General features: G+C 64.0%; 59 protein-coding genes and 1 pseudogene (2 of these 60 cut by a window edge). 29 read left to right on the forward strand and 31 right to left on the reverse strand.

Annotation, left to right across the window (positions count from 1 at the left end; genetic code table 11):
- Positions 1-668, reverse strand: partial view of an ATP-dependent DNA ligase gene (locus J2Y68_RS18615; protein ID WP_309995585.1) — the 5' portion only. The gene continues 1,852 nt to the left of window position 1, outside the view; 668 of the gene's 2,520 nt are visible here — the first part of the coding sequence; it begins with the start codon at positions 666-668; the stop codon falls past the left edge of the window.
- 38 nt (positions 669-706) lie between these two features.
- Here J2Y68_RS18615 and ku point away from each other — a divergent pair, with 38 nt between their 5' ends.
- Positions 707-1,573 (forward strand): non-homologous end joining protein Ku, encoded by an 867-nt coding sequence (gene ku, locus J2Y68_RS18620; protein WP_211710946.1) that lies wholly within the window; start codon positions 707-709, stop codon positions 1,571-1,573.
- A gap of 75 nt (positions 1,574-1,648) precedes the next feature.
- On the opposite strand, the gene J2Y68_RS18625 is transcribed toward ku, so the two are convergent.
- The 4 genes and pseudogenes from J2Y68_RS18625 to J2Y68_RS18640 all read right to left on the reverse strand — a co-directional run bounded on the left by J2Y68_RS18625 (position 1,649) and on the right by J2Y68_RS18640 (position 2,666).
- Positions 1,649-1,915, reverse strand: coding sequence for a DUF7218 family protein (locus J2Y68_RS18625; protein ID WP_211710945.1), 267 nt, complete (start codon positions 1,913-1,915; stop codon positions 1,649-1,651).
- Positions 1,916-1,939: 24 nt separating this feature from the next.
- Positions 1,940-2,023, reverse strand: a complete 84-nt coding sequence (locus J2Y68_RS18630; RefSeq protein WP_309995787.1) for a hypothetical protein — start codon at positions 2,021-2,023, stop codon at positions 1,940-1,942.
- Between the two features lie 83 nt (positions 2,024-2,106).
- Positions 2,107-2,151 (reverse strand): annotated as a pseudogene (locus J2Y68_RS18635) (hypothetical protein); the annotation flags it as partial.
- 2 nt (positions 2,152-2,153) lie between these two features.
- The gene (locus J2Y68_RS18640) at positions 2,154-2,666 is read right to left on the reverse strand and encodes a DUF6328 family protein (protein ID WP_309995589.1); all 513 of its coding nucleotides are present in this window, start codon (positions 2,664-2,666) and stop codon (positions 2,154-2,156) included.
- Positions 2,667-2,777: 111 nt separating this feature from the next.
- Here J2Y68_RS18640 and J2Y68_RS18645 point away from each other — a divergent pair, with 111 nt between their 5' ends.
- Complete coding sequence (locus J2Y68_RS18645; RefSeq protein WP_309995591.1) at positions 2,778-3,008, forward strand: hypothetical protein; 231 nt, start codon at positions 2,778-2,780, stop codon at positions 3,006-3,008.
- 70 nt (positions 3,009-3,078) lie between these two features.
- Here J2Y68_RS18645 and J2Y68_RS18650 read toward each other — a convergent pair whose 3' ends face one another.
- Entirely contained in the window at positions 3,079-3,249 is a 171-nt protein-coding gene (locus J2Y68_RS18650; RefSeq protein WP_211710941.1) for a hypothetical protein, read from the reverse strand.
- Between the two features lie 297 nt (positions 3,250-3,546).
- Between J2Y68_RS18650 and J2Y68_RS18655 the strand changes: the two genes are divergently transcribed.
- The 4 genes from J2Y68_RS18655 (at position 3,547) to J2Y68_RS18670 (ending at position 6,289) form a co-directional block, all read left to right on the forward strand.
- Positions 3,547-4,026: a Dps family protein gene (locus J2Y68_RS18655; RefSeq protein WP_024819119.1), complete on the forward strand. Its 480-nt coding sequence runs from the start codon at positions 3,547-3,549 to the stop codon at positions 4,024-4,026.
- Positions 4,027-4,068: 42 nt separating this feature from the next.
- A complete protein-coding gene (locus J2Y68_RS18660; RefSeq protein WP_309995596.1) occupies positions 4,069-5,025 on the forward strand; it encodes a DNA topoisomerase IB in 957 nt (318 codons plus the stop codon).
- A 114-nt stretch (positions 5,026-5,139) separates the two neighbouring features.
- Positions 5,140-5,697 carry a hypothetical protein gene (locus tag J2Y68_RS18665; RefSeq protein WP_309995597.1) on the forward strand — a complete coding sequence of 186 codons (558 nt, stop codon included), beginning with the start codon at positions 5,140-5,142 and terminating at the stop codon, positions 5,695-5,697.
- Between the two features lie 4 nt (positions 5,698-5,701).
- Complete coding sequence (locus J2Y68_RS18670; RefSeq protein WP_309995600.1) at positions 5,702-6,289, forward strand: TetR/AcrR family transcriptional regulator; 588 nt, start codon at positions 5,702-5,704, stop codon at positions 6,287-6,289.
- 109 nt (positions 6,290-6,398) lie between these two features.
- On the opposite strand, the gene J2Y68_RS18675 is transcribed toward J2Y68_RS18670, so the two are convergent.
- From J2Y68_RS18675 to J2Y68_RS18695, 5 genes are all read right to left on the reverse strand, one after another.
- The gene (locus J2Y68_RS18675) at positions 6,399-6,677 is read right to left on the reverse strand and encodes an HPr family phosphocarrier protein (protein WP_090823822.1); all 279 of its coding nucleotides are present in this window, start codon (positions 6,675-6,677) and stop codon (positions 6,399-6,401) included.
- 36 nt (positions 6,678-6,713) lie between these two features.
- Complete coding sequence (locus J2Y68_RS18680; RefSeq protein ID WP_309995601.1) at positions 6,714-8,765, reverse strand: PTS fructose transporter subunit IIABC; 2,052 nt, start codon at positions 8,763-8,765, stop codon at positions 6,714-6,716.
- A gap of 2 nt (positions 8,766-8,767) precedes the next feature.
- Complete coding sequence (locus J2Y68_RS18685; protein WP_309995603.1) at positions 8,768-9,754, reverse strand: 1-phosphofructokinase family hexose kinase; 987 nt, start codon at positions 9,752-9,754, stop codon at positions 8,768-8,770.
- Positions 9,751-10,542 (reverse strand): DeoR/GlpR family DNA-binding transcription regulator, encoded by a 792-nt coding sequence (locus J2Y68_RS18690; protein WP_309995604.1) that lies wholly within the window; start codon positions 10,540-10,542, stop codon positions 9,751-9,753. The genes J2Y68_RS18685 and J2Y68_RS18690 overlap by 4 nt, the downstream gene beginning before the upstream one ends.
- Positions 10,543-11,254: 712 nt before the next feature.
- Positions 11,255-11,686 (reverse strand): hypothetical protein, encoded by a 432-nt coding sequence (locus J2Y68_RS18695; protein WP_211710933.1) that lies wholly within the window; start codon positions 11,684-11,686, stop codon positions 11,255-11,257.
- A gap of 178 nt (positions 11,687-11,864) precedes the next feature.
- Between J2Y68_RS18695 and J2Y68_RS18700 the strand changes: the two genes are divergently transcribed.
- From J2Y68_RS18700 to J2Y68_RS18710, 3 genes are all read left to right on the forward strand, one after another.
- Positions 11,865-12,638: a GAF and ANTAR domain-containing protein gene (locus tag J2Y68_RS18700; protein ID WP_309995607.1), complete on the forward strand. Its 774-nt coding sequence runs from the start codon at positions 11,865-11,867 to the stop codon at positions 12,636-12,638.
- Positions 12,639-12,854: 216 nt separating this feature from the next.
- Positions 12,855-13,313 carry a hypothetical protein gene (locus J2Y68_RS18705; RefSeq protein WP_309995610.1) on the forward strand — a complete coding sequence of 153 codons (459 nt, stop codon included), beginning with the start codon at positions 12,855-12,857 and terminating at the stop codon, positions 13,311-13,313.
- Between the two features lie 35 nt (positions 13,314-13,348).
- Positions 13,349-14,488: a glutamate--cysteine ligase 2 gene (locus J2Y68_RS18710; RefSeq protein ID WP_309995613.1), complete on the forward strand. Its 1,140-nt coding sequence runs from the start codon at positions 13,349-13,351 to the stop codon at positions 14,486-14,488.
- Positions 14,489-14,580: 92 nt separating this feature from the next.
- On the opposite strand, the gene J2Y68_RS18715 is transcribed toward J2Y68_RS18710, so the two are convergent.
- Positions 14,581-14,982 carry a VOC family protein gene (locus J2Y68_RS18715; protein WP_216922497.1) on the reverse strand — a complete coding sequence of 134 codons (402 nt, stop codon included), beginning with the start codon at positions 14,980-14,982 and terminating at the stop codon, positions 14,581-14,583.
- Between the two features lie 19 nt (positions 14,983-15,001).
- Positions 15,002-15,442, reverse strand: coding sequence for a helix-turn-helix transcriptional regulator (locus J2Y68_RS18720; protein ID WP_309995616.1), 441 nt, complete (start codon positions 15,440-15,442; stop codon positions 15,002-15,004).
- Between the two features lie 26 nt (positions 15,443-15,468).
- Here J2Y68_RS18720 and J2Y68_RS18725 point away from each other — a divergent pair, with 26 nt between their 5' ends.
- From J2Y68_RS18725 to J2Y68_RS18740, 4 genes are all read left to right on the forward strand, one after another.
- The gene (locus J2Y68_RS18725) at positions 15,469-16,086 is read left to right on the forward strand and encodes an alpha/beta hydrolase (protein ID WP_309995618.1); all 618 of its coding nucleotides are present in this window, start codon (positions 15,469-15,471) and stop codon (positions 16,084-16,086) included.
- Positions 16,087-16,291: 205 nt separating this feature from the next.
- Positions 16,292-17,293, forward strand: coding sequence for a LacI family DNA-binding transcriptional regulator (locus J2Y68_RS18730; RefSeq protein ID WP_309995621.1), 1,002 nt, complete (start codon positions 16,292-16,294; stop codon positions 17,291-17,293).
- A gap of 14 nt (positions 17,294-17,307) precedes the next feature.
- Positions 17,308-18,033: an HAD family hydrolase gene (locus tag J2Y68_RS18735; RefSeq protein ID WP_309995623.1), complete on the forward strand. Its 726-nt coding sequence runs from the start codon at positions 17,308-17,310 to the stop codon at positions 18,031-18,033.
- A 30-nt stretch (positions 18,034-18,063) separates the two neighbouring features.
- Entirely contained in the window at positions 18,064-20,418 is a 2,355-nt protein-coding gene (locus J2Y68_RS18740; protein WP_309995625.1) for a glycoside hydrolase family 65 protein, read from the forward strand.
- Between the two features lie 17 nt (positions 20,419-20,435).
- Here J2Y68_RS18740 and J2Y68_RS18745 read toward each other — a convergent pair whose 3' ends face one another.
- Positions 20,436-22,085 (reverse strand): PucR family transcriptional regulator, encoded by a 1,650-nt coding sequence (locus J2Y68_RS18745; protein WP_309995626.1) that lies wholly within the window; start codon positions 22,083-22,085, stop codon positions 20,436-20,438.
- Between the two features lie 128 nt (positions 22,086-22,213).
- Here J2Y68_RS18745 and J2Y68_RS18750 point away from each other — a divergent pair, with 128 nt between their 5' ends.
- The 5 genes from J2Y68_RS18750 to J2Y68_RS18770 are packed head-to-tail and all read left to right on the forward strand — an operon-like array spanning position 22,214 to position 26,572.
- The gene (locus J2Y68_RS18750) at positions 22,214-23,500 is read left to right on the forward strand and encodes an alpha-hydroxy acid oxidase (protein ID WP_309995628.1); all 1,287 of its coding nucleotides are present in this window, start codon (positions 22,214-22,216) and stop codon (positions 23,498-23,500) included.
- Between the two features lie 10 nt (positions 23,501-23,510).
- Positions 23,511-24,452, forward strand: coding sequence for an ABC transporter substrate-binding protein (locus J2Y68_RS18755; protein WP_309995631.1), 942 nt, complete (start codon positions 23,511-23,513; stop codon positions 24,450-24,452).
- 26 nt (positions 24,453-24,478) lie between these two features.
- The gene (locus tag J2Y68_RS18760; RefSeq protein WP_309995633.1) at positions 24,479-25,399 is read left to right on the forward strand and encodes an amino acid ABC transporter permease; all 921 of its coding nucleotides are present in this window, start codon (positions 24,479-24,481) and stop codon (positions 25,397-25,399) included.
- On the forward strand, positions 25,399-26,163 hold the full coding sequence (locus J2Y68_RS18765) for an amino acid ABC transporter ATP-binding protein (RefSeq protein WP_283091448.1): 765 nt from the start codon (positions 25,399-25,401) through the stop codon (positions 26,161-26,163). Before J2Y68_RS18760 ends, J2Y68_RS18765 begins: the two co-directional genes overlap by 1 nt.
- A gap of 28 nt (positions 26,164-26,191) precedes the next feature.
- Positions 26,192-26,572, forward strand: a complete 381-nt coding sequence (locus J2Y68_RS18770) for a RidA family protein (RefSeq protein WP_309995637.1) — start codon at positions 26,192-26,194, stop codon at positions 26,570-26,572.
- Here J2Y68_RS18770 and J2Y68_RS18775 read toward each other — a convergent pair whose 3' ends face one another.
- Positions 26,573-26,929 carry a hypothetical protein gene (locus J2Y68_RS18775; RefSeq protein ID WP_309995639.1) on the reverse strand — a complete coding sequence of 119 codons (357 nt, stop codon included), beginning with the start codon at positions 26,927-26,929 and terminating at the stop codon, positions 26,573-26,575.
- A gap of 75 nt (positions 26,930-27,004) precedes the next feature.
- On the opposite strand from J2Y68_RS18775, the gene J2Y68_RS18780 reads away from it, so the two are divergent.
- Together J2Y68_RS18780 and J2Y68_RS18785 are read left to right on the forward strand one after the other, a co-directional pair.
- Complete coding sequence (locus J2Y68_RS18780; protein WP_309995641.1) at positions 27,005-27,271, forward strand: hypothetical protein; 267 nt, start codon at positions 27,005-27,007, stop codon at positions 27,269-27,271.
- 38 nt (positions 27,272-27,309) lie between these two features.
- Positions 27,310-27,645 (forward strand): hypothetical protein, encoded by a 336-nt coding sequence (locus J2Y68_RS18785; RefSeq protein ID WP_309995644.1) that lies wholly within the window; start codon positions 27,310-27,312, stop codon positions 27,643-27,645.
- A 42-nt stretch (positions 27,646-27,687) separates the two neighbouring features.
- Here the strand turns inward: J2Y68_RS18785 and J2Y68_RS18790 are convergent, their stop codons facing one another.
- Positions 27,688-28,500 carry a tryptophan-rich sensory protein gene (locus J2Y68_RS18790; protein ID WP_309995647.1) on the reverse strand — a complete coding sequence of 271 codons (813 nt, stop codon included), beginning with the start codon at positions 28,498-28,500 and terminating at the stop codon, positions 27,688-27,690.
- Positions 28,501-28,611: 111 nt separating this feature from the next.
- On the opposite strand from J2Y68_RS18790, the gene J2Y68_RS18795 reads away from it, so the two are divergent.
- Positions 28,612-29,127, forward strand: a complete 516-nt coding sequence (locus J2Y68_RS18795; protein WP_309995649.1) for a MarR family winged helix-turn-helix transcriptional regulator — start codon at positions 28,612-28,614, stop codon at positions 29,125-29,127.
- Here J2Y68_RS18795 and J2Y68_RS18800 read toward each other — a convergent pair.
- The 6 genes from J2Y68_RS18800 to idi are packed head-to-tail and all read right to left on the reverse strand — an operon-like array spanning position 29,122 to position 34,870.
- The gene (locus tag J2Y68_RS18800; RefSeq protein ID WP_309995651.1) at positions 29,122-30,336 is read right to left on the reverse strand and encodes a prenyltransferase; all 1,215 of its coding nucleotides are present in this window, start codon (positions 30,334-30,336) and stop codon (positions 29,122-29,124) included. The genes J2Y68_RS18795 and J2Y68_RS18800 overlap by 6 nt on opposite strands.
- Positions 30,333-30,683, reverse strand: coding sequence for a lycopene cyclase domain-containing protein (locus tag J2Y68_RS18805; RefSeq protein ID WP_309995653.1), 351 nt, complete (start codon positions 30,681-30,683; stop codon positions 30,333-30,335). The genes J2Y68_RS18800 and J2Y68_RS18805 overlap by 4 nt, the downstream gene beginning before the upstream one ends.
- A complete protein-coding gene (gene crtI / locus J2Y68_RS18810; RefSeq protein WP_309995656.1) occupies positions 30,683-32,335 on the reverse strand; it encodes a phytoene desaturase family protein in 1,653 nt (550 codons plus the stop codon). The genes J2Y68_RS18805 and crtI overlap by 1 nt, the downstream gene beginning before the upstream one ends.
- Positions 32,332-33,237: a phytoene/squalene synthase family protein gene (locus J2Y68_RS18815; RefSeq protein WP_309995657.1), complete on the reverse strand. Its 906-nt coding sequence runs from the start codon at positions 33,235-33,237 to the stop codon at positions 32,332-32,334. Before J2Y68_RS18815 ends, crtI begins: the two co-directional genes overlap by 4 nt.
- On the reverse strand, positions 33,234-34,319 hold the full coding sequence (locus J2Y68_RS18820; RefSeq protein WP_309995660.1) for a polyprenyl synthetase family protein: 1,086 nt from the start codon (positions 34,317-34,319) through the stop codon (positions 33,234-33,236). Before J2Y68_RS18820 ends, J2Y68_RS18815 begins: the two co-directional genes overlap by 4 nt.
- A complete protein-coding gene (gene idi / locus J2Y68_RS18825) occupies positions 34,316-34,870 on the reverse strand; it encodes an isopentenyl-diphosphate Delta-isomerase (protein ID WP_309995662.1) in 555 nt (184 codons plus the stop codon). Before idi ends, J2Y68_RS18820 begins: the two co-directional genes overlap by 4 nt.
- A 96-nt stretch (positions 34,871-34,966) precedes the next feature.
- On the opposite strand from idi, the gene J2Y68_RS18830 reads away from it, so the two are divergent.
- The 4 genes from J2Y68_RS18830 to J2Y68_RS18845 all read left to right on the forward strand — a co-directional run bounded on the left by J2Y68_RS18830 (position 34,967) and on the right by J2Y68_RS18845 (position 39,457).
- Positions 34,967-35,530 (forward strand): MarR family winged helix-turn-helix transcriptional regulator, encoded by a 564-nt coding sequence (locus J2Y68_RS18830; protein WP_309995664.1) that lies wholly within the window; start codon positions 34,967-34,969, stop codon positions 35,528-35,530.
- Positions 35,531-35,655: 125 nt separating this feature from the next.
- The gene (locus J2Y68_RS18835) at positions 35,656-36,762 is read left to right on the forward strand and encodes an EAL domain-containing protein (RefSeq protein WP_309995666.1); all 1,107 of its coding nucleotides are present in this window, start codon (positions 35,656-35,658) and stop codon (positions 36,760-36,762) included.
- Positions 36,763-36,873: 111 nt separating this feature from the next.
- Positions 36,874-38,178, forward strand: coding sequence for a glycosyltransferase 87 family protein (locus tag J2Y68_RS18840; protein WP_309995669.1), 1,305 nt, complete (start codon positions 36,874-36,876; stop codon positions 38,176-38,178).
- 136 nt (positions 38,179-38,314) lie between these two features.
- Positions 38,315-39,457 carry a glycosyltransferase 87 family protein gene (locus J2Y68_RS18845; RefSeq protein WP_309995671.1) on the forward strand — a complete coding sequence of 381 codons (1,143 nt, stop codon included), beginning with the start codon at positions 38,315-38,317 and terminating at the stop codon, positions 39,455-39,457.
- Here the strand turns inward: J2Y68_RS18845 and mptB are convergent.
- The 6 genes from mptB to J2Y68_RS18875 form a co-directional block, all read right to left on the reverse strand.
- Positions 39,454-41,061, reverse strand: coding sequence for a polyprenol phosphomannose-dependent alpha 1,6 mannosyltransferase MptB (gene mptB / locus J2Y68_RS18850; RefSeq protein WP_309995674.1), 1,608 nt, complete (start codon positions 41,059-41,061; stop codon positions 39,454-39,456). The genes J2Y68_RS18845 and mptB overlap by 4 nt on opposite strands.
- Positions 41,062-41,229: 168 nt before the next feature.
- Positions 41,230-42,126: an SGNH/GDSL hydrolase family protein gene (locus J2Y68_RS18855; RefSeq protein ID WP_397335370.1), complete on the reverse strand. Its 897-nt coding sequence runs from the start codon at positions 42,124-42,126 to the stop codon at positions 41,230-41,232.
- A 54-nt stretch (positions 42,127-42,180) separates the two neighbouring features.
- On the reverse strand, positions 42,181-42,900 hold the full coding sequence (locus J2Y68_RS18860; protein ID WP_309995677.1) for a maleylpyruvate isomerase family mycothiol-dependent enzyme: 720 nt from the start codon (positions 42,898-42,900) through the stop codon (positions 42,181-42,183).
- Entirely contained in the window at positions 42,900-43,736 is an 837-nt protein-coding gene (locus J2Y68_RS18865; RefSeq protein WP_309995679.1) for a fumarylacetoacetate hydrolase family protein, read from the reverse strand. Before J2Y68_RS18865 ends, J2Y68_RS18860 begins: the two co-directional genes overlap by 1 nt.
- The gene (locus tag J2Y68_RS18870) at positions 43,737-44,873 is read right to left on the reverse strand and encodes a cupin domain-containing protein (protein WP_309995682.1); all 1,137 of its coding nucleotides are present in this window, start codon (positions 44,871-44,873) and stop codon (positions 43,737-43,739) included. It lies immediately after the preceding gene.
- Between the two features lie 188 nt (positions 44,874-45,061).
- The gene (locus tag J2Y68_RS18875; protein WP_309995686.1) at positions 45,062-45,883 is read right to left on the reverse strand and encodes an IclR family transcriptional regulator; all 822 of its coding nucleotides are present in this window, start codon (positions 45,881-45,883) and stop codon (positions 45,062-45,064) included.
- Positions 45,884-45,931: 48 nt separating this feature from the next.
- Between J2Y68_RS18875 and J2Y68_RS18880 the strand changes: the two genes are divergently transcribed.
- From J2Y68_RS18880 to J2Y68_RS18890, 3 genes are all read left to right on the forward strand, one after another.
- Positions 45,932-47,230, forward strand: coding sequence for an MFS transporter (locus J2Y68_RS18880; RefSeq protein ID WP_309995688.1), 1,299 nt, complete (start codon positions 45,932-45,934; stop codon positions 47,228-47,230).
- A complete protein-coding gene (locus tag J2Y68_RS18885; protein ID WP_309995691.1) occupies positions 47,223-48,473 on the forward strand; it encodes an FAD-dependent oxidoreductase in 1,251 nt (416 codons plus the stop codon). The genes J2Y68_RS18880 and J2Y68_RS18885 overlap by 8 nt, the downstream gene beginning before the upstream one ends.
- A 114-nt stretch (positions 48,474-48,587) precedes the next feature.
- On the forward strand, positions 48,588-49,538 hold the full coding sequence (locus J2Y68_RS18890; protein ID WP_309995693.1) for a cation diffusion facilitator family transporter: 951 nt from the start codon (positions 48,588-48,590) through the stop codon (positions 49,536-49,538).
- Between the two features lie 9 nt (positions 49,539-49,547).
- On the opposite strand, the gene J2Y68_RS18895 is transcribed toward J2Y68_RS18890, so the two are convergent.
- Complete coding sequence (locus J2Y68_RS18895; RefSeq protein ID WP_309995696.1) at positions 49,548-50,390, reverse strand: helix-turn-helix transcriptional regulator; 843 nt, start codon at positions 50,388-50,390, stop codon at positions 49,548-49,550.
- 85 nt (positions 50,391-50,475) lie between these two features.
- Between J2Y68_RS18895 and ilvD the strand changes: the two genes are divergently transcribed.
- A complete protein-coding gene (ilvD, locus tag J2Y68_RS18900; protein WP_309995699.1) occupies positions 50,476-52,338 on the forward strand; it encodes a dihydroxy-acid dehydratase in 1,863 nt (620 codons plus the stop codon).
- 74 nt (positions 52,339-52,412) lie between these two features.
- Here ilvD and J2Y68_RS18905 read toward each other — a convergent pair whose 3' ends face one another.
- On the reverse strand, positions 52,413-53,087 hold the full coding sequence (locus J2Y68_RS18905) for a response regulator (RefSeq protein ID WP_309995702.1): 675 nt from the start codon (positions 53,085-53,087) through the stop codon (positions 52,413-52,415).
- A 12-nt stretch (positions 53,088-53,099) separates the two neighbouring features.
- A protein-coding gene (locus tag J2Y68_RS18910) for a DUF4118 domain-containing protein (protein WP_309995704.1) crosses the window boundary here: on the reverse strand, positions 53,100-55,023 show its 3' portion. It continues 611 nt past the right edge of the window; the window shows 1,924 of its 2,535 coding nt (coding positions 612-2,535); its start codon lies beyond the right edge, outside the window; the stop codon is at positions 53,100-53,102.

The following is a 55,023-nucleotide window of genomic DNA, read 5'->3' on the forward strand; positions in this document are numbered from 1 at the left end:
TTCATGTCGCTCACCACCAGCCCGGGGTGGTCGGACTCCAAAGCCCGCGCAAGCTCATGGGCGAACGCCGAAACTTGCTCGGACTTCAGGGTGCCATCCAACCCTGTGTAGAGGTGGATGCCCTTGCTGCCACTGGTGACGGGAACGGGGTCCATGCCCATGTCCTGCAGGATGGAGCGGGCCAGCTTGGCCACCTCGACGCATTCAGGCAGGCCCGCGCCCGGACCGGGATCGAGGTCCAGCACAAAACGGTCCGGGCGGAGCGGGTTACCTGCCGCGTCAACCTGCCACTGCGGAACGTGGATCTCCAGCGAAGCGATCTGGGCCATCCACGTGAGTGTGGCCAGGTTGTTGACCATGGGGTAGTCGTTGGTGTGGTCCGAATGGTGGATGGTGGCGCGGGGTATCCATTTGGGTGCGGAGTCCTCCAGGTTCTTCTGGAAGAACACCTGTCCCGGGTGCTCGGCAGTGCCCACGCCGTTGACCCAGCGCTTGCGGGTCACGGGCCGGTTGGCCGCCGCAGGGATGAGGAACGGCGCCACGGCAGCGTAGTACTCCAGCACCTCGGCTTTGGTGGTGCCGGTTTCGGGATAGATGATTTTGCCCAGGTTGGTGAGGGTGAGCTCGTGGCCTTCGACGATCACCCGCTCCTGCTGCTTGCCTGCCACCTCTTCTCCTCCGCTGTGTTGTGCTGTTGACTGGGTGCATGAGGGCCATATGGAAGGGATCTATCGCGTTCGGTCTGGTCAACGTACCAGTGAAGCTCTACAGTGCCACGGAGGATCACGATATTGGCCTGCACCAAGTCCACAATAAGGACGGTGGGCGCATCAGGTACCAGCGCAAATGCGAAATCTGCAGCGAAGTAGTGGCCTACGAGGACATCGACAAAGCCTACGAAGAAGAGGGCCGCACGGTGGTCCTGACGGCGGCGGAATTGAAGTCCCTGCCGGAGGAAAGCAGCCGTGAAATCGAGGTAGTGGAGTTCATCCCTGCCGAGCAGCTGGACCCGATCATGTACGAGCGCAGTTACTTCCTTGAACCTGACTCCAAGTCACCCAAGGCTTACATGCTGCTGCGGCAGACCTTGGAAGACACCGACAGGATCGCGATCGTCCAGTACGCGCTGCGCCAAAAAACACGTTTGGGGGCGCTCCGGGTGCGCGGGGACGTGCTGCTGCTTCAGGCGTTGTTGTGGGGGGACGAAGTCCGCGAAGCGAAGTTCCCGTCCCTGGAGACCGACGTCAAGATTTCGGACAAGGAACTCGAAATGTCCTCCGCCTTGGTGGACTCCATGGCGCACGACTTCGATCCCGACGAATACACCGACGACTACCAGGCGCAGCTGAAGACGTTGATCGAGGCCAAGCTGGAGAAGGGCGAGGCGCTGGACACGGAGGCCACCTTCGGCGTCGTTGAAGGCGAAGGCGAAGGCGGCGACGTGATCGACCTCATGGAAGCGCTCAAGCGCAGCCTCGACAAGAAACGCGGCAAGGAAAAAGCGTCCGACGACGACGCTGCCGCCAGCAAGACTGCCAGCAAGCCAAAGGCGCGGGCCAAGAAAAAGGCTTGACCCGGCGTCGTCATTCCATACAAAAGCGGTGGCTCCCTTTCCAGGCGGGCACCGCTTTTGTTTATCGCCTTTGAACTAGTGGTTCCGCAACATGGAGATCAGATCGGCCTTCTTCTTGCCGGAATAGCCTTTAAGGCCCAGTTCCTTGGCGCGGGCTTTCAATTTGTCCACGGTCCAGTCGTCATAGTCGCCGGACTTTCCACCTTTACGGCCCACGGCCTTGCGTCCCTGCGCAGCGGCGGCATTCGAGATGCGGGCAGCCTTTTCCTTGGAGGCGCCATCATCGCGAAGTTCTTCGTACAGTTCGGGATCTTTGATGCTGGGATTCTTCTTTTCCGGCATAGTGTGTTTCCTTTCCCTGGCTGGCTACGAGCCTGTCTCGTAGTGTGGTTCGGCGTCGGGCTTGGACTCGGGCGAGCCGCGCTCACGGAGGCAAACAGAGGCGCCCATAAGAACAGCAACGGCCAGGTATTCCCATGTGGAGACCCGGGGTCCTTTTCCTGGGGTGAATCCTTGCCCATGGGTTTGGACTCGGACGAGCCCTTCTGGAAAAGGAAGACCGTGAGGACCACGTACATGGTCAGCCGTCCTTTGAATTGCCGTTGGTGGCCCCGGCCCGGCGTTGCAGCCACAGCGGCATGCCCACCACGAAAACCAGCAGGACCAGGATGATGCCGCCGCCTGCCACCAAACCCGCGGTCCTGCCGGCCGTCACGTCGAAGACAAGGGAAGCGGAGCCGGTGATCAGAATGGCTACGCCCGCGAGTGCCCACTTGGTGATGATGTCGGCGCTGGAGACGAGGGTGGCTTTGAGCCCCCGCCGGAACAGCCGCCGATGCACGCTGACCGGGAGGACGATGAGCACGGTAGTCAAAGCAGCGGTCATGACGTTGAACAGATACAGGTTTTGCTGCCAGTCGTCCAGTTCGCTGAACCGGGCTTGGAAGGGAAGCGTCAGCAGGAAACCTCCCAGGATCTGGACTCCCGTTTGGAGCACGCGCAGCTCCTGGATCAATTCCATCCAGTTCCGGTCCATCCGCTCTTCGGTGGACTCGTTGCGGCCGATCCGGGGAATTTGATCCGGCTCTGTCATTCGTGCACCTCGCAACTCTTGGTGGACGCCGACGTTGCACCGGGCTACGGTCGGATTGTCAGCGTTCCTCGAACTTTTCTCGGGGCCTCAACGGATTCCAAGGAGGAAGAAATGAGCCAGGACGAGCATCGCGTTGAGCCGTCGGATGAACCCGGCGGTTATGGAACTCCCACCCCGGAACAGGAACTTCCCGGTCAGGGCGCCCAAGGGGAAACGCCCGAGCGGCCGGCCCAGGATGAGCCCGGGGTGCCGGAGGGGGAATTCCCAACGCCCAAGGATCCCGATGCCGCTCCACCGCCCTCGGCAATAGGTGACCCGACGGGTGGCGCGGGCGGGCAGTAGATGCGGCCGAGGACTGCCCCGATACGCAGTTCAGCTGCGGCGGGGCAGCCCTCGCACGGGGCGGCTGGAATTAGACCGTATGACCCCTGCGCCCTGACATGAAGCTCAGGAGCCAGCCAATGGCCGCGATGACAAGGAGGACGATTCCTACCCACAGCAGCCAGCTAAGGGCCTGGGAGAAACCGCCCACGAGGAGAAGAACAATTGCTACTACACCAGCAATGATCAGAAGCGTATTCATGGTCAGCACATTCCTTTCTGGGGGAATCTTCGATTCCCAACTATGCATTCCGATTTACTTCGATTTAGTTATGCCGGTACCTGGGGACGTTCCGCCGCCCCTAAGTGCCTTTTCCGCTATCCCATACCGGCCTTCACCGTAGGATGAAGTTCGCCAGTTGTGAACAGCAACACTCTTCATTGTACTACTAAGCAACCTTATGAAAGGCTTATTGAAGTCGTCACTTGATGATTGGGCAGTTGCCGCAGTAAGCAGGTGGCACGTATTGGCTCAGATGAACGTCCATGAGAGGAACACATGAAAGCGTCACAGCAGCTTGCAGACAACCTTCAGATCGTCCTGACAGACCTTATCGAGCTGCAGCTCCAGGGAAAGCAGGCCCACTGGAACATCGTGGGACCCAATTTCCGGGACCTTCACCTTCAGCTGGACGAGCTGGTGGTGGCAACCCGCGAATTCGCAGACGACACTGCCGAGCGAATGAGGGCACTGCATGCACTCCCCGACGGTCGCAGCGCCACCATCGCCAAGGGCACGCGGCTTGAGGAATTCCCCGCAGGCCTGGTCAACACCAAGAACGCCGTCAAGCTGGTCACCGACCGCGTGGAGCGCGCAGTCCAGACCATGCGGGATGTCCATGACGAGGTGGACGAAGAAGACCCCACGACGGCGGACCTCCTGCATGCGTTCATCTCCAGGCTTGAGCAGCTGGTATGGATGATCAACGCCGAAATCATGAATGCAGGCGCAGCCGTCACGGACCCGGACGAGGCCTAGCAAGCGCCCGGACCAGGCTGATCGCGGACAAAGGAGCCCGGCGTGCCACGGCTTAAGCGAAGCGACCTTTCCAAGCCCGGCATCGTCCGCCGCAAGGTGGGCAAGGGCTTCAGCTACCGCCACCCGGACGGGAGCCTGGTCAGCAAGGAGGATCGCCAGCGCATCAACGCGCTGGCGATCCCGCCTGCCTGGACTGAGGTGTGGATCTGTCCCTTCGAAAACGGACACATCCAAGCCACCGGCGTGGACGCGGCCGGTCGCAGCCAATACATGTACCACCCCCGCTGGCGTGAACGTAAGGACACCGAGAAGTTCCAGCGCGCGGCGGAGTTGGGCTCCGTGTTCCCTGCGGTGCGCCGGGCCGTCACGCTGCACCTCAAGGACATGTCCTCGCCCAAGCAACAAACCATCGCAGCTGCGGTGCGGCTGATGGACCTCGGCGCTTTGCGTGTTGGCTCCGAAAGCTACATGCGCCAGAACGGTTCGTATGGGCTCACTACCCTCCGCTGCCGGCATGCGCGGGTCAAGGGCGATGCCGTGGCGCTCAAGTTCCCCGGCAAGAGCGGGCAACTGTGGGATACCTCTATCCACGACCCCGCCCTGGCCGCGTTCCTGGAGCCCCTGGCCCGACGCCCGGGCAAGGAGCGCTTGCTGGCTTACAAGGCGGATGGGTCCTGGGTCTCCCTGGATGCCTCCATGATCAATGAGTACCTTCGTACGATTGCCGGGGCCGCCTACACCTCCAAGGATTTCCGCACGTGGAAGGGGACGGCCGCCGCCGCACTCAGCCTGTTGAGTTCCGATGGCACCATGACGCGTCCCCAGGCGCTGGTGAAAGCCATGAAGGACGCTGCGGCCCTCCTCGGCAACACTCCAACAGTGGCCCGCACATCCTATGTAGACCCGCGGATCGTTGAGGCCTACTTGTCCGGGGAACTGCAGGCAGTCAAGGCCACAGAACCTTCCATTGCTGCATTCCTGATCGAAAAACAAAGCTAGCGCAGCTGTTCCGGGCCGCTGCCTCTGCCACCCTGTTGATTTTATGAGTACAGTCGTACTAACAAAGATCGGCGGGCCATAACCTCGTCGGGATATGGCGTTGAGGAGCGGTGGATGATTCTGTTCGCAATCGTGGTCTGTGAAGTTGCGTTCTGGGTGGCGATTCTCGCCGGCCTTACGGCACGGTATGTGCTGCGGCGCCCCCGCCTTGGCGGAGCCCTCCTGCTCCTTGCTCCGGTGATCGATGCTGTTCTGCTTGCCTTGGTGGCCGTCGACCTGCTGGGTGGGGGAACGGCCTCCTGGCACCATGGGCTCGCGGCGATCTACATTGGCGTCTCCATCGCTTACGGCAAACGCATGGTGGCATGGGCCGACGCGCACTTCCAGCACCGTTTCGCCAGCGGGCCGGCGCCGGAACGACTCAGCGGGACCCGTTACACGGTCAAGTGCTGGCGGGATGTACTTCTTACCGCGTTGGCGGTAGTCATCGCCGCTGCGACGCTGGGAGCGATCATCCTCCTCGTCAACGACGCAGGACGGACCGCCGCCCTCTCGGAGTTCTTTCGCATTCTGGGCTTCATCTTCGCAATCGACTTCCTATGGGCCGTGAGCTACACGATCTGGCCCAAGAAGCCCGCCAGCGCATTGCCGGCCGCCGCTCCTTCACGCTGAGACCATGCCACGGAGAATCGACGCAGAGGCACGTACCGCAGCAATAGCGGAAGCTTCCTTGCGGGTGCTGGAACGCGAGGGCCTTTCGGGTCTTTCCGTGCGCGGGGTGGCAGCGGAAGCGGGCATCGCGGCCGCTTCACTGAGGCGCGCGTTTGCCACGCAACATGCCCTGCGGGAGTTCTGCCTGCAACTCATTGAGGATCGGGTCACCGCCCGAATCGCCGCACTTGAGCTCACTGACCGGGCTCTTGTTGATGCGTTGCTCCTGCAATTGCTTCCCATCGACAAGGAACGACGGCTGGAACTCGTTGCGCATGTCCAGCTCGGTGTCCTTTCGCTGACCGACAGTGCGCTGCGTCCTGCCGCGATCAGGCTCAGCGAGGGAGTAGATCGCGTATGCCATGTCGCCCTTCGGATCCTGGCCGAAGCGGGTCAGTTTCACCCAAGCCGCGACCCCGAATATGAAGCCCAGCGGCTACGTGCGCTCCTGGATGGAATCGCAATGTATGGGCTGTTGAGCGGGGAACTGCCGGAGGGGGGTCCTATGCTCAGGGTGCTCTCGCGCCATCTCGACGAGCTCGCCGGTCCCTAGTACCTCAGACACGACAAGGAAAAGTACCTCAGACACTCAAAGAGCCTGGTGCCACCCATATCCGGGTGGCACCAGGCTCTTTCCGTGGCGCTGAGGGGTTTGGGTGTCCCTACTCGGCGTCGTGGTCTGTTTCGAGGATCTTGACCAAGCTGTCCAGGGCTGCGTCAGCACCCTCGCCTTCAGCGCGCAGGACCACCACGTCGCCGTGGGCTGCACCCAGGCTCATCAGGGACAGAATGCTGGCTGCATCCATGGCGTCATCAGCGGGCTCGCCCTGGCGGGCAATGGTGACGTCGAGGTCAAGGTCGCCGGCGGCCTCTGCGAAGATGGCTGCCGGGCGGGCGTGGAGGCCGACGCGGCTTGCGATGGTGGCTGTACGTTCAGGCATTGGTGCTCCTTAGGTGTGGGTGGCTTTGTGGGAAGTCTAGACGCTGGCGGTGGCGGTGGCGGGGACTGGCTCTGCTTCAACCGGCTTCCGGACGGCCCAGCGCTTGAGGGCGATGACCAGCAGTGCTGTGATAACCACGCCCACGGCAATCGAGAGGAAGAACAACACGAAGTTGTCGATCGCAAAGAAGACGAAGAGGCCGCCATGGGGCGCCTTGGAAGTGACTCCGAAGGCCATGGACAGGGCGCCGGTTACAGCACCGCCCACCATGCTGGCAGGAATGACGCGAAGCGGATCTGCGGCTGCGAAGGGAATGGCGCCTTCGGAGATGAAGGAAGCACCCAGGAGCCACGCGGCCTTGCCGTTTTCACGCTCTGCCAGGGAGAAGAGCTTCTTGTCCAGGACGGTGGCCAGGGCCATAGCCAACGGCGGAACCATACCTGCCGCCATGACTGCGGCCATGATCTGCCAGGGGGCCTGGTTGGTAACGCTCGCGGCGCCGAGGCCCGCGACGGCAAAGGCGTAAGCGACCTTGTTGACGGGTCCACCGAGGTCGAAGCACATCATGAGGCCCAGGATGATGCCGAGGACGATCGCGCCGGCTCCGGTCAGGCTTGAGAGCCCGGCGTTCAGGGCGTTGGTGAGTGCGACGATGGGAGCGCCCAGGATCAGGAACATCAAGCCGGACGCCACCAGGGACGCGATCAACGGAATGATGACCACCGGCATCAGGCCGCGAAGCCAACGCGGGACGTCAAGCTTGCCGATCTGGTAGGCAACGTAGCCTGCCAGGAGGCCGCCGACGATACCGCCGAGGAAGCCTGCGCCCATAAACCCGGAAACGGCACCGGCCACAAAGCCGGGGGCGATGCCGGGGCGGTCAGCGATGGCGTAGGCGATGTAGCCAGCCAGCGCAGGAACCAGGAACCCGAGGGACAGGGCGCCGATCTTGAACAGCACCGCTCCGATGTAGGCACCCAGGGGTCCCCAAGCGTTGTCCGGGAATTCGGTGGGCAGGTTGAAGATGCTGTTTTCCACAACAATCTTGTCCGCGAAGCTGGTGATGAGGTAGCCACCCATGAGGAACCCGAGGGCAATCAGGAGGCCACCACCGGCAACGAACGGGATCATGTAACTGACACCGGTGAGGAGTGCTCGCTTCAGCTTCTGGCCGATGTGCTCGCCCTTCTCCTCCTCGGCGCGCTCAGCCTGCTCTTCGGCACCGAAGTGCGGAACACGGCGTGCATGCGGGTCCACAGCAGCGGCCAAGGCCTCCTCCACCATTTTTGTGGGTTCGTCGATGCCACGCTTGACCGGAGCGTTGATGACCGGCTTACCGGCGAAGCGCTCCTTGCCGCGGACATCGACGTCGACGGCGAAGATCACCGCGTCTGCCGCAGCGATCACTGCCGGGTCCAGCGGCTTGGCGCCGGAGGAACCCTGGGTCTCGACCTGGAGGTCCACGCCCATTTCCTTGGCAGCTGCAACAAGCGAATCGGCCGCCATGTAAGTGTGCGCAATGCCTGTGGGGCAAGCGGTAACTGCAACGATGCGCTTGGGTGCGGCGGTCGTCGTCGTGCTTGTCGCAGCAGAAGCGCCGGCGGCCGGTGCCGCACCAGCAGGCGCTGCGGCTGGCTTGTCCGCCAACGCGCCGTCGACCAGGTCCACGATGTCCTGCTCCGTAGCGGCCGCGCGGAGTGCAGCCGTGAAGTCCTTCTTGATGAGGGAACGGGCCAGCTTGGAGAGCAGCTTCAGATGTTCCTGGTCTGCTCCGTCCGGGGCCGCGATGAAGAAGATGAGGTCCGCCGGACCGTCCTTGGCGCCAAAATCCACCTTGTGCGAAAGGCGCGCCATGGCAAGGGCAGGCTCCGTAACCGCCGCCGAGCGGCAGTGTGGGATGGCGATGCCACCGGGCACGCCGGTTGCGGTCTTCTGCTCACGGGCGAAGGCATCCGTGAAGAGCCCTTCAACCTCGGAAGCACGGCCGGCCGCGGCGACTTTGCCGGCCAGGACGCGGATGACGTCGGCGGGGGAGTCGCCCAGGTTCTGGTCGAGGGTGACCAATTGGGGTGTGATCAGCTGGGTCACTGTTAGTCCTTCTGGAGGGCCGTGATGGTTACGGCGTCGGGGGTTGTCTGGTGGACTGCCGGGACAGTGGAGCCCGGCAGCGAAGCAGCAGCGGCACCATGTGCCACCGCCTGACGAAGGCAGTCCTGAGCGGAACCACCCTGGGTTGCAGCCAACAGGTAGCCGGCCAGGGATGAATCCCCTGCGCCCACTGTGCTGACGGCTTTGATCGGCGGATGCGTGGCGAACCATGCTCCGTCCGCGGTCACCAGGACTGCGCCCTTGGACCCGAGTGTTGCGAGAACGGCGCCTACACCGCTGGCGACGACGGCGGCAGCAGCTTGGGCGGCTTTGGCCGGGTCTGCTTCCAGTTGCTCAGCTGTGTAGACGTTGGTGAAACCTGCAGCGGCTGCAAGCTCGGCGAGCTCTTCCGCGTTCGGCTTGAGGAGGTCCGGCTTTCCTGCGGCATCACCCACCAGGGCTGCCGCAAGCGGCGCCCCGGAGGAGTCGATGGCGATGCCTGGGGCTACCGTCCCATCTGCATTCGACCGGAGTCGACGCGCGATTGTGGCGTAGAAGTCCGCGGGAACTCCTGGTGGGAGCGAGCCCGCGAGAACCACCCAGCTGGCGCCACGGGAACGGTCCAGCAGCAGCCCGATCAGGGCTTCCTGCTGTTCACCGCTCAGCTCCGGGCCGGGTTCGTTGATCTTGGTGGTGACGCCATCCGGTTCGGTGAGCGTGACATTGCTGCGCAGCGCCTGACCGATGGGGAGCGCCGCAAACGGCACGCCGCCGTCGTGCAGTCCGGAAAGAACGGGGTCCGAGTCGGCGCCCGGAAGGACAGCCAACGTTTCGAGGCCTGAGGCAACAAGGGCCCGGGAGACGTTGACGCCCTTACCGCCGGATTCCTGGTGGACGGCCACGGCGCGCTGGACTTCACCGCGGGCCAGGGCTCCAGGGAGTTCCACCGTCCTGTCCAGGCTGGGGTTGGCTGTCAGGGTGACGATCATGCGATCACCACGTCGACGCCGGCATCGGCCAGGGCGGCCGCGAGTTCCGCGGACGGTTCGCTGTCTGTTATCAACGTGTCAACATCCTTTAAGGTTGCGAACTGGACCAGTGTTTCGGCGTCCAGCTTGGAAGAATCGGCCAGGGCAACCACCCGCCGGGCAGACTTGACGAAGGCGGCCTTGACCGCTGCTTCCTCGGGGTCGGGGGTGCTCAGCCCGAAGTCGGCGTGGATCCCGTTGGTCCCCACAAAAGCGATGTCCGGACGGAGTCGGTACGCGGCCTCCACCGTGGATTGCCCGACGGCTGCCTGGGTGAGGCCGCGGACACGGCCGCCCAGTATTTGGAGTGCAATTCCAGGAGTGGATGAGAGCTTGCCGGCGATGGGGATGGCATGCGTGATGACTACGAGTTCGTCGCTTCCGTGGGCCGGCGGGGTCCGCTGTGCGAGCAGGTCCGCGAGGGTTTCCGTGGTTGATCCGGCGTCGAGGAGGATGCTGCCGCTGATGAGTTCCGGAATCAGGGCGAGTGCTGCGTTGGCGATCCGGAGCTTCTGGGACTGGCGCTGGACGGCACGCTCAAGGATGCTTTCTTCCCTGGTGCTCAGCCGGTCCGAAGGAACCGCGCCGCCGTGTACCCGGCGCAGGTTACCGGAAACTTCAAGGGCAGCGAGATCGCGGCGAATGGTCTCAGTGGTGATGCTGAAACGGTCGGCGAGGTCAGTGACGCTCACCCGTCCGCGCTCGGCGACGAGGGCGGAGATCAGTTGTTGGCGCTCTTCTGCGAACACTTACCCTCCATTGCGGTAAAGCCAAGAATTCAGTACAGCCACAGCCGTGACTGCTGTCACAACGATGTGGAATTGCTTGACTCTATCTTTGTTTATGTGGGGAAGTCAAGAGAAAACCAACATAAACAAAGATCTACCAGTGCGGGTGTCCGGGCACGCCAAAGGGCATGCCGCACTCCCTGTAGCGCGACATGCCCTCGTTCGGATCCTGACTGGGGGATGTACCAGGATCCGGTCCATGGGTCGGAGGTGCCAGCTGACCGTTAGGGTCGGGGCGCTCCTCCCGGTTCAGATGGCGGTGGTGTGGCCGGCCCTGGGGTGGGCTCCGGAACCGGCGGTGGGCCAGGCTCGGGAAGTGGAACCGGCTCGGGCGTTGGGCCCGGCCCGCGTGTCCGATCCGGGCCGGGATCCTGCGTGGGGTCGGGGTGCGGGGCACCTTGGGGACCCATGATCAGAGGCTCCCGCGATGTGCGGGTTGCTGCGGCCGAAGGGTCGGTGGCACATGGGTGGGGTAGCTGCCTGAATCCCATCCAGATCCCGGATAGTCGATAGGCAGGTTGTCCGGATCCGGCGGATCAGGGAGCGTCCGCTTCCTGCCTTCGCCGGTCTTCCCGCCGGTCACCGCAGGTTCTCGTCTTTGTGGTTCTGCGTGCATGGTGTTCCTTCCTGTCGCTCCAGGGCTGTCCTAGGGCACCGAAGCCAATGGTCGAATTCAGTCCGGAATCTCCATACGGAAGCCGCAATGACATCCGAGAATCCGTGTGTTGATGAGTACCTCGTACATCCGTAGCTGCGCCTTGGGCTTCAACACCAAGGGGGCCTGTATTCTCCGCAATTCGCAGCTCTTGGTCTTCATTGGTTCACCGCAGTGGAGATACTGGCCGCCGAACTGCAGCACGCCCTGGGTGACGCCCGGGCGGTTGAGCACCGCAGCCACTTTCTGGACTGAGGCAATCTGCGTGTAGGAGTACCTGCAGTCGCTGCATTCGTAAGCGACGTCAACCATGTTGGGCGCCGGTGGATAGTGGGACTGGATGGAATTGACCAGCAGGTTCCTGTCGGTATTGCAGCGCTTGCACCAAAGCGGCTCGTCAGGAGGTTGGTGGGCTTCGTCCGGGACTCTGGACGCTGGCTGGGCCGGCATGGGTCTGTACCTTTGCATCAAAAAAATGCGGGACGCCCGTCTGCATGAGCTGGAAAGCCTGGATCCCTGGAAGGGGACGTAGCAAGATTGTGCACATAGGTGCACGGCATATGCAAGGATTCTGTTGTCATTCATCAAGGGGTGGCGATACGGTGCCCCCTCGACCCTAAACTAAGGCATGGACGAAATGAACGTAGATCTGGTGCTGCCTGATGCTGACCAGGCGCCCGACGAAGTTTCGGTCCCCGAGCAATTGCAGGACCTCGTGATCGACAGCGAGGACGTAGGCGGATTCCTCAACGAACTCGCAGCGTTCTCGGCGGCCGCGGTCTCCCAAGCCGTGGGCGTCGATGTCCTCTGCGGCATCACCCTGAGTCGTCGCCGACGGACCGCCACCGTGGCTGGGAGTACCCACGAGGCCCGCTTGATTGACGAAGTCCAGCAGGCCTATGGCGACGGCCCCTGCCTGGAAGCCATGCGAAGCCATGGGACCGTGCACGTTCCAGACACCTCCACCGAAGAGCGGTGGTCCGAGTACTGTTCCGTGATCGCCGAACGTGGCCACCTCTCAGCCCTTTGCGTGCCGCTCGAACTGGACGAGGGCGCCACCGCGGCCCTGAACTTTTTCGCCCCGCAGGCGCACGTCTACGATGACGCCACCATCCGCAACTGCGAGCTCTACGCCAGCCAAGCCGAACGCTCGCTGAGGTTGGCCGTGCGGATCGGGGTCAAGCAGCAGCACGCCGAAGACCTCCAGGAAGCCATGCACTCCCGCACGGTGATCGACCTCGCCAGTGGCATCATCATGGGCCAGAACCGCTGCACGCAGGACGAGGCATTCCAAATCCTCAAAAAGGCATCCAGCACCCGGAACCAGAAGCTCCGGGACGTCGCGGAGTCGCTGGTGAAGTCCGTGGCCAACCATGCTCCTGTGGCCCATTTCGAGCCCTGAGCCCGGGCCGGCGACTGGTCCGGAGCCACCCCATCACTTGTGACCTTCGCCACTGGTGAACTACATTCATACATGGGTTAAGCAGATAGCCCTTGGAACCTCATGCTTGACACCATCAAGGATGGTCCACAAACTGCACTGATGCCGTGGCCTCTATCGGCCGGCTCACCGCGTGCATGCATGCAGGCTCCTTGAAGGAGTAAAAGGAGAATGGCAATGACGCTTGGATCCCCGATTCCCGCCCCGAAACTTCTTATGGGGGCGGTGCCCGCAGCCGCCGATACCGACGCGCGCCCATGGTGCACGGTCTGCGACACGGATTCGTACGTTTTCGTGGAAACCGTCGTAGAGGCGACCCCTGACCAGTCCCAGCTGGTGGAAGTCAGCTACACCTGCAGCGAGTGCGATACGTTCTACGCCCACACTGTCCGTTTGGACGCGCTGGTGCCTGAGATCCAGAGGGAATTCCTGTCAACGTCCGCCGCTGGACTCTGGTTCAGCTGCACCCACTGCGGTGAGCCCATGACGTTGGGGCGCCCCACGGAGCGCGTGATCGAGGCTCCCCGGACCACGGACGATCCTGGCACGCCCAACCTTCTTGAGGTGTACCTGCAGACCCAGGTGCTCCATTGCCGGTGCGGTTTCCAAATGGAGGTTCCACGCCACGTTGGCTAACTGCCGTGAATAACTCGTCGTGGGGAGGGGTGGCCATGCGCACCTTTGGTGTCGAGGAAGAGTTGCTGATTGCCGATCCCTCGGACGGGACGCCCTTGGCTTTGGCTGCCGGGATCCTGGATGTGGCCGGCACTCCGGGCGAGGAGCCCAGTGATGACGCACCTTCCCTGAAGTCGGAGTTCAAGCAGGAGCAGATTGAAGTCAATTCGCTCCCTTGCCGGACAGCGTCGGAACTTCGAGCCGAAATCCGCGCGGGCAGGGCGCTTGCGGATAAGGCCGCCAGGGCTGTCGGGGCGAGGGTGGCAGCGTTGGCAACGCCTCCGGTCTTCCATGCGACGCCCACCGGGGGCAACCAGCGATACGCGGCCATGGGCAACGAGTTCGGGCTGATTTCCCGCGAACAGCTGACCTGTGGCTTCCACGTCCATGTTTCCATCGAGTCGCCGGAGGAAGGCGTAGCTGTGCTGGACCGGATGCGGCACTGGCTTCCCGTGCTTCTGGCGCTGAGCGCCAACTCGCCGTTCTGGATGGGCGCCGACACCGGCTTCGCCAGTTATCGCACGCAGATCTGGAACCGGTGGCCCACGGCTGGTCCCATGGATGTCTTCGGATCAGCGGAGGGTTACCAGGCTGTGGCCTCGAGCCTCCTCCGGACCGGTGTTCCCCTGGATGAGGGCATGATCTATTTTGATGCGCGCCTGTCCAGGGGGCATCCAACCGTAGAGTTTCGGGTTGCTGATGTGTGCCTTTACGCCGAGGATGCCCTGTCTATCGCGCTGATCGCCCGGGCCTTGGTGGAGACCTCGGCGGATGAGTGGCGCAAGGGGGCCCCGCCGTCGGGCGTTTCCACCCCGATCCTGCGGATGGCCAGCTGGAAAGCCAGCCGCTTCGGCGTCGACCAGCAATTGCTGCACCCGCTGGAACAGACGCCCTTTCCTGCCGCCGACGTGGTGGCCGCCCTCCTGCGGCACGTCCGCCGGGCTTTGGTGGAGACGGGGGACCTGGCCGCTGCGCGCGCGGGGGTGGCGAACATCCTCCGCCGCGGAACGGGCGAACGGTTGCAGCGCGAGGCCTACAGTCGCCGGCGCCGATTGTCGGATGTCGTTTCCGCCGCCATCGCGTCCACCCATCAGGACGGCGAACTGTCCGACGCCAAGTACCTGCTTGGCCGTTGACAGCGACAGGACGCGCAGCAGCAGAAGTACGACGACGGCAGGTCACCATGGGTGCCCACGGTGACCTGCCGCCGTCGTACTTTAGGGCCTGCTCAGCCCTGGTTGATGCGGATCATGTTGCCCGAAGGGTCACGGAAAGCGCAGTCGCGCGGACCCCACGGCTGGACGATCGGCTCCTGGAGGACCTCAGCGCCGGATGCGCGGAGCTTCTCGAACGTTGCATCGAGGTCGTCCGTGTTGAACACGAGCATCGGCATGACCCCCTTGGTGAGGAGCTCCTGGATTGCGTCGCCATCGGCCTGGGAGCGGCCGGCGTGCGGTGGGGACAGGACGAGTTCAAGGTCGGGTTGGGCATCGCTGCCGAGGGTGACCCAGCGTTGACCGTCCGAGCCAACGTCGTTGCGGACCTCCAGGCCGAGGGCGTCGCGGTAGAAAGCAAGGGACTCATCCACGTCGTTGACAGTAACGTGTGCGTACTTCAGTGAAATGTTCATACCGCCCACGCTATTTCAGCTAGGGTGCGGGCGCTTCTTCGATCCTGCTCAGGTTGTTGCCGCCCTTGCGGTCGGGGCGGGTGTGCTGCTTGGCGATGCATGTGGGCATTGCCTTCACGGCGTGGTGTTCGCGGGAGCGGTATTCGCTGGGGGTGATGCCCACGATCTCGGTGAAGCGGGAACTGAACGAACCCAAGGATGTACAGCCAACCTCCATGCAGGCATCCGTGACGCTGGTTCCCGAGCGAAGCAATGCCATGGCCCGCTCGATCCGCCTGGTCATGAGGTAGTTGTAGGGCGATTCACCGTACGCGGCCTTGAATTGGCGGGAGAAGTGGGCTGGGGACATCAGCGCGCCGGCGGCCATGGTTGGCACATCCAGCGGGCGCGCATACTCGCGGTCAATGAAGTCGCGCGCTCGCCGCAGATGGGCCAGGTTGGCCAGTTCCTGCGGAGTCATGCGGCAAGTCTACTAGTCTCAGTCCCATGGATTCAGTGGTTTGGTCGAAGCCCGAAAACGAGCGGGCAGGCACCCCTTTGTTGGTGATGTTGCACGGCTATGGCACCAGCGAGCAGCGCATGGTTAAGCTCTTCCCGCATTTGCCCGCGGACTTCAGCTGCGCCGCGCTGCGTGGACCCAAGGTCATCGGTGACGACTACGGCTGGTTCCTGCTGGACTACTTCCTTACCAACGACTTTGCGGATGTCATCTCCTCCACCAACCGGGTGTTCGACTGGATCAACTCCGTCAAAGGGAACCACAGCAGCGTCAGCCTGCTGGGTTACTCACAAGGGATGGCCATGGCCAGCACCCTCCTGCGCTTGCGACCACAGGAATTCAAGGCCACGGTGGGCCTGTCCGGCTTCGTGATGGACAACGATCTCCTTGCCCTCAGCGAGTCCTTCGACAGTCCGCCCCCGTTCTTTTGGGGGAGGGACAAGGCTGATCCGGTCATCAACGAGGACGCGATAGCGCACACCGAGGAATGGCTGCATGCCAACGTTGCGCTGACCGCGCGAACCTATCCGGGGATGGGGCACAGGATTGAGCCGCCGGAACTGGTGGATGTCAGCGCCTTCCTCAAGTACTACGTATTGCGGTAGTCCGCCGGATTAGAAGACATCGCGCGTCCAAAATCAAGACGTCGGTGAGATTCGCGTCACAATTTCGACTTCGACTGCACTCTATTGAATGACAAAATTGTAAGCGCTTACACTTTTGGCTGGTGTCCCGATGCGGGATGCGCGTGAAGGCGTCAGGCGAGGATGGAAAGGGTTGAGGCCGTGTTGCATGGTTAGGACTCACAGGGTGACGATCCAGGACGTAGCCGTCCTCTCCGGATTGTCCATTTGCACGGTGTCCAGGGCCCTCAGGAACCTCCCCAACGTTTCTGACAAAGCCCGGCACCAAGTGGCGGAAGCCGCCAGTAAGCTCGGCTACAAACCGTCGGCCGCAGCGTCCAGGCTGGCAGGTGGGAGCACCCGGTCCGTGGCCATCGTGGCCCCGACAGCCACAGCTTGGTTCTTCGCCCAAACCGTGGAAGCCGCGGAGGAAGTGCTCGGCGACAGCGGATATGACACGGTCCTGATCAGCCTGCGCAACAAGGCCACCGTGAGGCGCCAGTTCTTTGCGGACCTCAGCAACCTGGCCCAGAGGGTCGACGGCGTGCTGCTGCTCAACGTTGGCCTTGCGCCCGGAGAAGTGGAAGCGTTGGTAGCGTGTGGGCTGCCGGTGGCCAGCGTGGGCATGCGAAATGTTCCGTGGGACAATGTAGGTATCGATGACGAACACGCAGCCTGGCAGGCTACCCAACACCTGCTGGGGCTGGGCCATTGGGACTTGGCCGTTCTCTCGAGCAACGAACACCCCGTTGTGACCGAGACTCCTCGGTTCCGTGGCTTCAGGCGTGCGCTGGATGAACACCACCTCACCGTCCACCCGGACTCTGTGGTGGCTGCCGGGCCAAGCATCGACGACGGCCGGCGGGCGATGGCAGAACTCATCACCCGCGGCGCACGGCCCACGGCAGTGTTCGCCCATTGCGACGAAGCGGCCTTCGGTGTGTTGACGACGCTCCGCGAACACGGCCTCTCCGTCCCCAAGCACGTGTCAGTAGTCGGCATCGACGACCACCCCATGAGCGGGTTCCTTGGCCTGAGCACCGTGGCGCAGCCCGTTGCCGACCAAGGGGCCTTCGCAGCAAGCCTGCTGTGTGAACGCCTGCTGAATACTGAAACCCCCCACCAACCCGCCAACCACCTGCTCGATACCAAGCTCATCGAACGCAAAACCACGCGCCACAAGCGCTGAACGGAATACTGCACATGACTGATCTTCGGAATGCCTGGACTGGCGCCTCGGCGCTGCTGTTCGACCTCGACGGCGTGCTGACGCCAACTGCCGTGGTGCACGAGCATGCGTGGCAGGAACTGTTCGACGACTACCTCGCCGGGACCGGCCATGCCCGGGGCTACCAGGAAAGCGACTACTTCGATCACATCGATGGCAAGCCGCGCTTCGATGGCGTCCGGGATTTCCTCGCTTCGCGCGGCATCACGCTCCCCGAGGGGCCCGTCCATGACCACCCCGACAACCAAACGGTGCAGGGCCTGGGCAACAGGAAGAACGCCATCTTCAACGAGATCGTGAACTCCCGCGGCGTCGAGCCGTACCAGGGCTCGGTCAAGTTCATCAATGCCGCGGTGGAGCTGGGACTGAAGGTCGCCGTCGTGTCTTCATCCCGCAACGCACCCGCCGTACTCAAGGCCGCCGGCCTTGACCACCACTTCGAGGTGGTGGTGGATGGGCAGGTGGCTGCCGGCGTCGGACTTCCCGGTAAGCCGGATCCGGCAACCTACGTTTACGCGGCAGGCCTGCTGGGTGTGCCTGTTGAGGAATGCATCGTGGTTGAGGACGCTGTTTCCGGTGTGCAGGCCGGCGCGGGGGCCGACTTTTACGCCGTGATCGGCGTGGACCGCGGAGCGGGCCGCCAAACCCTGCTGGACGCCGGGGCCACGCTGGTGGTCGACGACCTCAACGATCTTCTCTAACCCTACTTTTTCGAAGGACCTCCTTAGCCCATGGCACTCATCAGCTCCGATCGGCTGCGCTTCCCCTGCGAGCCCTGGAAGCTCGTGGAAAACATCCACGTCCCCGGTGACGAAGGGACCCTGGAAACACTGTTCGCGCTCGGCAACGGCCACCTGGGCATCCGCGGCTCACATTCAACCGCGGGCGACAGTGAGCTTCCCGGCACGTTCATCAACGGTTTCCACGAGATCTGGGACATCAAGCACGCCGAGAATGCCTACGGTTTTGCCCGCACCGGGCAGCGGATCGTCTACGTGCCGGACGCCAACAACTTCACCGTCTCCATCGACGGCGAGGCGCTGAGCCTGGCCGAGTCCACGGTGTTGGACTACTACCGCTCCGTGGACTTTTCCACCGGCGTCTACGAGGAAAGCACCACGTACGCCTGCCGGTCCGGCGCGACTGTCACCACGGTGGAACGCCGCGCAGTGGGGTTCGACAACCGCGGATGCCTTGGCTTGGAGCTGTCAGTTTCGGCTGACCGCGACGTGTCCGCGGACATCATTTCCGGCGTCGTCAATCGCCAGGACCAGCCTGTGGAGGACCACTCGGTCCATGACCCGCGCCGATCCGGCCGGCACGCCGGGCGCGTGCTCCTGCCGCTGCACCTCCAAGGTGCCGATGGATCGCTCCGCATGGCCTGGGAGACCTCCGAATCGCGCCAGCGCGTTGCCATGGCCGTGGATCACTGGATCTCCGCCGAAGGCCAGCCGTTTGAAACGCTGGTGGCGGAAGACGAATCCTCCGTCCGTTACGTTTTGGCGATTCACGCCGGCGAGGCTTTCCGTGTGGAGAAGACCGTCAGTTACCTGGTGGCAGGTTCAAGCGACGCCGAGGACCGTGGCGAGAGCCTGGCCGCCGATGCGGAAGCCAACCTGGTGTCCTTCTCCGAAATCCTTGCCCAGAGCAAAGCCCACTATGACCAGTACTGGACCACGTCGGACATCTCCATCGGCGGCCAGCCCGAGATGCAGCAGGCCGTCAGGTGGGGGCTCTTCCAGCTGGCGCAGGCCACGGCCCGCGCCGGGGTGGCGGGCATCCCCGCCAAGGGTGTCAGCGGGTCCGGTTATGAAGGCCATTACTTCTGGGACCAGGAGATCTACCTCCTGCCCTACCTGACGTACACCAACCCATGCGGTGCCCGAAAAGTGCTGGAATCCCGCCACGCCATGTTGCCGGATGCGCGTGTCCGGGCAAAGGAGCTCAGCGTTGACGGCGCACTGTTCCCGTGGCGGACCATCAACGGCCTGGAAGCCAGCGCCTATTACGCTGCGGGAACGGCCCAGTTCCACATTGCAGCAGCCATCGCCTTCGCCGCAAACCGCTACCAGTGGGCCAGCGGAGATGCCTCGTTCCGGGGCGAGTTGGGCGCCGACCTGCTCATTGAAACAGCTCGCATGTGGGCGTCGCTTGGCTTCTTTGGCAAGGACGGCATGTTCCACATTCACGGTGTGACCGGCCCCGATGAGTACACGGCTGTGGTCAACGACAACCTGTACACCAACGTCATGGCACGCTTCAACCTGCGGGCTGCCGCTGCGCTGGAGCATGAGGGGATCGCCGATACTGAGCGGATGGTGTGGCGGCAGGCCGCGGAGCGCATGTCGCTCCCGTACGATCCCCACCTTGAGGTGTTCAGCCAGGACAACGACTTCATGACGCTGGAACCGTGGGACTGGAACACCCCCAAGTCCAAGTACCCGTTGCTGTTGAACTTCCACCCGTTGGTGATCTACCGGCACCAGGTCCTCAAGCAGGCCGACACGGTGCTGGCCATGTTCCTCCAATGGCAGGACTTCACGGCCGAAGAGAAGCAGCGGGCGTTCGACTTCTACGACCCCATCACCACCGGCGACTCCACTCTCTCGGCGTGCGTGCAGGGCATCATGGCGGCCGAAGTCGGCTACGGCGATGTTGCCCTGCAACACTTCACCGACGCCCTGTTCATTGACCTCGACAACTCGCACGGCAACACGATCGACGGCGTCCACATCGCCTCCACCGGCGGTATCTGGAGCTCCCTTGTCTGCGGTTTCGCGGGCATGCGGGACCAAGGCGACGTGCTGCGTTTCGACCCGCGCCTGCCGGTTGAATGGGAGGACCTGTCCTTCCGGCTCAAGGTTCAAGGCCGCCTGCTGTCCGTGGAACTCGCGCAGGGCTCCATTGCGTTGGCGCTTGAATCCGGGCCGGATTACAGCGACGAGCCGTTGCGCATCACGGTGCGCGACTACGACGTCACCGTCGGGACGGAAACGGTCACGGTGCCGCTGGACAGCGTTCCCGTGCCGCCGCCGTCGATCTTCCCCAGCGTCTTCCCGACGGCGGGACTTCCCATCATCCGTTAGGGCGCGTTTGGGCGGGGCTACTTAGCGGCCAGTTCCATGGTGGTTACCCGCAGCCACAACCACAGCCGTTTCTGCGGGTCCGCCAGGTCAAGGTTGAAGTCCTCGGCCAGGCGGGCCACGCGGTACCGGACGGTGTTGTTGTGGACATGCAGTTGGGCGGCCATGGTGGAAATGTTGCCGTTGAAGGCCAAGTAAGCCCGGAGGGTCTCCAGGTATTCCGTTTGCTGCTCGGCGTCCCGGGCCTGGATCCGGGAAATCTCGTCAGCTCCGGCAAGGCCGTTGTCCTCAATGAACTCCCCAATCCTCAGCAGGTCCAGCGGAACCTGGAAGTCCTCGAAGAGCGCAACGCCCGGCACTTTGTTGTTGCCCGGGGACTTGCCCTGGCGTGCCTGCAGGTTCAAAAGATGGTGCAGCGTGCGCATGGCTTCGGACCGGGACCGCGGCAGCTCGCCGATGGTCGCTGCGATTCCACCCACTGTCGCAATGACCGGGAACGAACTGATGGTGTGCGAATAGGCCTCGATCTCCTGGATGATCCGGGCATGCAGGGCCCGCGGGGACGGGCCATTGCCGGGCAGGAGTGCGTAGACCACTGAGCCGATCAGGGCGCTGTGGCCGGAGCCGAACTGGACGTTGCACACGGTGGTCACCAAGTGCAGAAGCCGGTGGATTTCCCGGACGGACTCCAGGCTTCCCGTCTCCGGGCGGACAATCGAGAAGGCTGCCACAGCCAGCCCGTTGGCGGTATCGAGGCCCAGCTGCGCGGCGGCGAAGGAGGCGTGGGGAGTGTCATCCATGAGCGTGCGGATGAGGTCTGCATTTCGTCGCTCCCCGAAGTCTGAGGCCGAGCGGGCATGGAGCATATGCAGCCCTGCCAGGGGCGCCATCCGATCCAGTGCGTCCAATGCCGTGGCGCGTTTTTCCTCACCCGGGTCGATGATCCAGATGGAACCCAGCAGCTCACCGCCGGCCCTGACGGCCAGCGCGAGGCGGGCCATTCCGTCGTCGAGCGCTGGAACAAGCACAGCCCCCGGTGCAGCGTAAACAGCCTTGAAGTCCTGGTCGAATGCCGGCTGGATGGTTTCCTGCAGGGTCAGCGTAGTGATGCGGCGGAGTTCGTCGATGGGTTGGCCCGGCAGTGTGGAATAGCCCAGGATTCGGCCCAGCGGGTCCACAATGCTGGCGGCGCCGTTGGTGATGGAAGCCGCTGCGTTGGCGAACGCGTAAAGGTCGCCAAGCCGCACACCTGATACCGAGTCCGCAGCGGCGCCCATGACCGATGCCCGCGCCAAAGCCACCAGCTGCGTCCAGTCCGCGTCATCCGGCGCCACCAGGACCGAGAGGGTATGCCGGACCGCCGCGGAGCGCAGTTGCTCCATCCGGGCGCCATGGGCTTTGACGATCACCGCTGCCGCGTTGCTGTTCGCTGCCCGGTGGAGGAGCTGGTCGAAATCCGGTGAACCGTATGTACATCCGACCGCGAGGATGATCCGATCGTCCACGCTGGACCACGTATCCAGGGGGTCGTACATGAGGACGTCCGAGACCGGGTGCCCGAGGTTTTCCGGGGTGGGATTGGCGTGCACCAGGTCGGCCTGCATCAGCTGGATGCAGTCGGAAAGGCGTACTGCCGATTGCTGCATCCCTGACTGCGTCGCGGTATCCATGGTTGGACGTTATCACAGGGTGCAGACGGATCTTGTGGAGGATCTTACATATAGCACGGGGGAGATCTGCGTCACTATTGGGAGGGGCGCCGGGCAGGTGAGCCCGTCAGGAACACAGAGGACACACCATGAAAATCAAGGACATCAAGGCACTCGCCTCGCTGCAGGGACCGGCCCGATCCACGGCCGAGCGGCTGTCCCGGAAATGCTACAGCGTTGAGGACATGCGGAAGCTGGCTGCCAAGCGGCTGCCCAAGAGCATCTTCGAATACATCGAAGGCGGCGGAGAGGACGAGGTCTCGCTGCGCCGCAACCGGTCCTCCTTCGACGACTGGTCATTCCTTCCCAAATGGGGATCAGTGGACAACCTGGACCTCAGCATCACCATCCTTGGCGGCCCATCGGCGATGCCGGTGACACTCTCGCCGACCGGTGGAACCCGGCTCTTCCACCCTGAAGGCGAATCCGCTGTCGCCCGTGCGGCGCTCACCGCGGGCATCCCCTACGGGCTGGCGCACCTGAGTACCACCACCATGGAAGCCGTCAGCGCTGCGGCGCCGGGACTTCGCCGCTGGTTCAACCTGGAACCAACCTCGGACAAAGGACTGCTGCAGGCCGTCCTGGACCGGGTGTCCAACGCCGGCTACGAAGCCCTCCTGGTCAACGTCGACTGCAGGGCCATCGGGCACCGCGAACGCGATTACCGCAACGGGTTCACCGCCCCGCCGTCCATCAAGCCGAAGACGGTGGTTGAGGGGATGTTGCACCCCGCATGGGCGCTGGGATTCCTGGCCAACGACGCCATAGCGTTCCCCAACCTCGATGCCGACATTCCCGAGGGCCCCCTGGCCAGCTCGCCGGACATGTGGCGCACGCTGCTGGCCGGTTCCTACGAACCCACCGATTGGGACGACATCCGGGACCTGCGGGAACGCTGGAACGGTCCGATCGTGCTGAAGGGCGTGGTGAACGCGAACGACGCCGCGCTCGCAGCTTCCATGGGAATCGATGCCATCCAGGTCAGCAACCACGGTGGACGGCAGCTGGACCATATGGCGGCGCCCCTGGATGTCCTGCCGGAGATCGTTGCAAAGACCGCCGGTCGGATGGAAATCATCGTCGACGGCGGCATCCGCCGGGGCTCCGACGTGGTCAAGGCGCTGGCCCTCGGCGCGGACGCCTGCTCCATCGGACGCCCCTACCTGTACGGCCTTGCTGCCTCCGGCCAAGCCGGCGTGGAGCACGTCCTGAAAATGATCACCGCCGAAATGACCCGCACCATGATGCTCCTCGGAGTCTCAACCATCGAAGAACTGCGGGCGGAAGGCCGGGACTTGATCCGGCACCGCAACGAAGCATTCGCCCGCAACCAACCCACCCGTATCCCCGAGGCCCCTTTGGCCTTGCAGAAATGAGGAACCCGACATGAAAAATCCAACAGCGGCTCTCCGCGCGAAACCCGGCTTGTCTGCCGTCGTCGCCACTGCTGCGATGATGCTGGCGGTGACGGCGTGCAGCCCCACTGGCAACGCATCGGCGTCGAACCCGTCCGGCGACGCTGCCGCAGCGGGCACCGGCGTCCCGGCGCTGGAAGTCAACCAGGCCGCCGTCGACCTTCTGCCCGAATCCATCAAGGCCTCCAAGGTGCTGCGCGTGGCCATCCCCACCAATGAACCCCCAACGCAGTTCTACCGCGAGGGCACGCAGGAAATGACCGGAACCAACCCGGATGTGGCCCGTCTCATCGGTGAGGCATTGGGTGTCAAAGTGGACATCCAGGTGGCCAACTTCGACTCCATCATTCCCGGCCTTGCCGCCAACCGCTACGACATGACCGTCTCCTCGATGACCCCCACTGAAAAGCGCATGGAAGTCCTGGACTTTGTGGACTACATGCAGATCGGCAACGCCATTGCCGTCCCGAAGGGCAACCCGGGCGGCATCAAGGACGAAAATGCGCTCTGCGGCAAGAAGGTCGGGCTCCTTACGGGCTCGTACCAGCTGACGGTGAACGTTCCGGCCTATGACGAAGCCTGCGCCGCAGCCGGCAAGGACTCCATTCAGAGGAGCGAATTCCAGGACACGCGCCAGGCTATCTCCGCCCTCACCAGCGGACGGCTGGATACGGTGCTGGCGGATTCGCCCATCCTGAATTTCGCCGCCACCCAGAACCCCGGTATCGAGGTCGCACGGACGTACGAGTTCGCGCCCGTAGGTGTGGGGGTGCCCAAGGAATCCGGCCTGGTGAAGTCGGTCTCCGCCGCCCTGGACGCGGTGATCAAGAGTGAGTCCTACACCAAGGTCCTTGGGAAGTACGGCCTTGAGACCAGCGCCATCACCGACGCACGCGTCAACTTCGCCCAGTAATGAATTCGAGTAGAGAGGTGACGGCTGTGCAGAAGCAATCCTCAGTCCCCGGCACCGGGAAGCCGACGACAGCTTCGGAGGACTCAATTCCCGTGGTGCCGCTGAAGCACCCTGTCCGCTTGGTCCTTGCAGCGGTGCTCATCCTGGTGGCCCTCAGCGCGGCGTGGGATGTCGCAGTGAACGAACGGTACCGCTGGGATGTTGTGGTGTCCTACCTGTTCGCTCCGCAAATCCTTGCCGGCGCAGGTTTAACGCTTGTTTTGACCGTGGTTTCCATGACCGTGGGCATCGCGCTGGGCACACTGCTGGCGATCATGCGGCTCTCCGACAACCCGATCCTCAGCACCATCAGCCGGGCGTACATCTGGTTCTTCCGCGGAACCCCGCTCCTGGTCCAGCTGATCTTTTGGTACAACATTGCTGCGCTCTACCCTGTGATCGCGTTCGGACTGCCCTTCGGTGGACCGTCGGTGGTGCTGGGATCAGCGAACGTGCTGATCTCCCCGCTGGGGGCTGCGCTGCTGGGCCTGTCACTGAACGAAGCCGCGTACATGGCAGAGATCATCCGTGGTGGCATCGGCTCGGTGGACAAGGGCCAGTACGACGCCGCCCGGGCCCTGGGAATGAGCGGCGGCAAGCTTATGAATCGGGTGATCCTGCCCCAGGCCATGCGCGTGGTGCTGCCCCCCACTGGCAACCAGGTCATCTCGATGCTGAAGGGCACGTCCCTGGTGAGCGTCCTGGCGATCTCGGACCTGCTCTACTCAGCCCAGATCATCTACGCGAACAACTACCAGACCATTCCGCTGCTGATCGTGGCCAGCCTCTGGTACCTGCTCATGACCACTGTCCTGAGCTTCTTCCAAAACAAACTTGAACGCCGTTACGGCCGCGGATTCGACTCAGCGCCGCGACGGATCCGCAAGCCCAAGACAAGGACAGCATGATGACTACCGCCATGGTTGAAGCCCGGGGAGTCCGGAAGAACTTCGGCGTTATCGAAATCCTCAAAGGCATCGACCTCCGGGTTGAGAAGGGATCGGTGACCTGCCTGATCGGCCCGTCCGGTTCTGGCAAGACCACCTTCCTGCGCTGCATCAACCACCTCGAGAAAGTGGACGCCGGCCGGCTTTACGTGGACGAGCACCTGGTGGGCTACGCCGAGCGCAACGGGAAGCTCTACGAAATGAAGGAACGCCAAACAGCCCGCTCGCGACTCAACGCCGGCATGGTGTTCCAACGCTTCAACCTTTTCCCCCACATGACCGTGCTGGAGAACATCATCGAGGCACCCGTCCACGTGCTCGGCCGGCCCCGGCGCGAGGTGGTCGTGGAAGCGCAGGCACTGCTGGACCGGGTAGGCCTGGGCAACCGCGGGCACTCCTACCCCCAGGAACTCTCCGGTGGGCAGCAGCAGCGCATCGCTATTGCAAGGGCGTTGGCAATGAAGCCGAAACTGATGCTCTTCGATGAGCCAACGTCTGCGCTTGACCCGGAATTGGTGGGAGAAGTGCTGGACGTGATGAAGTCACTGGCCGAGGCAGGAATGACCATGGTGGTGGTGACGCACGAGCTCGGCTTCGCCCGTCAGGTAGCCGACCAGGTGGTGTTCATGGATGGCGGCGTCGTGGTCGAAAGCGGCCCTCCGGAGAACGTCCTGGACAACCCGCAGCAGGAGCGCACCAAGGCGTTTCTCTCCAAAGTTTTGTAAGTTTTCCAAGCACCACGAAAGGCACTACATGTCCCGCCAGCAAGTCGTCACCAGCCTCGCGCCCAGTCCGGCCGGTCCGTACTCCCAGGCCATCGTGGCCAACGGATTCCTGTTCACCGCAGGCCAGACGCCCCACGACCCCGTCACCGACGAGCGCGTTGGCATCACCATCGAGGAACAGACCATCCAAGCCATGACGAACCTCGGCGAAGTCCTGGGCGCGCACGGCCTGGATTTCTCCCACGTGGTCAAAGCGACTGTTCACCTGCACCACCCCGGGCGTGATTTTGACGGCTTCAACACCATCTACGAAAAATACGTTGTGGCCCCATACCCGGCACGAACCACCGTGGGGTCGTTCCTTGGCGACTTCCTGGTGGAGATCGATGTGGTCGCGGCTCTTCCGTAGTCAGTTGCTGCTCGCGTTTTCCTGCCGGGATTTACCCAGTGAACGACGCCGGTCCAACTCGCAGTTGATCAGCTCCAGCAGCGCTTGGGCCGGCTCGGACAGGTGGTGGGTGTCCGGGGAGCCAAGCTGGTCACAGTGGAGGAGGACGTGGCGGATCCGTTCCAGTTCGCGGGATGGCACCAGGGGCCAGCGGTGGAACAATTGCCTGACGGCTATCGCTCCAAGGAGGGCATCGGGTTTGTTGGCTACGCCGTGCGTGCCGTGGTTTGCGGCTGCTCTTCGTCGAGCAACGCTGGCCGCGGAAGGGGGGACACCGTGGGCCATGAGGATCTCGGCCTTTAGCGAATTGGGGGCCATGGGGACCTCCCGGAGTAGAGCGATGTAAGCCGTCTGCGTGACTTTGAATTCAGCTTACAGAATGTGAGTTATGTCATGTCAATCGTTACGTCGCGGAGGGCTCTGGGTGACCGCGCTGAGGACCTGGAAAGCGTGGAGCTGCTCGCCCTCACTCCCTGCGAATCGCTTCCCCCGGCTGTCCGGGAACGCCTCCGCATCCTCGACGGCCAGTCCAATGCCCTGATCCGCGTGGTGATGCGTCCACTCGTGGAAACCATGACGGACCGCCAAGCCAACCGGGTCCGGGACGACATCTACCTGGCCCTGCACGAAGGTCCGGTCAAGGAACTCATCGCGGGATAGCAGGCGAAGGCGGCAGCACGGATTGCTAGGCTGAGATCATGACCCGACGCCTCGCCGTACTGTCCGCCGTCCCCTTGTTGCTTATGCTTGCTGGCTGCGGAGCCGTTGAGGAAGCTGCCGGAAACGCAGCCAGCGACGCCGCCTCGAAAGTGGCCACGGCCGCTGCCGATGAAGTAACCAAGCAGATCTGCGTCGTGGTCCAGGACGGGGTGGTCGGCGTGGAAGACAAGAAGGTCCTGGCTGGCTTGGTCTCGGCAGCTAATGCGGCTGGCGTGCCTGCTGAAATCACGACGCCGCTCCAACAGATCGCAGACGCAGGCGATCAGGTGCCGGCCGAGTCGGTTCAGGCACTGAAGGACGCCTGCGCACCCTGATACAAAATATGGAAGGTACTGCGGAATGGCGCCGGAATGGCTTTACGCCCCTCCGCGCCTCAAACCAGCGCCGGCACGCACCGTCCGGGCCCGCACCGTGATCGCAGCCCCGAGGACCAGTGCAGCAGCGACGGCTGCAGCAATCGCCGTCGGGAAGGACTCGGGTGCGTCGGAGCTGCGGCCAACCGTAATCCACGCGAGGCCCCATGCGATGGCTGCCGCCAGGGCGATGCGTCCGTGACCCTTGATTGCCAAGGCGATTCCGACGATGGCCACCACTGCCAGCACCGCGACGGACCAGATCTCGGGTCGCAGCCCAAACCCCACAAAGCCTGACACCTTCAAAGCCGCAGCTATATTGGCGCACACTGCCACGCTGGTCCAGCCCAGGTACAGCCCCAGAGTCCCGTCCACCACCACAGCCTCGACCCACGAGCCGGCGCGGGTCCGGCTGTACCTCAGGAAGGCCAGGACCAAGGTAACGAGGAGGGCCAGAATGACCAGGACGCTGACGAAGAGCCAACCAGCCTGTACGGATAAAATCCACGCGGCGTTCAGGACCATGGAAACGGAGACGATCCAACCGAGCGACCGCTGCCGCCCAGAGGAACGTTGGGATGGCCGCCACTGCCATACGGTGAAGGCGACCAGGCCGGCGTACACCACAGACCAGATGGAGAAGGCCGGTGTCGCGGGAGCCAGGAGCGTGGAGTCGGCGGCCAGAGCACCGCCAGCGGCCTGCGCGATGGGAGTCCCGCCGAAGACTCCAACGCCGATCATCGATCCCACAATGCATATCACCAGGCTCGCGGTGACCGTCGTTTGCCGGGCCAGGTCTGAGCTTCGAGGTGCCATGTTTCGAGCCTCTTTCCTTAGGTGGTGTGCGGGGTCCTGCATTCGCGGGGCGCGTGACTTAGTATCAAAATGCTAGTGAAACAAGCTTTACGCTTATCGAAGGAACATCGGATGGACTCGGAAGGCCACGCGCACGGCTACTGGTACGGGAAAGACCCGGGACAGAAGGCGATTGCCGTTGACGTCCTGAACGCCCTGCGGGACTACCGTGCCTCCGAACAAGCGATGCGCCGGCGGACCCGTTCGTCCATGGGGATGGGTGAGAAGGACTTGCTGGCCCTCCGGTATTTGTTCGAGGCCGAGGCTGCAGGCAAGTTGATGAAGCCGAAGGATTTGGGCGACAAGCTCGGCATAACGTCGGCTTCCATGACCACGCTGATCGACCGGTTGGTGGAGTCCGGCCACATCCGCCGCGAACCCCACCCCACTGACCGTCGCGCGCTGATTCTGAAGGCAACCACGGGTTCAGACCAGGAAGTTCGGCATACATTGGGCGGAATGCATCGTCGGATGCTGGACGCGGCCTGCGCGTTGAGCCCGGACGAGTCGCAGGTCGTGGTGAACTTCCTGCGGCACATGCGCGAAGCGCTGGACGCCATTGACGAAGAGGAACCGCCCCGCTCATGACGTCAGGCTCCACTGCAGGATGAAGATCAGCGTGACCAGGAATCCTGAACCGTAGTTGAGCCAGATGAACCGGCGCCACGCCGCATTGGTCCGCCCCGCCGTCGTATCCGTGATGTTCCAGTAGCGTGCGCAGTTGACGATATAGGGGAAGGCGATGATCGCCGCGAGTGGGCCGGGCCACGGTGTGGCCAGCATCGCGAGCCCGGCAACAAACCAAAGCACGACGGCGAGCCGCACCGTCCGGCGGGCACCGATGACTGTTGCTATGGAGCCGATGCCGGCCTGCCGGTCGGGCTCGATGTCCTGGACCGCGCCGAATGCGTGGGCGGCCATGCCCCACAGGAAGAACGCGGCCAGTAGGATCAGCAGCCCGGGCGTCACGTCCGCGCCGGCCAGCGCCAAACCGACGACGGCGGGACTGACGAAGTGCGTACTGGATGTCAATGAGTCCAGGACGGGACGTTCCTTGAAGCGGAGTCCGGCAGCGGAGTAAGCCACCACGGCGAAGGCGCTCACCGCCAGGCTGATCCACGCGGCGGGCCCGCCGGCGAAGGCCAGGACCACCAGGAACGGCACGTTGGTGATCGCCGCGAGCCACAGCATGGGCCGGTGCAGGTGGGGCTGTAGGAGCGCGCCCTCCATCCCGCCCTTTCGTGGGTTCTTGAGGTCTGATTCGTAGTCGAAGACGTCGTTGATGCCGTACATGGCCAGGTTGTACGGGACCAGGAAGTAGAAGGTGCCCACGATCAGGACCCAGTCGATCTCGCGGGTGGTGAGGAGCATGGCCGCGGCGAAGGGGTAGGCGGTGTTGATCCAGCTGACCGGCCGGGAGGCGAGCAGTGCTTGTGGGACGAGGCCTTTGAGGTTGGGTTTTGAGGCGCGGCTGCGACGACGCGTCAGCCACATCCACAATCCGGGGAGGGCCACGACGCCTGCCAACGGATAGGCGAAGTCCTCGATCGGGGCGAGGCCGATCTTGACGCCCAGAATGTGCGCGGCGTCGTAGTGGAAGAGTTCCATGCCGATCATGATTGAGTCGAACACGGCGGTAAGCACAGCCAGCGCGACGAACGCGATGCCCACGGCTTTCCAATGCTGCCGCCGCTCGCCGGACAGCCCGCCCTTCCCGGGGAAAGAAGCCCGCGCGAACGCTGCACCGGCGATGACGGCGGCGACGATGAAGAGGAGCGCGAGCACTAAGTAGGTCACGCGTTCTCCCTCTCCTTCTCGCGCTGCCGGGCGGGGATCCGTCCAAGAATGCGCCGGGCGCCGGTGTACAGGACCATAGTGCACAGCACCAGGAAGAAGAGGAACACTGGTTCCTCGATGGGCAACTCCGGAGCGATCAGCAGGCCCGTGGCGATGGTGCCTTCACCGCGCAGGAAGATCCCCAGCCCGATCCCGGCCAGGTCCCAGGCCAGCAGGAACACAACCCCGACGGCGGTCACGGTCGCTGCCGCTGTGGCATCGCGCCAAAAGAACAACCGAAATCGGTGGTCCAGCAGGAGCATGCATCCGATGCCGAGCAGTAGCGAGCCTAGATAGAGGACACCCATCAGCCAATCCTGCTAGCTACTGGCCTCACAGTGGTAGGGCCTGGGCTGTGGTCTCCGCGGATACGCTTCAGCACCAGCTCGGCGCTGATGAGGCACATGGGAACACCTACGCCCGGCGCGGTGGTGGCCCCTGCGTAGTAGAGGCCGCGGACGCGCTTGGAGGCGTTCTGCGCCCGGAACATGGCGCTCTGGCGAAGCGTATGTGCCGGTCCCAGCATGCCGCCGCGCCAGGAGTTGTAGTCGCGGGCGAAGTCGGCCGGACCGATGGTGTGCCGTACGACGATGCGTTCGTGGAGGTCGGGGACGCCCGCCCACTGGGCGATCTGGTCGATGGCGGCGTCGGCGGCCTGCTCTATCAGCGCATCGCCCGTGCCGTCCGGGCCCCCTGCCCCGAGTGTGGGATCGGCGGGAACGGGAACAAGGACAAAGAGATTCTCGTGACCCTGCGGGGCGACGCCGGGATCGGTGGCACTGGGTTTGCAGACGTAGATCGACGCCGGGTCCGGAATGCGGGTTTCCTCACCGAAGATCGAGGCGAAATTTGCCTCCCAATCCCGGGTGAAGAACAAGGAATGGTGCGGCATCTGCGGCAAAGTTCCTTTGACGCCCAGCATCACCAGGACGGCGCCCGGCCCGCTGGTGCGGCTTTGCCAATACTTCCTGTCGTAGCTCCGGTCCCTGACGCCAAGGAGTTGGGTTTCGGTGTGGTGCAGGTCAGCGCCGGACACAACCTGGTCCGCAACGCTGTAGTGCTCGGCTCCTGAGTTGTCGCGCCATTTCACGCCGGTTACTTCCCGGCTGTCCTTGCCGGTAAAAGGGGTGGGGAGCTTCAGCCCGTCGAAGCGGCCCACCTTCTTTGTCCGGGTTGCCTCCCGCGTAGTGATCTTGAGGGCTTCAGCGCCCGTGTGGATCCGAACCCCGGCGTCGGTGGCCAAGGCTTCGAGGCGCTCCACCAGCTCCCGGAACCCGCCCATGGGGTACTGCACTCCGTCGCCAAGGTCCAGGGCGCTCATCAAGTGGTACATCGCGGGAGCGGCCGAGGGATTGGTGCCGAGGAACACAGCCGGATATCCAAGCACCTGCCGCAGTACCGGATGCTGGAACCGTTGGGAAACGTACTTGTCCAACGGCGTCAGCAGGAGCTGCGCCAGCCTGGGAAGGTTCCGCAAGACCTCCGGGTGCAGCAACTCCTGAAGCCTGGTGAACGGGTTGTACAGGAAAAAACGTTCTGCCATGTCCGTGGTGTGCCGGGCCGAAGCAAGGTAGGCGGACAACTCTTTGGCACTTCCGGGCTCGACCCTTTCGAAGGTGTCCAAAACCTGTTCGCTGCCCAAGGGGACCGTCAGCGGATCCGGCGTTACGCCGTCGTGGCCCGGTTCGCTGAAGACACGGTACGCGGGGCTGAGCGTGCGCAGGTCGAGCTGTTCGGCGGCGCTGGTCCCCAGGAGCTTGAAGAAATGGTCGAAAACGCCGGGCATGAGGTACCAGGACGGGCCGGTGTCGAAACGGAAGCCGTCCCGCTCCAGGCTGCCCGCCCGGCCGCCAACGTGGTCCCGCTGCTCAAGGAGCTGAACCTCGTGTCCTTCATGGGCGAGAAGTGCGGCGGTGGCAAGCCCGGCGATGCCACCGCCGATCACTACTGTCCGGGTCATCGGCGGAGCTCCATCCAGGTTGAGGCGATCGCTCGGGCGGCGAGCCCGGCTTTGACTGTGTCCGGCACGCGGACCCGCGAACGGTACAGTTCGTCCACTGTTGTTTGCTCGATCCTGTCCGTCAGGGCCGCGAACAGGGCCAGTGCGCTGCGGACAGCTGCCCGGGCGTCACGTGGCAGAAGGGGAATAACCGCGTTGGCGTCGGCAAGTTGCCCGCGGATGGTCCGGACCCATTCCATTCGGTCCCGGTCCTCAAGATGGTCGGCAGTACCAAGGTAGTTGCGACCAAGGCGTGCGGTATCGTCGGCCAGGTCCCGAAGGAAGTTGATGTTTTGGAACGCAGCCCCCAACTGGCTGGCGCCATGCTGCAGGGCCGAGCGGTCGTCGTCGTCGGTGTCCTGCCCGCGCATGAACACTTGCAGGCACATCAACCCCACAACCTCAGCGGAGCCGTGGACGTAGCCCTGGTGGGCGTCGGCATCGAACCGCAGCGGCACAGCCGGTGCGGCGGTGTGCTCGCCAAGGTCGGTGCGCATGGAGTCGAAGAAGGGGTTGATAAGTACCGCATCAATCCCGGCCTCACGCGCAGTTTGGGCGAACGCGTGGATGATCAGGTCGCTGCTGTAACCGATCTTGATGGCGCGGTGGGTTTCATCGATGAAGTGGTCCAGCGCGTCGCTCTGCTCCTGGTAACTGAGTCCAGCCTCCGCGGTGACCCCATCCACCAGCTCATCGGCCACCCGCACCAGGGCGTATATGTTGCGGACATGCTGGCGGTGCCGTGACCCCAGCAATCTGCAGGCGAGGCCAAATGAAGTGGAATAGGCGGCGATGACCTGGTTCGCCGCGCGTTCGGCGGTCCGCGTGAAATGGGTGAACGAGGTGTCCATGGCGACGCTCATGATTGCCGTCCTTCCAGTTGTCCCGCAAGATCCAGCAGGACGTTGCGGGCGCCCGGCGGAACCTGTGAATCGGGACTGGTCAGCAGGTGGTTGAAGGCCTCCATTTGTTCACTGATCAGGGATTGGACGAACCCCTCCGCTCCGCAGTCGGTCAGTTGCCGCCGGACATGGTGGGCCTCCGCGCCACTGAGCTCGGGCAGCCCGAAGAAGGGCTCGATGTCCGCCCAGCTGCTGGTGCTCCGGGCGTGCGCGATGATAGCCGTTTGCTTGCCTTCCCTGAGGTCCGAAAAAGGATCCTTGCCGTGACGGCGCGGATCCCCGAAGGTCGACAGGAGGTCGTCCTGAAGCTGGAACGCGAGTCCCAGATGCTTGCCTGCTGTGGCGAGCGCTGTTTCGACGGCGAAGTCCGCACCGGCCAGCGCTGCGGCCGCGCGCAACGGGAGCTCGAAAGTGTAGGTGGCGGTCTTGTAGCCGCACATCATCAGGATGGTCTCAAGCTCAGGGGTGACGATGCCGTCTCCCAGGCCCACATCAAGCTGCTCGCCTGCCACGGTCTCGTTGATGGTGTGTTCCAGGAGATCGAGCAGGCGAAGCCGTAGTTGGTGCTGCAGGTCGGCACGGGCGAAGGCTTGGTGCGTGGCGGCGAGCAGCATGTCGCCCATCAGGATGCCGCCGGTCTGGGCCCAGTGGAGGGCGCCATCGGGCCGGGGAAGCTCTCCGGCTTCGGCCAAGAGGGAACCGATCAGGTTGGGATGCCCGCGACGGACCAGGTCGCCGTCAATCACGTCGTCGTGCAGCAGGAAGGCGTAGTGGAGCAACTCTATGGCTGCAGCGATGCTGATGGCGGTCTCGCGCTGCCGCGGGTTCCCCTGCTGGAGGGAATCGTAGGTTTCCATGAGGAGGAGCGGCCTGACGAACTTGCCGCCCAGGACATTCTTGCCCGCCAGTGTCCAAAGGTGGGCGAAGTCCGGACCGTAGGCCGTAGCGGCGCTGGTCCGTTTGCCGATGAGGCCGGTGAGCTCATTCTCGATGGCCGTGCAGAGATCGGTTCGGCTGCGCACAGTTCCGGAGGTGATGGTCATGCCTCGGCACCCGCCGCGAGGGGGAGGGCCCGGGCCTCGAGGAGTTGCGGGAATTGCATGCCGAGCCAGGGGCTGAAGGCCGAGGGCGTGTGTTCCAGGGCTTCGGACAGCAAAGCGGGCGATATCCAGGCCCAGTCGGCCACTTCGGCGGGATTGGGCTGGAGGGTGCCACTGATCCGGGCCATGTAGACGGGGCAGACTTCGTTTTCCACGATTCCTGTGGGGTCGACTGCCCGGTAGCGGAAGTGGGGGAGGGCGGGCGCGATCCGGTTGGCGTCCACCCCGAGTTCGAACCGTGCGCGCCGCATGATGGCCTCTTCGAAGTCTTCGCCCGGTCCGGGGTGGCCGCAGAAGCTGTTGGTCCACACGCTGGGCCAAGTCTTCTTCTCGGGTGAGCGCCGGGTTAGGAGGACTTCGCCCGCCTCGTTGAGCAAGTAGCAGGAGAACGCCAGGTGCAGGGGAGTGTCCCGGGTGTGCACGGTGGCTTTGGGAGCCTCTCCGATAGGGGTGCCGGCGTCGTCAAGGAGGACGACCATCTCTGTCGCGTTCACTTTTCGCCTTCCCTCGGAACAAAGTCAATGACCAACATTGCTAGACAAGCTAGAAGAAAGGCTACCATGTAGGAAGTTGGGTGTAACATACTCAACATGTCCAAACCTGAAGAAATCGACGCCTCGGTTTCCTCGGGCATTTACAAGCTGGAGTCCAACGATCCCCACCAGGAACTTGTGGACCGTTCGGGACTCTCCGAGTCCGATATCCAGCAGATCAACGAGCTCATGGCGGCACTCGGGCGGTTGCGCGAAGCCGAAGAGCGCCTCTCCGACGCTTCCCGGATCTATATGAAGCTCAACCAGTCAGACATGCGTGCGCTGCACTACCTGATCGTCTGCGCTAACCATGGCGTGATTGCCACACCCGGCGCAATAGCGGCACACCTTCACATTTCGACGGCGTCAACCACCAAGCTGCTTGACCGGCTGGAACGCGCGGGCCACATCTCCCGCCGTGCGCACCCCTCCGATCGCAGGGCGCTCGCCATTGAAATCACACCCGAAACCCACGAAGCCGCGATGCGGACGGTGGGCCGGCAGCAAGCCAAGCGCTTCCTGGCCGCAGCCCGCCTCACTCCCGCCGAACGGGAGACAGTGATGCGGTTCCTGGAGGACATGGCCCGGGAGGTCGAACCCGGCGAATTCTTGCCCGGCTAATACCAGTACGGCAGGTACCAACGTCCCACGATTCGTTCTGTAAGATTCGTGACAAGGCCCACATGTTTATGGGTTCGGCAGGTGTCTGGCGTCGCCAGCGGGGGATTCACATAAAGGAATAATCGATGGCTCAAGAAGAGGGCTCACCCTCACCGGACCGCGGTGCTGATGGCCCGCGCCATGAAGTCTCAGCGGCTGCCCCTCAAGGCACTGGCGCGACCATGCGCGAGCAGGTGCTGGACATTATCGGAGCCATCCTGGCCGACACTGATCCCGGCAGCGCAGAGGTCCGGAACAGGCTCCGCGAGTTGGTGGACGCCCATCCCGACAACCCCGCAGGCGCCCTCCTGGAACACCTGTTGGAGACAAGGAAAACACCGGCCTCGGGCACCAAGGTCCCTGTCCAACGTGAGCCAGCCAGCCTGCACATGGAATCCTCGGACATTGCACGGACCGTTTCCGTCCCCGTCAGCCACGAGATCCGCGAGAGCATCCAGGCGGTCCTCGCGGACAAGCTCCTGCTGACGGCATTCCAACCCGTCCATGCCCTGCCAACAGGCGAAGTGGTGGGCGTAGAAGCTCTGACCCGCTTCGTTGGCGAGGACGGTGCCGGCGCGGACGTTTGGTTCAGCGAGGCAGCGGCAGCAGGACTGGGTACCGAACTGGAGATCGCCGCGCTGCACTGCGCCCTGACCGCTGCGCACGAGGTCCCGGAGGACATGTCCGTCGCGCTGAACCTCACTCCGGCAACGTCGATTGACCCCCGGGTGCGGAACCTGCTGGCCGCAGCTGCCCTGGCCCCCGAGCGCATCATCGTTGAGCTTACCGGCAGCCTGGAAGACGCCGGTGGGCACTCCGGCGCTGATGGGCTGGGGCCTCTCAGGGCCCTGGGACTTCGGCTTGCGGTCAGCGCGTCGGGCGCTGCCTTGGTGTCCTTGGACAGGGTTGAGCAACTGCGCCCGGACATCATCAAGCTCGACCGACACCTCATTGAAGGCATCGAAGGCAGCGCAGGGCAGAAGATCCGCGCGCGGGCCATCGTGGAGCTTGCCAGGGACATCGGCGCCAGCGTCATCGCGGAAGGCATCGAAACCGCGGCCGAACTTGAAGAAGTCACCGCGTTGAACGTCACCGCTGCGCAGGGGTACCTTCTGGGGCGCCCTTCCGTCCATCCGCTGGACTGGTCAACGTGGAGCATCCGCGCGCAGACCGAAGCGCAGCCCGCCGGCTGACTGCAAGGCTTTTGGGTGACTCGCGTAAAGTAGCACGCGGGGGTTTGCCGGTCCCAAGAAAACTGGGGACTGCTCAAGCATGGACCCACCTAGCCAGGAAGTTCTACGTTGATGGACAGGTTTTTCAGTATTCTCGCGGATTTTCGCAGTAAAGCGTTGCCGGGGAGGTTGCTGGAGCGTCTCAACACGCCGCGGGGCCTGCTGTGGGGTTTCGTGGTTGTCCACCTGGGCTTCCTGATATTCGCTGCGCTGCTCTCCTTCCGGAACGAAGCCTTCAGCGACACCTTTATCTACCGTGAATGGGCGCTCGCAGGTTTCAACGAAAGCAACCTCTCGGGCGGCCCGAGCCCCTGGGTCTACCCCATCCTGGCCCTCATCCCCATGGGCATCGCAGCCGCTGCTGGCGCTGGTCCATTCTTCTTCCTCTGGGTCCTGCTCACCACCATCCTCAACGGCTGGGCGATGCTCAAGCTCACCGACCGCGGCCGACGACGCGAGGCCATCCCTGCCGGCTGGTGGTGGCTGTCTTTTGTCCTCCTGATGGGCTGGTTGGGCTTCGCCCGTGTTGATGGGTTGACCGCCCCGATCGTCCTCGTCGCGCTGGTGTACGGCGTGGCACGGCCCTTCATTGCCTCGGTCCTGCTGGCCATCGGCACCTGGACCAAGGTGTGGCCCGCGGCCGTCATGCTGGCACTGTTCGCCGTGGTCAAGAACCGCTTGCTGGTTGTGTTGGCAGGAATCACGACGACGGCGGTTGTGGTGGCACTCGCCGCTACGGTTGGCGCCGTCCCCAAGCTGCTGAACTTCCTGACACAACAGGGCGACCGCGGAATGCAGCTCGAAGCCACCTTCACCACACCCTGGCTGTGGTTGTCGGTGCTGGGCGTGGGCGACTCCCGGATGTACATGAATACCGACATCAACTCCATGCAGGTGGACGGGCCCGGAACGGCCCTCATGTCCGTGCTGATGCAGCCCCTCCTGCTGCTTGCCGCGGCCGCTGTGGCCGGGCTGACGTTCTGGGCGCTGCACCAAGGAAAAGTCAGCGGTGGCGTTGACCGCACCGAACTGCTGCTCTCGGGAGCCTTGACCCTGGTGACGGCCTTCATTGTTTTCAACAAGGTGGGATCCCCGCAGTTCATGGTGTGGCTTGCCCCTGCCGTGGCCGTCGGATTGGCCCACAACTGGAAGGCGTGGCGCGTCCCGGCCACCATGCTGATAGCGATTGCTGTGGCCACGTTCTTCATCTACCCGTTGTTCTACGATGCGCTGAGCCACAACAACCCGCTGATGGCCATGGTGCTGACCATCCGCAACGTGCTCCTGGTGGTCCTCTTCTTCTGGTCCGCCCGCCGCCTGTACTCACTGGGCAGGAAGCCTTCCGTCGTGACCGCCACCGCGGGCAAGGAGCTCTAAAATTTCTGCCACGTTCTTCGACCGGCTGGTCCGTGTCCGCAGCCGTGTCCTGCCGCCCGCCGTCGTAGCCTGGTTCGCTCGGCCCGGCAGCGTGTGGTGGGGCTTCGCCGTCGTGCATTTCTTCTTCTTGTGCTGGATGGCGTCCTTCTTCCTCAACGGCGACACGTTCAGCGATACCGAGCAGTACCGGCAATGGTCGCTGGAGGGCTACAACCCGGCGAACCCGGGAAAGATCAGCCCCTGGGTGTACCCGGTGCTGGCGCAGATTCCCATTTTCCTTGCCGGTATAGCCGGGCCGGACCTGTACCTGCTGATGTGGTTCCTGATCATCACGGCGCTCAACGCGCTGGGGCTCTGGTACCTGACTCGCGGTCCACGTAAGGTCAGCGGAATTGCGCCTGCATGGTGGTGGCTGTTCTTCACCGTCTTCATGGGCTACCTCAGCTTTGCCCGTGTTGAGGGCATCACGGCCCCGATCGTGCTCATCGCGTTGCTGTGCGCTGCGCAGAGGCCGGTAGTCGCGGCGGTGCTGCTCAGTGTCGCGACGTGGATCAAAGTCTGGCCCGCCGCGGTGCTTGCTCCGATGATCATTGCCAGCCGCTCGCGGCTGCAGATGGTCGCAGCGGGAGTGGGTGTCACCGCCGTCGTGGGTTTAGGGACCTACCTGACCGGCGGCTTCAGGCACATCCTGGACTTCCTGATCAACCAGGGTGAGCGCGGCATGCAGTTGGAAGCCACCTTCTCCACGCCCTGGGTATGGCTCAGTGTCTTCAACATCGCCGGCTCCAAAATGGCGGACAACACGGCCATCAACTCCACCGAGGTCTACGGGCCCGGGGCCGACGCAGCCGCTTTCCTGATGCAGCCGCTGCTGATTGTCGCCGCGGTCGCCGGGGCGATCCTCCTGATCCGCGCCCTCAAACGCGGTGCCGAGCGCGAGGAGCTGTTCCTCGAAGGTGCGCTGATGATGACCACCGCGTTCATCGTTTTCAATAAGGTGGGCTCGCCGCAGTTCATCATCTGGCTGGCGCCGGTGATCGTGGCCGGCCTGACGCACGACTGGAACCGTTGGAAGGTGCCTGCCGCGTTGCTGATGGCCATCGCCATGACGACGTTTGTGATCTATCCGCTGTTCTACACGCCGCTTATTCACGCCCACCCGGTCATGGCCGCGGTCCTCACCATCAGGAACGTGCTGCTGGTAGTGCTGTTGTGGTGGTCGGTTCAGCGGACTGTGGAACTGGGGCGGCGGAGCCAGGTCCGGCAGGTAACGCTTTAGCGGATGGTGGGGGGCCGGTGGAGCAGCCGCCGGTCGTTCTGGCCGACCCAGCGCGATAACCTGCCTTGGACCAGGAGCCTGCGCGTATGGATGTCCAGGAACACCAGGTAGAAGGCAAAGAGCAGCGCGATCGCGAAGGCCAGCGAGGAAAGGTCTACTGAGACCTCCACGAAGGACCACACGGACAGCTGGTCTTGCGCTCCGAAGACCACAAAGAAGGTCACCCCGACGTAGAGACTGCGCATCTGCCAGTCGTCCCTGATTCCGGTCACGGCAAGGAACGGTACGAACCAGAGGATGTACCAGGGCTGGATGATGGGGGACAGCAACACCAAAGCCGCGAACGCAAGGGCCATGCGCCGCACCACCCTGGAGTGGTCTCCACGGAACATCAGCAGCAGGACCAGCCCCACGCCGCCCCATTTCATGACGGAGCGCAGGATGTCGGCCATGGCGTTGCCCGGGAGCCCCAGGGCGTTTCCAAGGAACTCGATTTGCTGGCCAAGGAACCCCGACGGCGAGTAGCCGGTGAAGCCGGGCGTGGGATCGGTGATGGCCCACACCCATCCCATGCCGAGGCCGTGGGGGATTCCGCTGATGAACAGCACGCCGAAACTGATCCCGGCTGTGGCCGCCCAAATCCCGAATTTCCGTGGCCATGATGCCCCGGCGCCGGCCCACATCAGTCCGATGAACGGGAGCAGGAGCACGGTGATCGGCTTGATGCCAATGGACGCCGTAACCAGGAGGATGCCGATCAGCGGCCGTTTGGTGGCGGCGAAGTATGTTCCTGCAACAGCCAGGCCAACCATGATGGCGTCGTTGTGGGCGCTGGCCACGAAGCTGATCAGGAACAGCGGGTTGGCCACCGCAATCCACAGCGCCCGGGCACCGTTGATGCCGTGCAATTCGGCAAGTTTCGGCACATACAGCACGCAGAGCAGCACACCGCCAGCAGCCAGCAGCCTGAACAGCAGGACGGACACATCCGGTTGGGCGCCGGTGATGGCCACAACCGCGTGCTCCATCCACAGGAAATAGGGCCCATAGGGTGTCCTGGCTTCAGCCCAGGCTGGATCGGCGCCGAGGGAGAACCAGTTGCTGAGAGTTGAGATGCCTACTGTGTAGGGATTTTGGCCCTCCATCATCAACCGGCCCTGGCCTATATAGGCGTAGACGTCGCGTGAGTAGACGGGCACGGCAAAGAGCAATGGCAGGGACCAGGCAGCGATGGCCCAAACAATGGGCCGCAGGGAGTTCCCCTCCCACGTACCCATCCGTTGACCGAGCCTGAGCCAGGAACGGACCAACAGCATGGCACCCACGGTCAGCAGCACGGCCGAGGTGGTGACGCCCCAGCCCTCCGTGCGGAGGGCAATGACTATGGGGTGCCGGATCATGGGGGAACCGTTGGCGATCCACCCAATACCGATCGACCCGGCGAACATGAAGAGCGAACCAAGGAACCCCTGCCAGATGGCAGGGTATGCCACGGGCTTCCCAGTTGCCGCGGACGGCTTGGCTGGAAGGGTGTGGCTGACGGGAGGAACGTTCGTCACCGATGAAGATCCGGGTTGGGGGCTGGGGGTACTGCCTGTCGTCATGACTGGTCGTTTTCCCCCACTCACGGTATGGCGCTCCGAGGAAAGAGCGCGGTTGATGCCGAAGAGCTTGTACATGCGGCAAGTGAAATTTTAGCGTTGATCCTGTCGAAGCCACCACAGGCGCGGCAAAGGGTGATGGAATGCATACCCGGGGTTTCCCGCCCACGTTTACGGGCGGTCCTCCCGCGCGGTGAGGTTACGGGGATCGGTGCCCACGTAGGACCCCGGCGGCATGGCAGCGCCGAAAACCGGACCGGGTTGGGGCCGCTTGGGGTGTCGGCCTTGGGCGGGATTCCTTTGCCTGAGGCGGCGCAGCACCCAGGGAACCAAGTATTCCCGCGCCCAGACGGCGTCGTCCGCCCGCGCTTCGCGCCAACTGCGTTCCGGGAGGGGCCTCGGCGCCAGGGGTTCCAGGGAGTGCGGGACGTTGAGGGCATCCAGGACCATGATGGCAATGGTGTGCTGGCCCAGCGGGGAGAAATGCAGGCGGTCCGGGTCCCACATTTGAGGATGGGTGAGTTGGCGGAGTGCCCACAGGTCTGCGATCACGGCATCATGCCTGGCTGCGACAAGGCGGATGTTTTCGTTGAAGATGGCCACCTTCCCGCGGGTGCGCCCCAGCACGGGCGTGGCGCCCCAGTCCGGACCCGTGAACAGCAGGATGGACGCTCCCGTAGCGGCCAGCGCTTCCACCCCCGCGTCCAGCTCAAGGGCCAAGGAATCGGGGTCTGTCCGGTGGAAGAGCAGGTCGTTGCCGCCTGCGTTGAGGGTTACCAGGTCTGGTCGGAGTTCCAGCGCCGGTCCCAGCTGTTCGTCCAGGATCTGGTGGAGCAGCTTTCCGCTGACTGCCAGGTTCGCGTAGGCAAAGTCCGGGTGTCCGTTGCTGAGCTCCTCCGCTACCCTGTCCGCCCAGCCCCGCATGCCCCCCGGGCTGCGCGGCTCCGGATCTCCCACTCCCTCAGTGAACGAGTCCCCCAAAGCCGCATAGCGGCTCCACGGGTGCAGGCGGGGCACCATGCCTTGGGAGCCTCCCTCCACCGGGCCGTTCGGGCTGGTGGCGTTCATCTCCCCATAGTGCGCTGAATTATCGGGTTTTTGTACAGTACGTGTTCAAAACTCTCAGATCCAGGGGGGTGGCGCGGGCTTCGTGCCGTCCCTGCTGCGTCCGGCGGCCCATTCGACGACGGCGGGTAGCGGCCCGGTGATGATCGTCGGGTCCGTGGCGCTGGTGTCGCCGAACGCCTGGCCGCTTTCGTTCACCGTGACGAGGAGTCCGGCGTCGGTGCCGCGGGTTTTCCAGGCGCCGGTGATGTCTTTGAGCAGTCGTTGCAGGACGGGGGTGGGGATGTCGTCGAACGTGGCACCGTTGTCGAGGTCCACGGCGTGCATCCACACTTCGCGGGTCCGCATCCACACGGTTTCAGAGGCGGGCACGATGCGTCCTTGGGCGGTGCGGACCTCGTGGGTCCAGTGCGTGTCCGGGAGGTCGCGCCATTCGACGGACAAGTGCACAGCGGAATGGTCGAACAGGTTGCGCAACGCGATGGGGGACAGTGTGGCACCGAAGTCGATTTCCCGGTTCCGTGCCTCAGGCGAGGAATACATGGGGGTGTCGATGCCGGTGGCCGCCCACTCCACCAACCGTGCGATCGCGCGGGCGTTGTATCCCACATGGGCCACCACGTGCCGGCGGGTCCAGGCCGGCAGGCGCGTGCCGCCGTCGAGCTCTGCGTCGCTGAGTTCGTTGAGCTTCCGGGCGAAGAACGCGGTGCCCCGCCGCGCCTGCAGGAGTTCTTCCTGCAGGCGCGGGTCGGTGGCGAGGTCGTGGCGGGCCACCATCAGGCTTCCTTGACCACGCGGTTGTTCAGCTGGCCCAGGCCCTCGATGGTGGTGACCAGGAGCTGGCCTTCCTGCAGGTACCGCTTGGGGTCCTGGGCGTGGCCGACGCCGCCGGGGGTGCCGGTGGCGATCACGTCACCGGGGTTCAGGGTGATGATGGTGGAGATGTAGGAGACCAGGAATTCGGGGGTGAAGACCAGGTCGCCGGTGGGGGTGGACTGCTGGATTTCGCCGTCCACCGCCGAGGTCATGAGCGGCCCGGCGCTGAACTCGTCCTTGGTGACCAGGGCGGGCCCGAACGGGGTGGAGTTCTCCCAGGTCTTGCCCTGGAGCCACTGGATGGTGCGGAACTGGTAGTCGCGCATGCTGACGTCGTTCAGGACCGCGTACCCGGCGATGTGCTCCGCTGCCTGCGCTTCGGGGATGCGGCGGCCCTTCTTGCCGATGATGACGGCGAGTTCGACTTCCCAGTCGACAGTGTCCGATTCCTGCGGCAGGGCGAGGTCGTCGTTCGGGCCGATCAGCGATTCTGTGTATTTCGCGAACAGGGTGGGGTGTTCGGGGATGTCCCGGCCCATTTCCTTGATGTGGTTCCGGTAGTTGTGGCCCACGCAGATGATCTTCCCGGGTGAGGGCACGACGGCGGCCAGATCGGCGCCGTCGAGCCCGTGCGTTGCGCCGTTGGCTGCCTTCGCCGTGGCTTCCCAGGCGGGATCGGCCAGGAGTGCCCCGACGTCGGCGAAGCCGGGGATCTCCGTAAGGGTGTCGCCGTCCTGGCGGACGGCCACGGTGCCTTTGCCGACGGCGGTTTCGGTGCGGAGGGTGAGCAGTCTCATTTACTTGCGTCCTTCGGTGTAGCTGCGGTTGAAGTTCAGTCGTTCGAAGATGGGGGCGTCGCTGAAGCGGAACAGGTCGAAGCCGGGCTGATCGGCGTCCGCCGTCAGGGACCATTCCTGCCAGGACGGGACCACGAACAGGTCGCCCTTGGCCAGGGCCTTGGTTTCACCGTTGAGGATGGCGGTGCCGGTGCCTTCGAAGACCTGCCAGACACTGGAGCCGACCTCGCGGAGCGGTTCGGTGGAGGCGCCGGCGCGGAGGCGGTGGAACTCGGCCCGGATGGTTGGCATGACATCCCCGCCGGTGGTGGGGTTCGAGTACCGGATCGCGGCATGGCCCTGGGACACGGTGGCCGGATGGCCCTCGTCCTCGAGGAGGAGCTGCTCACGGAGGGCCGCGTCGGTGTGTTCCCACCGGTATGCCGCGATGGGGGAGTTGGTGGTGTCCTGCAATCCGGACAGGGGCCGGAGGCCGGGGTGGGCCCAAAGCCTTTCCGAGCGGGAGATGTCCGGGGTTGCTTCATCGGTGACGCGTTCGGTGCCGAACTCGAAGAACCCGGCGTCGGCGTAGTGCACGAACGGAATGTCCAAACCGTCGATCCAGGCCATCGGCTGGTCCGTGTCGTTGTGGTGGCCGTGGAAGTTCCAGCCCGGTGTGAGCAGGAAATCACCGCGGCGCATCGCCACGGGATCCCCGTTCACCACAGTCCAGACGCCCTCGCCCTCCACCACGAAACGGAACGCGTTCTGGGAGTGCCGGTGTTCAGGGGCTACCTCGTGCGGGCCCAGGTACTGGATGGCGGCCCACAACGTGGGGGTCGCATACGGGGTACCAGCGAGGCCGGGGTTCGCGAGGGCTATGGCCCGCCGCTCGCCACCCCGGCCCACCGGAACCAGGTCGCCGGCCCGGGCGGCCAGCGGGTACAGGTCATCCCAGCGCCATACATGCGGCACAGCCTTCGGCGTGGGGACCATGGGCATCAGGTCACCGATCTCGGTCCAGAGCGGAACCATGTTTCCCGCAGCGAAGTCCTTATACAACTGCTCCAACTGGGCAGCCTCTTCCGGAGTGGGCTCCGGCAGGGCGTGACTGGCGGCCACGGATTCGTGGGTCGTGTTCTCGGCGCTGATGGACACGTAGGCCTCCTCGATAGGTCCGAACAGTTCTTGGCGTAGTTCGACCCTACGGACGGTGGTACCTGGGGTTCGAGAAAATTCTGCTGTACAGAACTAGTTCCTGCGTTGTGGGGCCTACTCTGCGCCCTTCGCCGGGTTCTTTTCGCGCAGAGTGGGCCTCGCAACGCGGGGTGGAGGCCGTGCTCTGCCTAGTCCTCGTCCGCAGGGTTGGCGGCGATGTCGATTTCGAGTTGCCGGCATGTCTCACGCAGGGCGGCGACCAAACCGGCGTCGTACACTTTGCGGAACCGGGTGGCAGGAGTGGCGACGCTCAGTGCCCCGACCACCTGGCCGTGCCGGTTGTGGAGGGCCATGCCGAGCGCGCTCACGCCTTCTTCGGTTCCCTCGAAATTAGCGGCGAAACCGTTGCTGCGGATCGTCTCGAGTTCCCGGATGAAGGCAGGGTAGCTCTCGTCCGGAATGGTGTCGCCGCCAATTCCGGCGTTCTGGCTGCGGAACAGCTGGTCGATCATGGGCGGCTCCAGTTCGGCCAGCATGACTTTGCCGCCGGACGTTTTGTCTGCAGGCATGACCGTGCCTTGGCGGTCACCAATGCGCAGGACGTTGCTGCCCTCAACCGTTGCGAGGAAGCGGACCTTGGTGCCTACCCGAACCATCAGGTTGACCGTTTCGTCCAGCCGTGCCGAGAGGAGTTCCATGTGCGGCAGTGCCAGGTCCCGCAAAGGCCTGGTCCAGCCCAGCCCAGCGGGGCCCACGCCCATCGCTGGCCCCGGGACGTACCGCCGGTTTTCATCCTGGACCGCGAACCCGCGGTAAACCAGCATGGCAAGCAGCCGGTGGGCGGTGGACGGGGCAACGCCCAACTCGGCCGCGGCGTCCTTGAGCCTGAGGGCGCCACCATCGCGGAGCAGCTGGAGGAGCTGCAGGGCGTTGTCCACTGCCTCGATGGAATAGGTGGGCCTTTTCTGCAAAGGCTTCCGAGTGGAGGATCTGGGTGGATTATTCTGCACAACAGAATTGTATGGTGCAGATTCTGTGGGCGGCAGGACAGTGGTGGGATGAATCACACACTTCCCGCTGCAGCGTCGCATGGGCCAACCTCCGGAGCCGCCACCGTTGAAGCTCCCGGCGCAGCGCCACGCTTTTCCAAAGGCTCAGCGCTGGCCGTCCTTGTTTGCTGGCTGCTGGTGGTCTTCGACGGCTACGACCTCATTGTTTACGGCACAGTCCAGTCCTCCCTGATTTCCGAAACAGGCTGGGGGCTGACCAAGGCGACCGCCGGGACCATCGGTTCCATGGCATTCCTCGGCATGATGATCGGCGCCATCTTCGCCGGAAGAATGGCCGACTCGTGGGGCAGACGAAAAACCATCATCGGTTGTGCGATTGTCTTCTCGGTCTTCACCATCCTGTGTGCCCTTGCCCCCAACGCGGCCGTTTTCGGCATTCTTCGCCTCCTCGCCGGCATAGGACTAGGCGGGCTTGTCCCCTCCGCCAACGCGCTGGTGGCCGAGTTGGTCCCCACCAAATGGCGGTCCACCATCGCCACGCTCATGATGTCCGGGGTGCCGATCGGTGGCTCCATCGCAGCACTGGTGGGCATCCCGTTGATTCCCGCTTTCGGCTGGCAAGCCATGTTCCTCGTGGCAGCACTGGCCTTGGTGATCGTGGTACCGCTGGGGCTCAAGTTCATCCCGGAGACACTGGCACCGGGGAAGGGCGCAAGCACTGACGCCAACAAGAAGGCAGGGTTCGGTTCCCTGCTCCGTGCGCCTTACCTCGGTGTCAGCGTGCTCTTCGCCTTGGCCACCATCGCAACCCTGTTCGCCTGGTACGGGCTGGGCACCTGGCTGCCTAACCTGATGCAGTTGGCCGGATACAACCTCGGATCGGCCCTGACCTTCGCCTTGGCCCTGAACCTGGGCGCCGTGGCCGGCTCGGTCATCACGGCCTGGGCGGGCACCCGTTTCGGTCCGATTCCGACGGCGATAGCGGCCGCCGCCGTCGCCGCCGTCGGGCTTGCCGCCCTCCTGGCCAGCCCGCCCGTGGCGGTGGTGTACCTCGCGCTGGTGCTGGCCGGCGTCGGGACCCATGGCACGCAGTGCCTCATCATCGCGGCGGTCGCGAGCCACTATCCGGACCATCTGCGGGGAACCGCGCTCGGCTGGGCGCTGGGCACGGGCCGCATAGGTGCCGTCGTGGCGCCGCAGGTTGGTGGGCTCCTGCTCGCCGCCGGGCTGGGCGTCAACTCAAACTTCCTCGCGTTCGCCGGTGCCGCCGCCATCGCAGCGGTCCTATTGGCCGCCGTCGGACTCAAAATCAAGAAAAAGACCTCCCAAGGAGCAAACAATGCCTGAGTACACCCCGTCCACCGATGTCCTGGTTGTGGGAGGAGGGATGGCCGGCCTGGCCGGCGCCCTGGCCCTCCGCGAGAATGGCGCCAACGTAACGCTCGTGGAGCGCGCCCCCGAGTTCGGCGAGGTTGGCGCCGGCCTGCAGATGGCCCCGAACGCCTCCCGTGTCCTGAAGCGCTGGGGTTTGCTGGAGAAGGCCCTGGAGATCGGAGTCCAGCCAAAGCACCTGGTGTTCCGCGACGCCGTCACGGGTGAAGAACTGACCCGCCAGTCGCTGCGCGGGGAATTCGAGGAACGCTACGGCGCCCCCTATGTGGTCATTCACCGCAGCGACCTTCACCGCGTACTCCTCGAAGGATGTGAAGCGGCGGGCGTGAAGCTGGTCAACGACGTCATGGTGGACAGCGTGGAAACTGTGAACGGACGGGGCATCGTTCACACTGCGGCCGGTGTCGATTATGAAGCTGACGTAGTGATTGGCGCTGACGGCCTGAAATCCACGCTGCGTCCCCTGGTGGCCGGCGATGAGCCGGTCTCCTCGGCCTACGTCGCCTACCGCGGCACGGTTCCCATCACCGCCGAGACCCCCGCCACCGACCTAGAAGACGTGGTGGTCTACCTCGGACCGGATTGCCACCTGGTGCAGTACCCACTCCGGAAAGGCGAACTGCTGAACACTGTGGCGGTCTTCAAATCGCCTTCATTTGAGCGCGGCGAAGAGCAGTACGGCGGGGTGGACGAACTCCAGGCTGCCTACAATGACTGTGTCCCCGCTGTCCAGGCCGCCCTCGCGAACCTCGGCACCAGCATCCGTTGGCCCATGTACGATCGCGACCCTATCGAAAACTGGGTTGCCGGCCGCATGGTCCTCATGGGCGATGCTGCCCACCCGATGCTCCAGTACCTCGCCCAAGGCGCGTGCCAGGCACTCGAAGATGCCGCCGTGCTGCAGGATGTCAGCGCCGGCACCGTCTTCACTGCCGACGGCGTCAACCCGTCCGCGTGGGACGGCGCCATTGCGGAATTCAACAAGGTCCGGGCCGCCCGCACAGCCCGGGTCCAGCGAACGGCCCGCGTATGGGGTGAGTCCTGGCATGTTTCCGGGCTGGCGCGGACGCTCCGAAACCTGCTGTTCAAGAGCCGCAAGGACAACGACTTCCAGTACAACGACTGGCTGTACGGCCAGGCCGGCGAAGGACTGCCGGCTGCGGAGGCGCCGCGCGTGGCCAGCCAGATTCCCGCCTGACCGCCTGACCGCCTGACGCTGAACGCGCAAGCCGCCTGCCGTCGTCGTGCACTTCCGAAGGCACGACGGCGGCGGGCGGCTTTTGTTTTCCCGGCAGTTGGGTACGGTATCCCCATGGCCGCATCCCAGAAGCGACAAAAGTCCGGTTCCACGCTGCTGACAGTCATCATCGCGTTCGCGGCGAACACCTTGGTTGCGGCAGCAAAGTCGGTGGCTGCGGCGCTCACCGGTTCTGCTTCGATGACCGCAGAAGCAGCGCATTCCTGGGCGGACACCGGCAACCAGGTGTTCTTGTTCATGGCTGAACGGCGCTCCCAGCGCCCGCGGGACAAGGACCACCCTATGGGCTACGGCCGGGAAGCCTACGTGTGGTCGATGTTCGCCGCTTTCGGGCTCTTCACGGCCGGTGCTGTGGTGTCCATCATGCACGGCATACAGGAGCTCATCACGCCTGAGCCTGCCTCGGACTTCCTGGTGGCGTACGTGGTTTTGGCCATGGCCTTTGTCCTCGAAGGCGTCTCCTTTGTCCAGGCGTTCCGCCAGACCCGGAAGGCGGCCAGGGAACTGGAACGGCACACGTTGGAGCAGGTCCTGATCAGCTCGGACCCCACCTTGCGGGCCGTCTTCGCTGAGGACGCTGCGGCCCTGGTTGGCCTGGTGGTCGCTTTTGCCGGGGTGTTCCTGCATCAAGTCACCGGATCGCCCGTGCCGGACGCTGTGGGTTCGATCGTAGTGGGCATCCTGCTTGCCGTCGTCGCCGTGGTGCTGATCGACCGCAACCGGAGGTTCCTGGTGGGCCAGGGCGTAACCCCGGACATTGAGCGTTCCATGGTCCGGCGGGTGCTTGACCATCCGGACATTGCCCGGCTCACGTACCTCCACTTGGAATTCGTGGGCCCACGCAAGCTGTATCTCGTTGCGGCCGTGGATCTGGTGGGGGATCACCCCGAACACGAAGTAGCCGTGGTCCTGCGCCGGCTGGAGCGCGAGTTGGAAGACCACGAGACAGTGGAGGAGGCCGTCCTGACGCTGGCCACCCCGGACGAAGCGGCGTTGACCTTATAGGGCGACCCTTCAGCCGACCGGTTTGCCCGTCCCCATCAGCCGCTCCATCTGTTCACCTGCGTCACTGCCCGGGGCGGGTGTGTACACCACGATGTGCAAGTCCGGTCTGTCCGAGGGCGAGACCTGGTGGTGTTCAAGTTGCAGCACTCCAACCGCCGGGTGGTGGAACAGCCGCTCCCGGGACTGGAAACCGAGGATGTCGTACCGGTCCCAGCTTTCCTGGAACTCGCGGCTCGCTTCCTTAAGGCGTTCCACTTGGTACGCGACATCCGGATCGCCGAGCCGTTGTCCCGTTTCGGCCCTGAACTCGGCGAGGAACCTTTTGCTGGTGATATCCCAATCGGGCAGCAGGTCACGGACATATGGGTCGGTGAACACCAGCCACAGGAGGTTCCTGTCGGCGGCGTCGAAAGTCCCGATGTTGGGATACAGCGCTTCGTAGGCGCGGTTCCAACCGGCGACTCCCCAATCCGGGGACAACGCGTAGGCCGGATTCGGATCCAGTGCCTCCAGGAGGCGTTGCACGTGTGCGGGCGCATCGGCGGCGACCGGGCCCTTTGGCGGAGCCGATGAGTATCCACCCAAGGACAGCACATAGCCCAGGCCGGTGTCGGACAGATGCAGGGCACGGGCAATCGACTCGAGGACCTGCCGCGAGGGGCTGATGTCCCGGCCCTGCTCAAGCCAGGTGTACCAGGTGACGCTCACTCCGGAGAGGAACGCAATCTCTTCCCGCCGGAGCCCGCGCTCGCGGGACCTGCCCACCGGGGGCAGCCCATAGTCGGAGCGGAGGGCCTGGGTGCGGCGGGTCCTGAGGTAGAGCCCCAGTTCCTTGCGCCTCTCATCTTTCACGCTCCAACACTATTACTCTGTTACTTTCACTACTAGTAGCAACACCGTCTTCCGCCCGTCGTAGAAGAACCGCAGGATGGTACTCATGCCTGCACTACGTTCACGAACAGTCACCCACGGCCGCAACATGGCCGGAGCCCGCGCACTGCTGCGCGCCTCCGGCGTCGCCAACACGGACATCGGCAAGCCGATCATCGCCGTGGCCAACTCCTTCACGGAATTCGTTCCGGGCCACACCCACCTCGCACCCGTGGGCCGGATTGTCTCCGACGCGATCCTCGCCGCCGGTGCTGTTCCGCGCGAATTCAACACCATCGCCGTGGATGACGGCATCGCCATGGGCCACTCCGGCATGCTCTACTCCCTGCCGTCCCGCGACCTGATCGCCGACTCGGTTGAGTACATGGTCAACGCGCACTGCGCCGACGCCCTGGTCTGCATCTCCAACTGCGACAAGATCACTCCGGGCATGCTCATGGCCGCGCTGCGCCTGAACATCCCGGTGGTGTTCGTCTCCGGCGGTCCCATGGAAGCCGGCCGCGTGACCCTCACGGACGGTTCCGTCCGCTCCCTGGACCTGGTGAACGCGATTGCCGACGCCGTGGATGAGTCCATCTCCGATGAAGACATCAACCTCATCGAAGAGAACGCCTGCCCCACCTGCGGTTCCTGCTCCGGTATGTTCACTGCCAACTCCATGAACTGCCTGGCCGAAGCAATCGGCCTTGCCCTTCCGGGCAACGGCTCCGTGCTCGCGACCCACACCGCCCGCAAGGCGCTGTACGAGAAGGCCGGCGCCACGGTCGTCGACCTCGTCAAGCGCTATTACGACGGCGACGACGATTCCGTGTTGCCGCGCTCCATCGCCACCGCCGAGGCCTTCGACAACGCCATGGCCCTGGACATCTCCATGGGCGGCTCCACCAACACCATCCTGCACCTTCTGGCCGCGGCCCAGGAGGCCGGCGTGGATTACGGCCTGGCCGAGATGGACGCCAAGTCCCGCGTGGTGCCCTGCCTGGCGAAGGTGGCCCCCAACGTCGCCGGCGACAAGACCTACTACATGGAAGACGTGCACCGCGCCGGTGGCATCCCCGCCCTGCTCGGTGAGCTGAACCGTGGCGGCCTCCTGCACAAGAATGTCCACTCCGTGCACTCCGAGGACCTGGACGGCTGGCTGGACGACTGGGACATCCGCGGTGGGAAGGCCACTGAGGAAGCGCAGGCCCTCTGGCACGCTGCCCCCGGTGGCGTCCGCTCCTCCACGGCCTTCTCGCAGTCGAACGAATGGACCTCCCTGGACACTGACGCAGAGGGTGGCTGCATCCGTTCCGTGGAGCACGCTTTCTCCAAGGACGGCGGTCTGGCCGTGCTGCGCGGCAACGTGGCAGTGGACGGCGCTGTGGTGAAGACCGCAGGCGTGGACGAGTCCATCTGGACCTTCGAAGGTCCGGCAGTGGTGTGCGAGTCACAGGACGAGGCCGTGGAGAAGATCCTGAACAAGACCATCAAGGAGGGCGACGTAGTGGTCATCCGCTACGAAGGCCCCAGGGGCGGTCCGGGCATGCAGGAAATGCTCTACCCGACCAGCTTCCTCAAGGGCCGCGGCCTGGGCAAGAAGTGCGCCCTCATCACGGACGGACGTTTCTCCGGCGGCACCTCGGGCCTGTCGATCGGGCACATCTCCCCGGAGGCTGCCTCCGGCGGGGCCATCGCCCTGGTGGAGAACGGCGACATCATCAGCATCGACATCACGCAGCGCTCCCTCCAGTTGCAGGTATCCGATGAGATCCTCGCGGAACGCCGCGAAAAGCTGGAGGCCAACGGCGGTTACAAGCCGAAGGACCGCGAACGCCACGTCTCACCCGCGCTGCGCGCTTACGCGGCCATGGCGCTGTCCGCGGACAAGGGAGCCGTCCGCGACGTCTCGTTGGTGGAGAACCTCTAGGGTCCGTTCCGCGTTTAAGCCGCCTGCCGCCGTCGTGCTTCACTGAATGCACGACGGCGGCAGGCGGCTTTGGTTTACGGCAGGAACCGGTAGCCCATGCCCGGTTCCGTGATGAAGTGGCGCGGCGTGCCCGGTTCTGCTTCGAGCTTCCGGCGGAGCTGCGCCATGTACACGCGGAGGTAGTTGGCTTCCTTGGCGTACGCCGGGCCCCACACCTCGGTGAGGAGTTGTTGTTGGGTGATCAGCTTCTCAGGATTCCGGACCATGATCTCCAGGATGCTCCACTCGGTGGGCGTCATCCGGACGTCCTGACCGGCCTTGGTGATCTGCTTTTTTGCGAGGTCCACGGTGAAGGAGCCGGTCTCGATAACGGTGGTACCGGGGTCCGGTTCGGTTCGCCGCAGGATGGCCCGGAGGCGCGCAAGAAGCTCGTCGAGTCCAAAAGGCTTGGTGATGTAATCGTCCGCTCCGGCGTCCAAAGCCTCAACCTTGTCGTTGGAGCCGTGGCGGGCTGACAGGACCAGGATGGGCACGGTGCTCCATTCGCGGAGACGCGTGATGACCGTTGTGCCGTCGATATCCGGCAAACCAAGGTCAAGGATGACCACGCTGACCGGCCGTTGCGCGGCAGCGTGGAGCGCCGATTCGCCATCCATGGCTGTTGCGACGCTGTAGCCGTGCCCTTTGAGGGTGATGGCCAGGGCGCGGACAATGTGGGGGTCGTCGTCCACGACCAGGACGTTATTCATTCCGCAGACAATTCACTGGGGGCCTTTCGGGGAGGTCAAGGAATACACGCCGGTAGACAACGGAAGCCGGATCACCATGGTCAGTCCGCCGCCAGGGGTTTCCTCCGCGGTGAGGGTGCCTCCCATTGCCTCGGTGAAGCCCTTGGCCACAGCGAGCCCCAAACCCACTCCCGTGGCGGCCGGTACGTCGTTCAGGCGCTGGAAGGGCTGGAACATTTGCAGGACGCTGGCCGCGGGTACGCCCTGGCCGTGGTCGATGATCCGCAGCTCGCTGGCCGGCTGCCCGGCCAGCGTGGTGGTGCTGAGTCCACCCGCAGTTCCCACAATCACGACGTCGGAGTTCGGTGCGTATTTCACTGCATTCTCGACGATGTTGGCAATGACCCGTTCCAGCATTCCGGCATCCGCGTCCACCTCGGGCATATTGGGTGGCAGGTCCACCCTGACACGTCCCACCGGAACGCCATGAAGTGCAGCCGGGATCACGTCAAACCAACGCGTCGGTTTGATCAGGGCGTTAACGGAGTCCGAGGTGATCCGGGACATGTCCAGAAGGTTGCCCACCAGCACGTCAAGCCGATCAGAGCATTCGTCAATGGTGGCCAGGAGCTCTTGTTCTTCTTGTTCCGTGTAGTGCACACCAGGTTGCCGCAAACCACCAACAGCCAGCTTGATGCCGGCCAATGGGGTGCGGAGATCGTGGGAAACAGCGCGAAGAATCGAAGTGCGCATGGTGTTGCTTTCCGCCAACCGCATGACTTCGCGGCGGCTGGCTGCAAGTTGCCGGCGTTCCAACTGTGCCGAGAGGTGCGATCCGAAAGCGCCGAGCAAGCGGCGGTCGCTCGCCGGTAGGACCCTTCCGGTCAGGACCAGCCGTGTGCTGGCGTCGATCTGTTCGATGTTCTCGTTCTCATCCGGAGCTTCCTCGCCGGCTGCGGCCACCAGTCGCCAACCATCGCCGGAAGCTGTTTCATAGAGGGCTGCCTGGCGGACCTGGAAGACATCCAAAGCTTGTTCCAGAAGTCCCACTACGGTGTCTTCCGCTGCAGTGGCTCCCCGAGTGAGGTCGCCCAGCGTGGCTGCTTCCGACCGGGCCCGGGCAGCCTCTTTCGAGCGCCTGGCTGAAAGGTCCACCACAACGGCAACAGCGGATGAAACGCCCGCGAAAACCAACAGTGCCAGCAGGTTCTGGGGATCGCTGATTGTCAGGGTGCCAAGGGGTGGGACCGAGAAGTAGTTCACCAAGGCGCTGCTCCACAAGGCAGCCAGCAGGGCAGGCCACAGGCCGCCAACCAGCGCAACGCAAACAGAACCGCTCAGTTGGACGAGCACTGCCGTCGCTATGTTGTGCGACGGGCTGGCAGCCAACAGGAGTTGAAGCAGGACGGGCACCACAACTGCCATGCCAAAGCCCACGAATACCCGCACGCGGCCCAGGTCGCGTGGCCGGGAGGGTTCCTTGCCCCTGCCGCCAAGGGGATGGGAGACCATGTGCACATCGATGTCTCCCGAGTCCCTGACCACCTTGTTCCCCACGCCGCCGGTGAGTCTCCCGGCCAGGGCCTTCCGACGCGACACCCCCACCACGATCTGGGTTGCATTGACACTCCGGGCAAAGTCAAGAAGGGCCTTGGCCGGGTCTTCGCCAGCCACAATGTGGTAGCTGCCGCCCAGGTCCCGGATGAGGGTGCGCTGTGCTTCCAACGCTTGCGGCGACTCGGCAGCTACGCCATCGGCCGCGCGGACATGGACGGCCAGGAGGTCCCCACCATTGACACGCTTGAGGATCCTGGCGGCCCGGCGGATCAGGACTTCTCCTTCCGGGCCACCCGTCAGCCCGATGACGATCCGCTCCCTTGCAGGCCAGCTTTCCTCGATCTGGTTCTCAGCACGGTATCGGGCCAGGCCTTCGTCAACCCGGTCGGCGAGCCACAGC

The sequence above is a fragment of the Paenarthrobacter nitroguajacolicus genome, assembly GCF_031455195.1.
Taxonomy (GTDB): Bacteria; Actinomycetota; Actinomycetes; order Actinomycetales; family Micrococcaceae; genus Arthrobacter; species Arthrobacter nitroguajacolicus_D.

Coding starts and splice junctions, on each gene's coding strand:
- J2Y68_RS18765 (WP_283091448.1), top strand. CDS start 25,399: ATGACTACCGCCATGGTTGAAGCCCGGGGAGTCCGGAAGAACTTCGGC.
- J2Y68_RS18780 (WP_309995641.1), top strand. CDS start 27,005: ATGTCAATCGTTACGTCGCGGAGGGCTCTGGGTGACCGCGCTGAGGAC.
- J2Y68_RS18795 (WP_309995649.1), top strand. CDS start 28,612: ATGGACTCGGAAGGCCACGCGCACGGCTACTGGTACGGGAAAGACCCG.
- J2Y68_RS18650 (WP_211710941.1), bottom strand. CDS start 3,249: ATGAATACGCTTCTGATCATTGCTGGTGTAGTAGCAATTGTTCTTCTC.
- J2Y68_RS18665 (WP_309995597.1), top strand. CDS start 5,140: ATGATTCTGTTCGCAATCGTGGTCTGTGAAGTTGCGTTCTGGGTGGCG.
- J2Y68_RS18820 (WP_309995660.1), bottom strand. CDS start 34,319: ATGACCATCACCTCCGGAACTGTGCGCAGCCGAACCGATCTCTGCACG.
- J2Y68_RS18670 (WP_309995600.1), top strand. CDS start 5,702: ATGCCACGGAGAATCGACGCAGAGGCACGTACCGCAGCAATAGCGGAA.
- mptB (WP_309995674.1), bottom strand. CDS start 41,061: ATGACGACAGGCAGTACCCCCAGCCCCCAACCCGGATCTTCATCGGTG.
- J2Y68_RS18705 (WP_309995610.1), top strand. CDS start 12,855: ATGACGCTTGGATCCCCGATTCCCGCCCCGAAACTTCTTATGGGGGCG.
- J2Y68_RS18645 (WP_309995591.1), top strand. CDS start 2,778: ATGAGCCAGGACGAGCATCGCGTTGAGCCGTCGGATGAACCCGGCGGT.
- J2Y68_RS18840 (WP_309995669.1), top strand. CDS start 36,874: ATGGACAGGTTTTTCAGTATTCTCGCGGATTTTCGCAGTAAAGCGTTG.
- ilvD (WP_309995699.1), top strand. CDS start 50,476: ATGCCTGCACTACGTTCACGAACAGTCACCCACGGCCGCAACATGGCC.
- J2Y68_RS18655 (WP_024819119.1), top strand. CDS start 3,547: ATGAAAGCGTCACAGCAGCTTGCAGACAACCTTCAGATCGTCCTGACA.
- J2Y68_RS18855 (WP_397335370.1), bottom strand. CDS start 42,126: ATGAACGCCACCAGCCCGAACGGCCCGGTGGAGGGAGGCTCCCAAGGC.
- J2Y68_RS18885 (WP_309995691.1), top strand. CDS start 47,223: ATGCCTGAGTACACCCCGTCCACCGATGTCCTGGTTGTGGGAGGAGGG.
- J2Y68_RS18770 (WP_309995637.1), top strand. CDS start 26,192: ATGTCCCGCCAGCAAGTCGTCACCAGCCTCGCGCCCAGTCCGGCCGGT.
- J2Y68_RS18675 (WP_090823822.1), bottom strand. CDS start 6,677: ATGCCTGAACGTACAGCCACCATCGCAAGCCGCGTCGGCCTCCACGCC.
- J2Y68_RS18735 (WP_309995623.1), top strand. CDS start 17,308: ATGACTGATCTTCGGAATGCCTGGACTGGCGCCTCGGCGCTGCTGTTC.
- J2Y68_RS18890 (WP_309995693.1), top strand. CDS start 48,588: ATGGCCGCATCCCAGAAGCGACAAAAGTCCGGTTCCACGCTGCTGACA.
- J2Y68_RS18720 (WP_309995616.1), bottom strand. CDS start 15,442: ATGACTCCGCAGGAACTGGCCAACCTGGCCCATCTGCGGCGAGCGCGC.
- J2Y68_RS18845 (WP_309995671.1), top strand. CDS start 38,315: ATGGCGTCCTTCTTCCTCAACGGCGACACGTTCAGCGATACCGAGCAG.
- J2Y68_RS18755 (WP_309995631.1), top strand. CDS start 23,511: ATGAAAAATCCAACAGCGGCTCTCCGCGCGAAACCCGGCTTGTCTGCC.
- J2Y68_RS18630 (WP_309995787.1), bottom strand. CDS start 2,023: ATGGGCGCCTCTGTTTGCCTCCGTGAGCGCGGCTCGCCCGAGTCCAAG.
- J2Y68_RS18905 (WP_309995702.1), bottom strand. CDS start 53,087: ATGAATAACGTCCTGGTCGTGGACGACGACCCCCACATTGTCCGCGCC.
- crtI (WP_309995656.1), bottom strand. CDS start 32,335: ATGACCCGGACAGTAGTGATCGGCGGTGGCATCGCCGGGCTTGCCACC.
- J2Y68_RS18790 (WP_309995647.1), bottom strand. CDS start 28,500: ATGGCACCTCGAAGCTCAGACCTGGCCCGGCAAACGACGGTCACCGCG.
- J2Y68_RS18805 (WP_309995653.1), bottom strand. CDS start 30,683: ATGGGTGTCCTCTATCTAGGCTCGCTACTGCTCGGCATCGGATGCATG.
- J2Y68_RS18775 (WP_309995639.1), bottom strand. CDS start 26,929: ATGGCCCCCAATTCGCTAAAGGCCGAGATCCTCATGGCCCACGGTGTC.
- J2Y68_RS18715 (WP_216922497.1), bottom strand. CDS start 14,982: ATGAACATTTCACTGAAGTACGCACACGTTACTGTCAACGACGTGGAT.
- J2Y68_RS18865 (WP_309995679.1), bottom strand. CDS start 43,736: ATGAGACTGCTCACCCTCCGCACCGAAACCGCCGTCGGCAAAGGCACC.
- J2Y68_RS18835 (WP_309995666.1), top strand. CDS start 35,656: ATGGCTCAAGAAGAGGGCTCACCCTCACCGGACCGCGGTGCTGATGGC.
- J2Y68_RS18725 (WP_309995618.1), top strand. CDS start 15,469: ATGGATTCAGTGGTTTGGTCGAAGCCCGAAAACGAGCGGGCAGGCACC.
- J2Y68_RS18640 (WP_309995589.1), bottom strand. CDS start 2,666: ATGACAGAGCCGGATCAAATTCCCCGGATCGGCCGCAACGAGTCCACC.
- J2Y68_RS18740 (WP_309995625.1), top strand. CDS start 18,064: ATGGCACTCATCAGCTCCGATCGGCTGCGCTTCCCCTGCGAGCCCTGG.
- J2Y68_RS18625 (WP_211710945.1), bottom strand. CDS start 1,915: ATGCCGGAAAAGAAGAATCCCAGCATCAAAGATCCCGAACTGTACGAA.
- J2Y68_RS18815 (WP_309995657.1), bottom strand. CDS start 33,237: ATGAGCGTCGCCATGGACACCTCGTTCACCCATTTCACGCGGACCGCC.
- J2Y68_RS18860 (WP_309995677.1), bottom strand. CDS start 42,900: ATGGTGGCCCGCCACGACCTCGCCACCGACCCGCGCCTGCAGGAAGAA.
- J2Y68_RS18700 (WP_309995607.1), top strand. CDS start 11,865: ATGGACGAAATGAACGTAGATCTGGTGCTGCCTGATGCTGACCAGGCG.
- J2Y68_RS18750 (WP_309995628.1), top strand. CDS start 22,214: ATGAAAATCAAGGACATCAAGGCACTCGCCTCGCTGCAGGGACCGGCC.
- J2Y68_RS18685 (WP_309995603.1), bottom strand. CDS start 9,754: ATGATCGTCACCCTGACAGCCAACCCCAGCCTGGACAGGACGGTGGAA.
- J2Y68_RS18830 (WP_309995664.1), top strand. CDS start 34,967: ATGTCCAAACCTGAAGAAATCGACGCCTCGGTTTCCTCGGGCATTTAC.
- J2Y68_RS18710 (WP_309995613.1), top strand. CDS start 13,349: ATGCGCACCTTTGGTGTCGAGGAAGAGTTGCTGATTGCCGATCCCTCG.
- J2Y68_RS18880 (WP_309995688.1), top strand. CDS start 45,932: ATGAATCACACACTTCCCGCTGCAGCGTCGCATGGGCCAACCTCCGGA.
- J2Y68_RS18745 (WP_309995626.1), bottom strand. CDS start 22,085: ATGGATACCGCGACGCAGTCAGGGATGCAGCAATCGGCAGTACGCCTT.
- J2Y68_RS18785 (WP_309995644.1), top strand. CDS start 27,310: ATGACCCGACGCCTCGCCGTACTGTCCGCCGTCCCCTTGTTGCTTATG.
- ku (WP_211710946.1), top strand. CDS start 707: ATGAGGGCCATATGGAAGGGATCTATCGCGTTCGGTCTGGTCAACGTA.
- J2Y68_RS18695 (WP_211710933.1), bottom strand. CDS start 11,686: ATGCCGGCCCAGCCAGCGTCCAGAGTCCCGGACGAAGCCCACCAACCT.